At 60.7% G+C, this 56,767-nt stretch carries 53 protein-coding genes and 1 pseudogene (1 of these 54 only partly in view); 25 read left to right on the top strand and 29 right to left on the bottom strand.

Features of this window, described 5'->3' with window-relative positions; all coding sequences use genetic code 11:
* On the top strand, positions 1–1,400 hold the 3' portion of the coding sequence (locus tag BSU04_RS08145) for an MFS transporter (RefSeq protein WP_089160119.1). It extends 1 nt beyond the left edge of the window; 1,400 of the gene's 1,401 nt are visible here — the last part of the coding sequence; the start codon is cut by the window's left edge — 2 of its three bases fall inside, at positions 1–2; it ends in the stop codon at positions 1,398–1,400.
* 251 nt (positions 1,401–1,651) lie between these two features.
* On the opposite strand, the gene BSU04_RS08140 is transcribed toward BSU04_RS08145, so the two are convergent.
* Positions 1,652–2,092 carry a CBS domain-containing protein gene (locus BSU04_RS08140; protein ID WP_089160118.1) on the bottom strand — a complete coding sequence of 147 codons (441 nt, stop codon included), beginning with the start codon at positions 2,090–2,092 and terminating at the stop codon, positions 1,652–1,654.
* Positions 2,093–2,370: 278 nt separating this feature from the next.
* Between BSU04_RS08140 and BSU04_RS08135 the strand changes: the two genes are divergently transcribed.
* Positions 2,371–2,664 carry a GYD domain-containing protein gene (locus tag BSU04_RS08135; protein WP_089160117.1) on the top strand — a complete coding sequence of 98 codons (294 nt, stop codon included), beginning with the start codon at positions 2,371–2,373 and terminating at the stop codon, positions 2,662–2,664.
* A 40-nt stretch (positions 2,665–2,704) separates the two neighbouring features.
* Here the strand turns inward: BSU04_RS08135 and BSU04_RS08130 are convergent, their stop codons facing one another.
* Genes BSU04_RS08130 through BSU04_RS08115 form a run of 4 tightly spaced genes read right to left on the bottom strand, consistent with a single transcriptional unit; the run spans position 2,705 to position 6,656 of the window.
* A complete protein-coding gene (locus tag BSU04_RS08130; protein WP_256982305.1) occupies positions 2,705–4,294 on the bottom strand; it encodes a gamma-glutamyltransferase family protein in 1,590 nt (529 codons plus the stop codon).
* A 17-nt stretch (positions 4,295–4,311) separates the two neighbouring features.
* A complete protein-coding gene (locus BSU04_RS08125; RefSeq protein ID WP_089160116.1) occupies positions 4,312–4,902 on the bottom strand; it encodes a flavin reductase family protein in 591 nt (196 codons plus the stop codon).
* Positions 4,903–4,941: 39 nt separating this feature from the next.
* Positions 4,942–5,673, bottom strand: coding sequence for a GntR family transcriptional regulator (locus BSU04_RS08120; RefSeq protein WP_089160115.1), 732 nt, complete (start codon positions 5,671–5,673; stop codon positions 4,942–4,944).
* Positions 5,670–6,656, bottom strand: a complete 987-nt coding sequence (locus BSU04_RS08115; RefSeq protein ID WP_089160170.1) for a polysaccharide deacetylase family protein — start codon at positions 6,654–6,656, stop codon at positions 5,670–5,672. Before BSU04_RS08115 ends, BSU04_RS08120 begins: the two co-directional genes overlap by 4 nt.
* Positions 6,657–6,974: 318 nt before the next feature.
* On the opposite strand from BSU04_RS08115, the gene BSU04_RS08110 reads away from it, so the two are divergent.
* The 4 genes from BSU04_RS08110 to BSU04_RS08095 all read left to right on the top strand — a co-directional run bounded on the left by BSU04_RS08110 (position 6,975) and on the right by BSU04_RS08095 (position 11,330).
* Positions 6,975–8,033 carry an ABC transporter ATP-binding protein gene (locus tag BSU04_RS08110; protein ID WP_089160114.1) on the top strand — a complete coding sequence of 353 codons (1,059 nt, stop codon included), beginning with the start codon at positions 6,975–6,977 and terminating at the stop codon, positions 8,031–8,033.
* A 148-nt stretch (positions 8,034–8,181) separates the two neighbouring features.
* Complete coding sequence (locus BSU04_RS08105; protein WP_256982316.1) at positions 8,182–9,420, top strand: ABC transporter substrate-binding protein; 1,239 nt, start codon at positions 8,182–8,184, stop codon at positions 9,418–9,420.
* Positions 9,421–9,502: 82 nt separating this feature from the next.
* The gene (locus tag BSU04_RS08100) at positions 9,503–10,417 is read left to right on the top strand and encodes an ABC transporter permease (protein ID WP_089160112.1); all 915 of its coding nucleotides are present in this window, start codon (positions 9,503–9,505) and stop codon (positions 10,415–10,417) included.
* Position 10,418: 1 nt separating this feature from the next.
* Entirely contained in the window at positions 10,419–11,330 is a 912-nt protein-coding gene (locus BSU04_RS08095; protein ID WP_089160111.1) for an ABC transporter permease, read from the top strand.
* A gap of 28 nt (positions 11,331–11,358) precedes the next feature.
* Here the strand turns inward: BSU04_RS08095 and BSU04_RS08090 are convergent, their stop codons facing one another.
* Together BSU04_RS08090 and BSU04_RS08085 are read right to left on the bottom strand one after the other, a co-directional pair.
* Complete coding sequence (locus BSU04_RS08090; protein WP_089160110.1) at positions 11,359–12,597, bottom strand: pyridoxal-phosphate-dependent aminotransferase family protein; 1,239 nt, start codon at positions 12,595–12,597, stop codon at positions 11,359–11,361.
* 74 nt (positions 12,598–12,671) lie between these two features.
* Positions 12,672–12,980 (bottom strand): DUF2917 domain-containing protein, encoded by a 309-nt coding sequence (locus BSU04_RS08085; protein ID WP_089160109.1) that lies wholly within the window; start codon positions 12,978–12,980, stop codon positions 12,672–12,674.
* A gap of 145 nt (positions 12,981–13,125) precedes the next feature.
* Here BSU04_RS08085 and BSU04_RS08080 point away from each other — a divergent pair, with 145 nt between their 5' ends.
* Entirely contained in the window at positions 13,126–14,538 is a 1,413-nt protein-coding gene (locus BSU04_RS08080; protein WP_089160108.1) for an aminotransferase-like domain-containing protein, read from the top strand.
* An 83-nt stretch (positions 14,539–14,621) separates the two neighbouring features.
* On the opposite strand, the gene BSU04_RS08075 is transcribed toward BSU04_RS08080, so the two are convergent.
* The 8 genes from BSU04_RS08075 to BSU04_RS08040 form a co-directional block, all read right to left on the bottom strand.
* Positions 14,622–15,965 carry an ABC transporter ATP-binding protein gene (locus BSU04_RS08075; protein WP_089160107.1) on the bottom strand — a complete coding sequence of 448 codons (1,344 nt, stop codon included), beginning with the start codon at positions 15,963–15,965 and terminating at the stop codon, positions 14,622–14,624.
* Between the two features lie 12 nt (positions 15,966–15,977).
* Entirely contained in the window at positions 15,978–17,729 is a 1,752-nt protein-coding gene (locus BSU04_RS08070; protein WP_089160106.1) for an ABC transporter permease, read from the bottom strand.
* A 753-nt stretch (positions 17,730–18,482) separates the two neighbouring features.
* Positions 18,483–19,454 carry a ferritin-like domain-containing protein gene (locus BSU04_RS08065; RefSeq protein ID WP_089160105.1) on the bottom strand — a complete coding sequence of 324 codons (972 nt, stop codon included), beginning with the start codon at positions 19,452–19,454 and terminating at the stop codon, positions 18,483–18,485.
* Between the two features lie 402 nt (positions 19,455–19,856).
* Positions 19,857–21,107: an NRAMP family divalent metal transporter gene (locus BSU04_RS08060; RefSeq protein WP_089160104.1), complete on the bottom strand. Its 1,251-nt coding sequence runs from the start codon at positions 21,105–21,107 to the stop codon at positions 19,857–19,859.
* Between the two features lie 84 nt (positions 21,108–21,191).
* Entirely contained in the window at positions 21,192–22,055 is an 864-nt protein-coding gene (locus BSU04_RS08055; RefSeq protein ID WP_089160103.1) for an alpha/beta fold hydrolase, read from the bottom strand.
* A 30-nt stretch (positions 22,056–22,085) separates the two neighbouring features.
* Positions 22,086–23,687, bottom strand: a complete 1,602-nt coding sequence (locus BSU04_RS08050) for a benzoate-CoA ligase family protein (RefSeq protein ID WP_089160102.1) — start codon at positions 23,685–23,687, stop codon at positions 22,086–22,088.
* A 142-nt stretch (positions 23,688–23,829) separates the two neighbouring features.
* A complete protein-coding gene (locus BSU04_RS08045; protein WP_089160101.1) occupies positions 23,830–25,425 on the bottom strand; it encodes a 3,4-dehydroadipyl-CoA semialdehyde dehydrogenase in 1,596 nt (531 codons plus the stop codon).
* A 78-nt stretch (positions 25,426–25,503) separates the two neighbouring features.
* Positions 25,504–25,977 carry a DUF4863 family protein gene (locus BSU04_RS08040; RefSeq protein ID WP_089160100.1) on the bottom strand — a complete coding sequence of 158 codons (474 nt, stop codon included), beginning with the start codon at positions 25,975–25,977 and terminating at the stop codon, positions 25,504–25,506.
* Between the two features lie 168 nt (positions 25,978–26,145).
* On the opposite strand from BSU04_RS08040, the gene BSU04_RS08035 reads away from it, so the two are divergent.
* The 5 genes from BSU04_RS08035 to BSU04_RS08015 all read left to right on the top strand — a co-directional run bounded on the left by BSU04_RS08035 (position 26,146) and on the right by BSU04_RS08015 (position 33,447).
* A complete protein-coding gene (locus BSU04_RS08035) occupies positions 26,146–27,081 on the top strand; it encodes a helix-turn-helix transcriptional regulator (RefSeq protein WP_256982300.1) in 936 nt (311 codons plus the stop codon).
* Between the two features lie 109 nt (positions 27,082–27,190).
* A complete protein-coding gene (gene boxC, locus BSU04_RS08030) occupies positions 27,191–28,945 on the top strand; it encodes a 2,3-epoxybenzoyl-CoA dihydrolase (protein WP_089160098.1) in 1,755 nt (584 codons plus the stop codon).
* 78 nt (positions 28,946–29,023) lie between these two features.
* Positions 29,024–30,451: a benzoyl-CoA 2,3-epoxidase subunit BoxB gene (boxB, locus tag BSU04_RS08025; RefSeq protein WP_089160097.1), complete on the top strand. Its 1,428-nt coding sequence runs from the start codon at positions 29,024–29,026 to the stop codon at positions 30,449–30,451.
* Between the two features lie 69 nt (positions 30,452–30,520).
* The gene (gene boxA, locus BSU04_RS08020) at positions 30,521–31,783 is read left to right on the top strand and encodes a benzoyl-CoA 2,3-epoxidase subunit BoxA (protein WP_089160096.1); all 1,263 of its coding nucleotides are present in this window, start codon (positions 30,521–30,523) and stop codon (positions 31,781–31,783) included.
* A gap of 551 nt (positions 31,784–32,334) precedes the next feature.
* Positions 32,335–33,447, top strand: coding sequence for a porin (locus BSU04_RS08015; RefSeq protein WP_089160095.1), 1,113 nt, complete (start codon positions 32,335–32,337; stop codon positions 33,445–33,447).
* Positions 33,448–33,545: 98 nt separating this feature from the next.
* Here the strand turns inward: BSU04_RS08015 and BSU04_RS08010 are convergent, their stop codons facing one another.
* Both BSU04_RS08010 and BSU04_RS08000 read right to left on the bottom strand, forming a co-directional pair.
* Positions 33,546–33,911 carry a hypothetical protein gene (locus BSU04_RS08010; RefSeq protein ID WP_089160169.1) on the bottom strand — a complete coding sequence of 122 codons (366 nt, stop codon included), beginning with the start codon at positions 33,909–33,911 and terminating at the stop codon, positions 33,546–33,548.
* 356 nt (positions 33,912–34,267) lie between these two features.
* A complete protein-coding gene (locus tag BSU04_RS08000; RefSeq protein WP_179258241.1) occupies positions 34,268–34,813 on the bottom strand; it encodes a hypothetical protein in 546 nt (181 codons plus the stop codon).
* Positions 34,814–36,033: 1,220 nt separating this feature from the next.
* Here BSU04_RS08000 and BSU04_RS07995 point away from each other — a divergent pair.
* Together BSU04_RS07995 and BSU04_RS46305 are read left to right on the top strand one after the other, a co-directional pair.
* A complete protein-coding gene (locus BSU04_RS07995; protein ID WP_089160168.1) occupies positions 36,034–37,533 on the top strand; it encodes an AarF/UbiB family protein in 1,500 nt (499 codons plus the stop codon).
* Between the two features lie 113 nt (positions 37,534–37,646).
* On the top strand, positions 37,647–38,072 hold the full coding sequence (locus BSU04_RS46305) for a hypothetical protein (RefSeq protein ID WP_179258240.1): 426 nt from the start codon (positions 37,647–37,649) through the stop codon (positions 38,070–38,072).
* Between the two features lie 48 nt (positions 38,073–38,120).
* Here the strand turns inward: BSU04_RS46305 and BSU04_RS07985 are convergent, their stop codons facing one another.
* From BSU04_RS07985 to BSU04_RS07970, 4 genes are all read right to left on the bottom strand, one after another.
* Complete coding sequence (locus tag BSU04_RS07985; RefSeq protein WP_089160092.1) at positions 38,121–38,354, bottom strand: hypothetical protein; 234 nt, start codon at positions 38,352–38,354, stop codon at positions 38,121–38,123.
* Between the two features lie 152 nt (positions 38,355–38,506).
* A complete protein-coding gene (locus tag BSU04_RS07980) occupies positions 38,507–38,761 on the bottom strand; it encodes a CsbD family protein (protein WP_089160091.1) in 255 nt (84 codons plus the stop codon).
* 138 nt (positions 38,762–38,899) lie between these two features.
* Positions 38,900–39,256 carry a response regulator gene (locus BSU04_RS07975; protein WP_089160090.1) on the bottom strand — a complete coding sequence of 119 codons (357 nt, stop codon included), beginning with the start codon at positions 39,254–39,256 and terminating at the stop codon, positions 38,900–38,902.
* On the bottom strand, positions 39,253–40,752 hold the full coding sequence (locus tag BSU04_RS07970; protein ID WP_089160089.1) for an ATPase domain-containing protein: 1,500 nt from the start codon (positions 40,750–40,752) through the stop codon (positions 39,253–39,255). The genes BSU04_RS07975 and BSU04_RS07970 overlap by 4 nt, the downstream gene beginning before the upstream one ends.
* Before the next feature lie 345 nt (positions 40,753–41,097).
* On the opposite strand from BSU04_RS07970, the gene BSU04_RS07965 reads away from it, so the two are divergent.
* The 6 genes and pseudogenes from BSU04_RS07965 to BSU04_RS47420 all read left to right on the top strand — a co-directional run.
* On the top strand, positions 41,098–41,472 hold the full coding sequence (locus BSU04_RS07965; protein WP_089160167.1) for a CidA/LrgA family protein: 375 nt from the start codon (positions 41,098–41,100) through the stop codon (positions 41,470–41,472).
* Positions 41,473–41,482: 10 nt separating this feature from the next.
* Positions 41,483–42,211 carry an LrgB family protein gene (locus BSU04_RS07960; RefSeq protein WP_089160088.1) on the top strand — a complete coding sequence of 243 codons (729 nt, stop codon included), beginning with the start codon at positions 41,483–41,485 and terminating at the stop codon, positions 42,209–42,211.
* A gap of 206 nt (positions 42,212–42,417) precedes the next feature.
* Positions 42,418–42,687, top strand: coding sequence for a hypothetical protein (locus BSU04_RS07955; protein WP_144021159.1), 270 nt, complete (start codon positions 42,418–42,420; stop codon positions 42,685–42,687).
* Between the two features lie 232 nt (positions 42,688–42,919).
* The gene (locus BSU04_RS07950) at positions 42,920–43,621 is read left to right on the top strand and encodes a DUF2968 domain-containing protein (RefSeq protein ID WP_256982297.1); all 702 of its coding nucleotides are present in this window, start codon (positions 42,920–42,922) and stop codon (positions 43,619–43,621) included.
* Positions 43,622–44,023: 402 nt separating this feature from the next.
* Positions 44,024–44,527, top strand: coding sequence for an OmpA family protein (locus tag BSU04_RS07945; RefSeq protein WP_256982295.1), 504 nt, complete (start codon positions 44,024–44,026; stop codon positions 44,525–44,527).
* 15 nt (positions 44,528–44,542) lie between these two features.
* A pseudogene (locus BSU04_RS47420) lies at positions 44,543–44,728 on the top strand (OmpA family protein); the annotation flags it as partial.
* 140 nt (positions 44,729–44,868) lie between these two features.
* Here the strand turns inward: BSU04_RS47420 and BSU04_RS07940 are convergent.
* From BSU04_RS07940 to BSU04_RS07930, 3 genes are read right to left on the bottom strand one after another with little or no spacing between them, the layout of a single operon-like run.
* Entirely contained in the window at positions 44,869–45,372 is a 504-nt protein-coding gene (locus BSU04_RS07940; RefSeq protein ID WP_089160086.1) for a methylated-DNA--[protein]-cysteine S-methyltransferase, read from the bottom strand.
* Positions 45,373–45,401: 29 nt separating this feature from the next.
* Entirely contained in the window at positions 45,402–45,662 is a 261-nt protein-coding gene (locus BSU04_RS07935; protein WP_089160085.1) for a hypothetical protein, read from the bottom strand.
* A complete protein-coding gene (locus BSU04_RS07930) occupies positions 45,655–46,437 on the bottom strand; it encodes a DNA/RNA non-specific endonuclease (RefSeq protein WP_089160084.1) in 783 nt (260 codons plus the stop codon). Before BSU04_RS07930 ends, BSU04_RS07935 begins: the two co-directional genes overlap by 8 nt.
* Before the next feature lie 272 nt (positions 46,438–46,709).
* On the opposite strand from BSU04_RS07930, the gene BSU04_RS07925 reads away from it, so the two are divergent.
* Positions 46,710–47,816, top strand: a complete 1,107-nt coding sequence (locus tag BSU04_RS07925; RefSeq protein ID WP_179258239.1) for an alpha/beta fold hydrolase — start codon at positions 46,710–46,712, stop codon at positions 47,814–47,816.
* Between the two features lie 73 nt (positions 47,817–47,889).
* Positions 47,890–48,210 carry a YnfA family protein gene (locus tag BSU04_RS07920; protein ID WP_089160082.1) on the top strand — a complete coding sequence of 107 codons (321 nt, stop codon included), beginning with the start codon at positions 47,890–47,892 and terminating at the stop codon, positions 48,208–48,210.
* Between the two features lie 46 nt (positions 48,211–48,256).
* Here the strand turns inward: BSU04_RS07920 and BSU04_RS07915 are convergent, their stop codons facing one another.
* Positions 48,257–49,288, bottom strand: coding sequence for a DUF2891 domain-containing protein (locus BSU04_RS07915; protein WP_089160081.1), 1,032 nt, complete (start codon positions 49,286–49,288; stop codon positions 48,257–48,259).
* Positions 49,289–49,734: 446 nt separating this feature from the next.
* Between BSU04_RS07915 and BSU04_RS07910 the strand changes: the two genes are divergently transcribed.
* Positions 49,735–51,030: an MFS family transporter gene (locus BSU04_RS07910; RefSeq protein ID WP_089160080.1), complete on the top strand. Its 1,296-nt coding sequence runs from the start codon at positions 49,735–49,737 to the stop codon at positions 51,028–51,030.
* Positions 51,031–51,159: 129 nt separating this feature from the next.
* Here the strand turns inward: BSU04_RS07910 and BSU04_RS07905 are convergent, their stop codons facing one another.
* Together BSU04_RS07905 and BSU04_RS07900 are read right to left on the bottom strand one after the other, a co-directional pair.
* Positions 51,160–52,512: a type II toxin-antitoxin system HipA family toxin gene (locus BSU04_RS07905; RefSeq protein ID WP_089160079.1), complete on the bottom strand. Its 1,353-nt coding sequence runs from the start codon at positions 52,510–52,512 to the stop codon at positions 51,160–51,162.
* Entirely contained in the window at positions 52,512–52,769 is a 258-nt protein-coding gene (locus tag BSU04_RS07900) for a helix-turn-helix domain-containing protein (RefSeq protein WP_089160078.1), read from the bottom strand. Before BSU04_RS07900 ends, BSU04_RS07905 begins: the two co-directional genes overlap by 1 nt.
* Before the next feature lie 479 nt (positions 52,770–53,248).
* Here BSU04_RS07900 and BSU04_RS07895 point away from each other — a divergent pair, with 479 nt between their 5' ends.
* Positions 53,249–53,905, top strand: coding sequence for a hypothetical protein (locus BSU04_RS07895; RefSeq protein ID WP_089160077.1), 657 nt, complete (start codon positions 53,249–53,251; stop codon positions 53,903–53,905).
* A gap of 6 nt (positions 53,906–53,911) precedes the next feature.
* Here BSU04_RS07895 and BSU04_RS07890 read toward each other — a convergent pair whose 3' ends face one another.
* Positions 53,912–54,109, bottom strand: coding sequence for a hypothetical protein (locus BSU04_RS07890; protein WP_089160076.1), 198 nt, complete (start codon positions 54,107–54,109; stop codon positions 53,912–53,914).
* Between the two features lie 62 nt (positions 54,110–54,171).
* Positions 54,172–55,248, bottom strand: a complete 1,077-nt coding sequence (locus tag BSU04_RS07885; RefSeq protein ID WP_256982294.1) for an AraC family transcriptional regulator — start codon at positions 55,246–55,248, stop codon at positions 54,172–54,174.
* 225 nt (positions 55,249–55,473) lie between these two features.
* Between BSU04_RS07885 and BSU04_RS07880 the strand changes: the two genes are divergently transcribed.
* Positions 55,474–56,607, top strand: a complete 1,134-nt coding sequence (locus BSU04_RS07880; RefSeq protein WP_089160165.1) for an acyl-CoA dehydrogenase family protein — start codon at positions 55,474–55,476, stop codon at positions 56,605–56,607.
* Positions 56,608–56,767: the final 160 nt, after the last annotated feature.

Genomic DNA, 56,767 nt, shown 5'->3' with positions numbered 1-56,767 from the left:
TGAAAAACTTGCTGAATTCGCTATCGAGCGGTAACTGGCGCGCGTTGCTTGCGTGTTTCCTTTACTTCGATACCGGTTTCACGGTGTGGGTGATGTTCGGCCCGCTCGCGCCGTTCATCCACAAAGACATTGCGATGTCTCCCGCCGAACTGGGCTTCCTGGTTGCGGTTCCGGTGCTGGGTGCCGCCATCCTGCGCGTGACGCTCGGCAATCTGTACCAGGCACACGACGGCCGGCGCATTGCGTTGATGGGTATCGCGCTGTCGGCCTTGCCCTCAGTCATCCTGCTGCTGTTGCCGTCTGCACCGTCCTATACGTTGCTGCTCGTGCTCGGCGTGTTTCTCGGCGTCGGTGGTGCAAGCTTCGCCGTCGCGCTCCCGATGGCCGGAAGCAACTATCCGCCCAAGGTGCAGGGCCTCGTGCTCGGGCTTGCCGCCGCGGGCAACATCGGCGCGGTGCTCGACGGATTCATGTTCCCGGGCATCGCAGAGCATTTCGGCTGGGCGAAAGCGACGGGCGCTGCGTTGCCGTTGCTAGCGCTGGCAGCTACAGCGCTATTCTTTTGGGCGAAGGATCTAGGGCCCAAGTCGGGCAGTGCCCCAAAGGCTTTTCTTAGCTTCTGCATTACGCTGGCCGGACTTGTCGCGCTCGTGCTTGCAGTTCATTGGGGTATGTTCGGCGCGGGCAAAACGGGCGTGCTGCTGCTTCCGGTACTGGGTGCACTGTTGGCCATCGCGGTATTGCCGAAGCATTACCGCAGCGTGCTGGTAGAAGGGGATACGTGGGTGGTGATGCTGGTCTATAGCATCACTTTCGGCGGCTTCGTCGGCATGTCGTCCTATGTGACTACGCTGCTGATTTCGCTGTACCAACTGCCCAAACTTGAAGCGGGTCTTTTCATGTCGCTGCTCGCGTTCACTGGTGCGCTGGTGCGGCCGATCGGCGGTCTGATCGCAGACCGGATCTCCGGCGCGCGCGCGCTCGTCCTGTTGCTCGCCGGCATCTCTGCGTGCGACTTTACGTTCGCCGCGTGGATGCCGCCATTGCCGGCCGGGATTGCGCTGCTGGTAGCAACCTATCTGTGCTTCGGGCTCGGAAACGGGGCGACGTTCCAACTGGTGCCGCAACGCTGGAACGGCAAGACCGGGCTGATGTCCGGCATCATCGGCGCAGCAGGCGGAATTGGCGGATTCTATCTGCCTGTAATCATGGGTATGGCTAAGGAAAGCACCGGCAGCTATCAGATGGGCTTCGCTACTTTCGGTGGGTTGTCGGCCATCGCGTTCGCGCTGGTGGTTCTGCATCGCACGCGCTGGTTGGAATGGGCGCTGCCCAAGGAGAGTTCCATCGTTGTGGACACAATGCACGCGACAAGGGTGCGCGTAGACAGCGGCGCGTGATTCGAGCGGGAAGCTCGAGGCCCAGCGCCATGCCGCCTAGGTCGTCAGCGGGCACGTCAATCCAGGGTGCCGCAAGCTGATTGCCGAGCATCTGGACGACTGCTCATCGATTAAGTCGCGCATGATCGCTACACGCGTTTGGGCCATTGCGGGGATTCTGGCGCGCCTGGCACAGGGCCGCTACGGTTGCGGACGTCGAGCGAAGATGAAACCGAGGCGGCGCCGTTTCGGTTTCCAGCGATGCCACCGGCTCAAGCATGCTCGCCCGTAATGTAGTGTTCGAGTTGCTTGATCGTGAACTCCTGTTCCTCGATGATGTTCTTCACCAGGTCGCCGATCGAGATCATGCCGACCAGCCGCTCCTGATCGAGCACCGGCAGATGACGCATGCGGTGGGTGGTCATCAGCGCCATGCATTCTTCGCTTGACTGATCAGGCCGCACGAAACGCACCGTTTGGGTCATGATGCCGCGCACCGGCGTCGCCTTTGACGAGCGGTCCAACAGCACCACTTTTCGCGCATAGTCACGCTCCGTGATGATCCCGGCAATGCTGTCGCCGTCTGTGACGATCAGCGCTCCGATCTGCTTCTCCGCCATGAGTTTGATCGCGTCGTAGACGCTTTCCGATGCCGTGATCGTGTAGACGCTTTGGTTCGGTTTCGAATTGAGGATTTGCGCAACGCTTGTCATGGAGTGACTCCATTCTTCACTAGCAGCCCGATGACAACGCGAGACACGCTGTCGTGAAGGACTACCGGTTTCAGTATAGGCGGCGTTGTCGGCACCGAAGGACGAGAACGCGTTCTCTCGTGGCGACTCGCGACTCGCACAGCCGCGATGCCATGCAGGCAGACCCTTGGAAAGCGGCCGATCGTGCTTGATTTCATTGCCTAGAATCAAGCTACGCGCAAGTGGTTCCCGCTAGCGCGGATGTATCCCGATGCGCTTCAATCGTAGGGAGAATTGTCATGTCGACTTATGTGGTTCTTGCAAACTACACTGACCAAGGAATCCGCTCCGTCAAAAGCAGCCCGCAACGGGCGAGTCAGACGGCGGAAATGGCCAAGGGTTTTGGCTGCGAAATGAAAGAGATCTACTGGACGTTGGGTCAGTACGATATTGTCGCGATCGTCGAGGCACCGGACGATCAAAGCCTCGCTGCGTTCGGCCTCGCGCTAGGCTCAGGCGGCAATATTCGTACGCAGGCGCTGCGTGCTTTCACAAGGGATGAAGCCGGCCCGATTTTCGGCAGGTTGCCATAAGGCGGCAACCAAAGCGGCGACCGCTTCCAGGAGCTGAACCTTAAAGGCCCATGGCTTGGCCGTCGCTACGCGGATCATGAGCCCCGGACAGCGCGCCATCCAATTCAATTCGAATCACCCCGGGATGACCCGCAAGCGGACTCTGCGCTGCGATCGCGCTTACTTCATGCCCGCGCGCCGCCAGCGCGGCGAACACCTCGGCACCGGCGTCTTCCTCCAGCTTCAACGCATCGCGGCTATCCGAGAAGGTCTTGCCAAGCAGGAAACGCGGACGAGCCAGCGCGCTCAACGGGTCCATCCCGTAGTCGATCAGCCGCGTCAACACCGCCGCCAGCGTTTGCGGCTGACCGTCCGCGCCTTGCGTTCCGAACAGCAGATGCGGCCGCCCATCCTTCAGGTACATGCCGGGATTGAGCGTATGAAATGGCCGCTTGCCCGGCTGCACGGCATTGTGATTCGCCGGATCAACGCTGAAAGACGCGCCGCGGTTGTGCCAGAGAATGCCGGTGTCTCCTGCCACGACGCCGCTACCCCAATCGAAGTAGACGGTCTGCAGCAGACTGGCGCTGCGGCCTTGCCCGTCCGATGCGCCGATGAACACCGTATCGCCCGGGCGAAATTGGTGCGGCCAGGCCCGCGCTTTGTGAAGGTTGATCGAGCGCGCGTGGGCGTCGAGCGTGTCGGTCGAGAGCATGTCACCGACAGGAACGCGGTTGAACTCCGGGTCAGAGACCAGACGGTCCCGATCCACGAACGCGCATTTCACTGCCTCCACCAGCAAGTGATAGTAGTCGGCGCTGCCTTCGGCGATGGACGACAGATCGAAGCGTGCGAGCGTGCCCATGATCTGCAGCGTGGTGACGCCTTGCGTCGGCGGTTGCAGGCTCACGAGTTCTCCGCCGCGATACGCCACGCGTAGCGGTGCTTCGTCGCGTGCGCGGGTCTTCGCAAGATCGGTTTGCGTCAGCGGCGAGCCGGCCTGCTGCAGGCCGCGTGCAATGCGCTGCGCGAGTTCGCCTTCGTAGAATTCGCGCGCGCCGTAGGTGGCGATGCGTTCGAGGGTGCGCGCGAGCGCTGGTTGAACGAAGCGCTCGCCAATCGCTGGAGCGTGGCCGCCGGGTTCAAATACCGCTGAAAAGCCAGGCATTGCACGCAATTCATCGGCGCGAAACTGCTGCCAGAAGTGTTGCGACGGCGTGACCGGAAATCCCTCCGACGCATAGTCTATAGCGCGATCGAACAGAGACGACCACGAACGTTGGCCGCCCCATGACGTCTGGCTGATTGCATACGCCTGATGCCAGGTATCGACGGTTGCGGCGGTGGTCAGCGTCGAACCTGCGCCGCGCAATGGGATGGCAGCGGAGAACATGGGCAACGTCTGCGCCGCTTGCCCGATGCCCGATAACGTACGCAACATGCCCGTCTGATCACCGATGACCCAGAACGCATCGCCGCCAAGACCGGTGAAATGCGGGTAGGTCACACTCAGCGCTGCGCCGATCGCAATGGCTGCTTCAATCGCGTTGCCGCCCGCGCGCAGCACTTCGAGTCCCGCTTCACTTGCAAGTGCGTGGGGGCTGGTGACCATGCCTTCGGTGGACGTGTCGAGGGTCGTGTTGTCGTGCATGAATGCTCCGTGGTCGATCACCCGAGCGTGAAGCGCTCACGCGTGGTCACATAGTCGCTCGCGCCAAACCGTCCGACCGGGAAGTAATGCTGAAGCCGCACTCGCCAGGTTTCGGTATCGATGAGTTCGTCGCGGGCATGCAGCCTGTGAACGCATCCAATGAATATCTGCCGGCTCGTGGTTTCCAGTGTCTCCCACAAGGTGCATTCGAACGCCACCGGCGCTTGCGCGATCCGTGGCGGCGCGACCCGCGAGCTTGCAACCGGCGTCAACCCGACCTTCTCGAGCTCGCTGACGTCGGGTGCCAGACGTTCCCCGCACCGATGCATTTTTTCGGCCATCGCTTCGTCGCAGAGATGCACGACGAACTCGCGACTGCGTGCAATATTCACGGCGGTGTCCTTGAGCGAGCCATCGTCTAGACGGTTGATGCTGATCATCACAATGGGCGGTTCCTCGCCCAGCATGTTGAACATCGAGAAGGGCGCGGCGTTGATCGTGCCGCTTGCACTCAAGGTGGTGACCAGCGCGATCGGGCGCGGCACGATCAGGCTTGCCATGAGTTTGTATCGCTGATATTCGGTGATGGCTTCGAAGTCTATTTCCATGATGGCGTGGATCAGTGGGCTCAGGTTTGACGTTCGGATTCAACTCATGCCGAGCAGTTGCCCGAGGCTCTTCTCGCCCAGCATCCGCGAGGTCTCAATACGCTCTTCCAGTTCGCGGAGGTGCGCTTCCATGCGCGCAATGGCACCGGCTGCATCGCGCGCCTCGATGCAATCGACGATCGCCGCATGTTCCTCGTGCTCGCAGGGAGCGTGGCCCGGTGGCTCGTAGACGCCTACAATCAGCGAGCATCGCGACACCAGTTCCGTCAGGTAGCGTTGCAGGATCGAGTTGCCGCCAAGCGCCGCGATACGCAGGTGAAAGTCGCTTGCAAGCCGCGCCCATGAGGGCTGGTCGAAGCGATGCATGGCTTCGTGTTCATCGGCTAGCTGACGGCGCAGTTCCTTGATGTCGTGCGCGGTCGCACGTTGCACGGCGAGCTCCACCAGCACGCGCTCCATCGAACGGCGTGCTTCGAAAATCTCGCGCGTCTCCTCGGGCGTCGGCTCGGCGATCACCGCGCCCTTGTTCGGCCGCAACGCAACGATGCCGTCGTAGGCGAGCCGCTCCAGCACGCGTCGCACGACCGCGCGGCCGACGCCGAACAACTGGCACAACTCTGGCTCTGGGAGTTTGGTGCCGGGCGTCAGGCGATGGTTGAGCACACCGTCGAAGATGGCCTGGTAGAGGCGGGCGTCGGCATCCTGCACTGGTTCGCTGACGGCTTCTTTTTGGGACTTTGCAGCCACCTTCAATGCGGGTTTCGGAGTCATTTTTCTGCTGGAAGGTGGGCCGGATGTGGAGCGCTGACGAGGCCTGCGCTCTCCATCTCGTCCATATGGCGTGCGATTGCGCCGGGTGTTGTCATCCACACGTCGCCGTTCGAGCGGGCGGCGGCAATGTGCTGCAGTGCACGACGCAAATGGCGCAGCCGGTAGGGCTGGCCGACGAGGTAGGGATGCAGCGCGATGCCCATTACGAGCGCCTGCGGACGGCGGCTGCGGTTCGCCTGTTCGAGCATTTCGTCGAACTGGTCGATGATCATGTCGGCGAAGTCGCGTGCGTCGAGATGACGGCCGACCATCATCGGCAAGTCGTTGAGTTCTTGCGGGTAGGGGATGGACCACAATGAACCGGCGCGTGTTGCCATGCGCACCGGGCGATCGTCGTGGCACCAGTTGAGCGTGTAGCGGTAGCCGGTTTCCGCGAGCAGGTCGGGCGTGACGCGCGACTCGGAGATCCATGGCGAAAGCCAGCCCGAAGGCGGCGTGCCGGCATGCGCCGTGATGCGCTCGCGGCAGTGCAGCAACAAGGCGCGTTCGCTGTTTTCGTCCAGGTCGCTCTGGCGGTGCGCGTTCGTATGGCCGTGTGCGATCAGTTCGTCGCCGCGCGCGAGACAGGCGTCGATGACCTCCGGGCAGTGGTCATACAGCGATGTATTGATCAGCGTGCCCGACGGCAGCTCAAGCTGATCGAAGAGGTCGATACAGCGCCATACGCCCACGCGGTTGCCGTATTCACGCCAGCTGTAATTGAGCACGTCGGGCTGCGGCGAGACCGGGCCGAGGGCAGCACCCAGTCCCTCGCCGAACGCAAAGTGTTCGATGTTCAAGCCGAGATAGACGGCGAGGCCGGTGTCGCCCGGCCATCGAAACGCGTCCGTGTCGGTGATTGGCCGGTACGGAAAACGGCCATGCGTGGTGAGCGGACCGAACGCAGGATCGTGCGACGCGCAAGCGTTGCGGATGGTGTCCATATGCAAAAAGCCCTGAGTGACAAGCATGCCGCGCGTGAACCTTTTTGGGGGATCGCGCCCCGTGGCGGACCCGCGGCGCACCGCGACTGTGCGGATTAGCGGGTTTGATTGCCGACAGTTGGATTTCGGATTGTGTGCAATTTACACGCCATATCGTCTACGTTCAATAGATTCGATAGTTCGCAATAAAGTGACTGATATGCGAACAAAGTGGCATATGTCTTGCATGCGGGGTCTCAAAGACACCTTGCGCCCGCTGCCGTTGGTTGCCGCTCACCGCGCTTTTATCGAGGAAACGCCCTGCATGAGTTCGTACCCATGAGTCCGTCCACTTCAGCCGTGCTTAAAACCGAGCCCGCCGAAATCGAACTGGTGCATGTATCGAAGCAATATGGCGATTCGCTCGCCGTGGATTCGATCGACCTCCGGATTCCCGGCGGCCAGTATTGCTGCCTGTTGGGGCCGTCGGGTTGCGGCAAGACATCGACGTTGCGAATGATCGCCGGCCATGAGTCGATCAGCGACGGCGACATCCTCATCGGCCAGCGCAACGTCACGCGCGCGCAACCCGCCACGCGCGGCACCGCGATGGTCTTCCAGAGTTATGCGTTGTTCCCGCATCTGTCCGCGCTCGACAACGTCGCATTCAGCCTGAAGATGCGCGGCGTCGCGAAGGACGCACGCCGCCAGCGGGCGGGCGAACTGCTGGAACTTGTCGCGATGAGCGCCTATGCCGAACGCAAGCCGTCACAACTGTCGGGCGGTCAGCAGCAGCGTGTCGCGCTCGCCCGCGCGCTGCTCAATGAGCCGCGCTGCCTGCTGCTCGACGAACCCTTGTCGGCACTCGACCCGTTCCTGCGCGTGCAGATGCGAGCCGAACTCAAGCGCTGGCAGAAGGAACTGGGCATCACGTTCGTCCATGTAACACACTCGCAGGAAGAGGCGCTGGCGCTTGCGGATATGGTCGTTGTCATGAGCCACGGGCGCATTGAGCAAAGCGGCTCGCCGCACGAAGTATTCAATCGGCCGCGCACGGAATTCGTCGCGCGTTTCCTCGGTGGACATAACGTGCTTGGCGCCAACGGCCGCGCGTTTACCGTACGCGCCGATCATCTGCGGATTGCGCTGCATGGGTTCACGCCGGTCCAGTCACCCACGAGCGAAAGCGGCTTTAGCCGGATCGGCGGCATCCCTTGCACGGTCCGCGAAACTGAATATCAAGGCACTCATTTGCGCATGACGCTCGCCCCGCTCGACGGTTCGCCCGAGCTTGTTTCACTGCTCCCCGATAACGAATACGACCCGCAGCGCCTGGGACCCGATGCACGTGTCGTGGTCTGGTGGAACGAGCAGGACGCCCATGCATTGGCGGCATAAGAGACCGCTTCTCCGTTGCACCGAACGACAATTTCAACCGAGGGAGATTGCAATGACCGAGCGTTACGAACACCCGTCCGATCCCAGCACGAGCGAGACGCCGGCAAGCGCCGCTACGACCGAATCCAGCCTGGGTGCAAGCAAGGGCATGTCACGCCGCACCCTGCTCAAGGGCGCGGTCGCCGCGGCGGGTATTGCCGGGTTTCCGTACGTGCACGCGCAGGAAAAGATCACGCTACGCTACCTCGGCACGGCAGTGAACCAGAGTTCGGATATCGCCAAGAAATTCCAGGAAGATACCGGCATCCAGATCCAGTACATTCCGGTGACCACCGACGACGTCGCCAAGCGCATCATCACGCAGCCGAATTCATTCGATATTGTCGACACCGAGTACTTCTCGCTGAAGAAGCTGATTCCCGCCGGCACGCTGGCCGGCATGGATGCAAGGAAGATCAAGCTCGCCGACAAGATCACGCCGGTGCTCACGCGAGGCGAGGTCGACGGCAAGAAGATCGGCGACCAGGGCACGGCTCCGAAGAAAGTGATGTTCCTGACGGGCGCGCACTCGACCGAGTTCTCCGCGACGCCCACCGAATGGATGACACTGATCCCCACTACTTACAACGCCGATACGCTCGGCATCCGTCCTGACCTGATCAAGCGCCCGATCACGAGCTGGGCCGAGTTGCTTAACCCTGAATTCAAGGGACGTGCCGCACTCCTGAACATTCCCGCGATCGGCATCATGGATTCGGCCATGGCGATCGAGGCAATGGGCCATGTCAAGTACGGCGACAAGGGCAACATGACCAAGGCCGAGATCGACCAGACCATCAAGATCCTGATCGAGGCAAAGCGCGCGGGCCAGTTTCGCGCATTCTGGAAGGACTTCAACGAGAGCGTCAACCTGATGGCGTCCGGCGAGGTCGTGATCCAGTCGATGTGGTCGCCCGCCGTCACGAAGGTCCGCACGATGGGCATTGCGTGCAAGTTCCAGCCGCTGAAGGAGGGGTATCGCTCGTGGGCGTCGGGCTTCGGGCTGCCGCGTTCGTTACAGGGCCGAAAGCTCGACGCAGCCTATGAGTTCATCAACTGGTTCCAGGACGGCTGGGCCGGTGCTTACCTCATGCGCCAAGGCTATTACGCGGGTGTGCTCGAGACCGCCAAGACCCATATGCAGCCGTATGAATGGGACTACTGGATCGAAGGCAAGCCGGCCGCGCAGGACATCAAGGCGCCCGACGGCCAGTTGCTCGAAAAAGTCGGCACGGTGCGCGACGGCGGTTCGTACAACCAGCGCATGGGGGCGATCGCGTGCTGGAACGCGGTGATGGATGAGAACATCTACATGGTCCAGAAGTGGAACGAGTTCATCGCGGCTTAATGTGATTTGGCGCAAGGCCGGCGAGCATGTCGTGTATTTCATGCACGCCGGCCGCCTCTGTTTATCCAATAGGTAATTCGCGATGGCATCGATCGAGCTTCCCATCCAACCGCTGGAGGCGACCGTCAAGCACCGGCGTGCCCCCGCCTGGCTGCAGGCGACGCCGCTTGCGTTGACCTTCGTCCTGTTCTTTCTCGTGCCGCTGGTTATCACGCTGATCGTGAGTTTCTGGGACTTCAACGAATACCAGATCATCCCCGCGTTCACGTTCAAGAACTATGCGGCGATCTTCGATGGCTGTTCGTCGATGACCGATGTTTGCGTGACCTTCAAGACCTACTGGTCGACGATCAAGTTCTGCGCAATTGTCTGGGCGGTGACGCTGTTGACCGGTTTTACGATCGCCTACTTCCTGTCGTTTCACGTCCGTTCATCGGGTATGCAGACGGTGTTGTTCCTCGTTTGTACCATTCCATTCTGGACTTCGAATGTGATCCGGATGATCTCTTGGATACCTCTGCTCGGCCGCAACGGGCTTGTGAATCAGGCGCTCCTGTCATCGCACATGATCGACAAGCCGCTTGACTGGCTGCTCTATTCGAACTTCTCGGTCGTGCTTGCCTTCGTGCATCTCTATACGTTCTTCATGATCGTGCCGATCTTCAACGCGATGATGCGCATCGACCGGTCGTTGCTCGAAGCCGCGCGCGACGCGGGCGCGAGCGGCTGGCAAGTTATCCGCGAAGTGGTGTTGCCGTTGTCGAAGACGGGGATTGTGATTGGCTCGATATTCGTGATCACCATCGTCATGGGCGATTTCCTGACGGTGGGCGTGATGGGTGGCCAACAGATTGCGTCGGTCGGCAAGATCATCCAGGTGCAGACCGGCTATCTTCAGTTCCCCGCCGCCGCGGCCAACGCGATCATCCTGCTGGCTGTCGTGTTGATGATCGTCTGGGCGTTGACGCGCATAGTCGATATCCGCAAGGAGCTTTGACATGGCAGCGACTCGTCTGAACCTGAAGCACCGCGAGCGGCGTCCCGCCAGTTTCTACTGGCTCGCGTTGATGTTCGGGCTGTTCGTGCTGTTCCTCTACGGACCGGTCATCACAATTTTCATCCTGTCGTTCCAGGGACCGGAAGGCGGTCTCACGTTCCCCATGCGCGGGGTTTCGCTGCACTGGTTCGCAGTGTTGCGCCAAGGCGTGGGCGACATCGACATCTGGGCCGCGTTCGGACGCTCGGTGCGTCTTGCCGCCGTCGTCACGGTGTTGACCGTGCTGTTCTCGGTCGCGGCAGGGCTCGCGTTTCGTAAGCGCTTTCGCGGCGACACAGCCGTGTTCTACGTGTCCGTCGCGAGCCTGATCATGCCGTCGATCATCGTGTCGCTGGGAATCGGGCTGACCTTCCGGCTGCTCGATAACTGCGTGAAGTATCTTGCCGGTGCGTGGGGCCATCAATCATTCGTCGACAACTACACCACGTCGATGGGACTCTATACCTCCGCGCTCGGCGCGCATCTGACGTGGACGCTGCCCTTCGGATTGCTCGTGATGTTCGCTGTCTTCAACCGCTTCAACCCAGCGTACGAAGAGGCGGCTCGCGACCTTGGCGCATCGCCCTGGCAGAGCTTTCGCCACGTGGTGTTGCCGATCATCGGGCCGTCGGTGATTGGGGTGGGGATGTTCGGTTTCACGTTGTCGTGGGATGAGATCGCGCGCACGTCGCAGGCGATCGGCGACCAGAACACGCTGCCGCTGGAACTTCAAGGGCTCACGACTTCGGTCACCACACCCGTGATCTACGCGCTCGGCACGATGACCACGATGCTGTCGCTGACGGTGATGGTGGTGGGGCTTCTGACGGTTCAGTGGTTGAGCCGCCGACGTTCGAGGGCACTCGCGGGCTGACTGTCAAAAGCCCGCGCGCCCTTGGTTTTCACGCCGCCGACAACGAGCGCTCCAGCGCGGCCACGCCGGCGGGCAGATCCACCGGCACGCCGAGGTCGATCATGGTCCGGCCAAGCGCATGGATGGTCCTGAAGAGATGATGCTCGCGGCATTGCTCGCCCATCTGGCCGATACGTACGATCGGCGCGCCGAACGAGCCGGCAATCTCGACATGATGATGGCGCGAGATGTGGGCACATACGTCGGAACCACTGACGCCCTGTGGCAACGCGATACCCACGACCGAATTCAGCCGGCTCGGCTTCGGAACATAGAGCTTCAGCGCCAACGCTTCAACGCCCGCTTGCAGCGCGTTCGAACAGCGCCGGTGACGCGCGAACCGACGCTCGAGCGTCTCCGCGCACACCAGTCGCAGCGCTTCGTGGAGCGCGAGCACGCCCGACACCGGCGCCGTGTAATGGTAGGACGCGTTGTGCCAGAAGTTCGTGGCCAGCGCCGCGTCGAGGCACCAGTGCGTGGGTGGGACCGGACGCGACAGGATGCGTTGCCAAGCCTTTTCCGAGAACGCGAGTAGCGAAACGCCGGGAATCGATGACAGCCCTTTCTGGCCTCCGGTGATCACGGCGTCGATACCCCATGCGTCCATCGGCAGCGGCATGGTGCTCAGCGTGCAGACCGCGTCGACAATCACCAGTGCGCCGGCGGCGCGGGCGACGGAGGCAATCGATTCGAGGCTTCGATTCCAGACGGTGTTCGATGTCTCGCCATGCACGATGGTCACTATCTCCGGACGAAACCGGTCAATAGCGTGCGCCGCTTGCTGCGTGTGCGCGGCCGTACCGTCGACCACGTTCAGCGTTTCCACCTGAGCGCCGGTTCGCCTCGCCATCTCCGCCATGCGCTCGCTGAAGAAGCCGTTGCAAATGCAGAGTACGCGCGAGCCTTTCCACGCAAGATTCGTGATGGCCATTTCCATGGCCGCCGACCCCGGTCCCGCCACGCCCATCACCCATTTCGATTCGGTCTGGAACACATACCGGGCCATGGTCTTGACCTGGCCGATGACCGCCGCCATGGTCGAGCCAAGATGATTGATCACGACGCCGTTGGCTCGGGCCACGGCGTCGGGAATCGGTACGGGGCCGGCGCCCATCATCAGCAGAGGCTCTTCGGGAAGTATTGAAGAGAGCGGCAGGACCGTCGGACACGCGATGCTGAACGTGTCCGGCGCGCCGGAATCTGCGGAGAAGGAATGTCGGTCGTTCATCGAGGCTCGTTCAAAAAAGGCGTTGCTGGGTGGCTAAGCGGCCGGCCGTCCGGCCGAACACGGCTGCGACCCGCTCACATTGCCCGCGTCCTGCGCTGGCCGAAACGGATCAGCAACCAATAGAAAGCGAATCGCCGAGTGGGTGAGAATACCGGTGCCGAGGCTAAAACGAAACGGCTATTCGGCTCGGACGTGCTGATCCAGACCTTCGAGCGCGGTGCAAGCTCAAGCGTTTCGCCCGCCCGTAGCCACCAGTCTTCGGACTCGCCTTCAATGGTCAGCCACACCGTACCCCGGCAAACCGTCAGGGTATGAGGCTGATCGATGAGCCAGCACGCTGGCGCATCATGGGGTTCCTGCTCCAAGGTCCGGATTTCACGCATGTCCCTCTCCCATCACGGCCGCTCACAGAGAGACGGCCTCTTGACTGCATTATTTATTTAAACTCCAATCTTAGGAATGTACAGTCGCGAACAGTTGTGCCGCACTGTTCAGTGATTTTCCCTGCACACTTGAAGAGATTGCGCAATGAACCTGGTCATCGATCCGCGAAATGGCGTTCCCATGACCGATCAGCTCGTGACCGGCATTTCGGGTCTGATCCGCTCGCGGCAGCTATTGGCCGGCGTGAAGCTACCGTCAATCCGGGCGCTCGCGGCCAGCCAGCAGATCAGCCGCTTTCCGGTCATTGAGGCGTATGACCGGCTTTCGTCGCTGGGTTTTATCGTGCCAAAGCATGGCTCGGGCTTCTACGTGGCGAATCATATGGGAGGCGAGAGCGGTGCGTCGGGCGGCTCGGATCCTCGTCTTGCCGAGGAAGAGTCGCATCAGATCCTCCAGCAGTTCAACTATCCCGGCGAGTCCCTGAAGCTGAGCAGTGGCTTCGTGCCCGAAGCGTGGCGAGACATCGAGGGCATTGCTCAGACCGTGCGTCAGGTCATGCGGATGGACCCGAGTTGCGTGATCGACTACGCCATGCCGCACGGCGACGCAAATCTGAGGCACCAGATCCAGATGCGCCTCGCGATAGTCGGCATTGAGGCGGACATCTCGAACGTCATTGTCACGAGCGGGGCGAGCCAGGCGCTCGATCTGGTCGTCCGGTTCATGCTGAAGCCGGGGGACACCGTATTTGTGGAAGATCCCGGCTACTACAACCTGTTCGGATTACTCAAGCTTCAGGGCGTTCGGATCGTGGGCGTTCCGCGGCTGGCAAACGGGCCGGATGTGGAAGTTGCCGAGCATTTGCTCAAGACCATCAAGCCGAAACTGTTCTTCATCAATACCGTGTTTCATAACCCGACCGCGACAAACGTCGCACCGCAAGTCGCGTTCAAGTTGCTGCAACTCGCGCAGCAGCACGACTTCATGATCGTGGAAGACGACATCTATGCAGACTTCCAGACAACGCCGACTCAACGGCTCGCGTCTCTGGATCAGCTCGATCATGTGATCTACGTGGGCGGGTTGTCGAAGACGTTGTCGTCGTCGTTGCGGATTGGTTATCTGGCGGCCAAGCGCGACCTGATCAAGGATCTGGTCGATGTGAAGGTGCTCACGAGCCTGGGCGGTTCGCGCTTTAGCGAATGCGTGGTGGCGGCCTTGCTTGAGCGCGGCACATACCGCAAGTATCTCGAGCGCTTGCGGCGTCGCATTCACGACACGCTGTCAACCGCAGTTCAGCGTCTTGAGGAAAACGGCTGGGAAGTTTTCGATGAACCCAGCGGTGGTAATTTCATTTGGACGCGCGTGCCCGGCATAGACGACTCGATGCTCCTGGTGGAGCACGCGCTGAAATTTGGCATCACGCTTGCGCCGGGGAGCTATTACCGCCCTAACGGCGAGGCGTCGCCGTGGGTGCGGATCAACACGGCCCATACCGACGACCCGCGCGCTATCCGGTTCCTCGAACATATGGGAAAGGGCGCGGGCAAACCATAGCCTCGCGCCCTTGAGCACTTCACCAAGAGCTGGGCCTTCTATCTACCAGGAAGGCCTCCGGCTCCGCTAATCACATGATTTAATCAGGACTCCACGTCTTCCAGGCTGAACAGCTCGGTCTGGTCGTTGTACGAAAAAACCTCCCCGTAGCGTCCCCAGTTGATCACCGAGTCCAGCGTGTCTTCCGCGGCGCCGTCGGTGAGAAAATCCTCCAGTTCCTGTTCAAAGCGTACCCGCGGCGCCCGGTGTCCCGGGCGCTCATTGAGCACCTTCTTGATGCGCGCGGCCAACGGCACGTGCTTCAACAGATGCTCGGCGAACATCATCTTGCGTTCATGCGTACCCAGGTCGGCGAACACATGGGCCGACGGCGTCAGGTAGATATCCCCTTCGCGCAGTTCGGCGAACCCCAGGTGCTGCAACATTTCCGCGATCGGGAACAGGTCATCGACTTCAAGATGCAGCGACCGCGCGATCACCGGCATGTCCGCACGCCCGTTGTACGGGGCTGCCGCGAGTGTTTCGATCAGGCCGGCCAGCAAGTTGGTCGACACATGCGGCAAGCGGCTGCCGAACTCGAGCGTCTGCTTGGTCGCCTCGCCGGATTGCCGCGCGGTCATCTTGGCGTAGATTTCATCGACGAGGGACCTGAACGCCGTATCGAGGCGATTGCGAGGATGCTTGAACGGCACCTGGATCTCGGCGATCACCCGGCCCGGATTCGACGACAACACCATGATCCGGTCACACATGAACACTGCTTCTTCAATGTTATGCGTCACGATCAGCACCGACTTGATCGGCATCTTGCCCTGCGTCCACAGGTCGAGCAGATCGGTACGCAGGTTCTCGGCCGTCAGCACGTCGAGCGCGGAGAAGGGCTCGTCCATCAGCAGCAACGTGGGATCGACCACTAGTGCACGGGCGAAGCCAACCCGCTGGCGCATCCCGCCCGACAATTCACGCGGATAAGCATTCTCGAAACCGTCCAGGCCAATCAGGTCGATTGCTGCAAGCGCCCGCGCGCGTCGGGGCGCAGCACTGACTCCCTGCGCCTCCAGCCCCGCTTCCACGTTCTGAAGGACCGTCAGCCACGGGAACAGCGCGAAGGTCTGGAACACCATCGCCACGCCATCGGCGGGACCTTCGAGCGGCTTGCCTTTATAGGTGACGTCACCGGTGGTCGGCTCGATCAAGCCCGCGATGATACGCAGCAGCGTCGACTTGCCCGAGCCTGAGCGTCCGAGCAAGCCGACGATCTCACCCTCGCGCAGGGAGAGGTTGACGTCGTCGAGCACGAGCAGGTCACCCTGGCTTTTCTTGAAGCCCCGGGACACGCCCTTGACGTTCAGGATCTCTTGGTCAGCACGGGGAGCAATGCTCGTCGGCGCCACGGGGGACACGACGTTGAAGTCTGAGTTTGGCATGGAGAGGGATCCTCAATCGACTCGAAGCCTGGCTTCGGCAAAGGTGAACATGGGGCGCCACAGCAGGCGGTTGAAAAGCGTGACGAACAACGACATGACAGCGATGCCCAGGATGATCTTCGGATAGTCGCCCGCAGCGGTGGTTTGCGCGATGTAAGCGCCGAGCCCGTGCGCGGCCACCTTGGTGTCGCCCCACTGCACGAACTCGGCGACGATACTGGCATTCCACGCGCCGCCCGACGCGGTAATCGCACCCGTCACGTAGTAGGGGAAGATGCCCGGCAACATGGCCTGGCGCCACCACTGCCAGCCGCGAATCCGGAAGTTGGTCGCAACCTCGCGGTAGTCATTCGGGTAAGCCGTCGCGCCCGCGATCACGTTGAACAGGATGTACCACTGCGTGCCGAGCACGATGAGCGGCGACAACCAGATGTCCGGGTTCAGGTGAAAGCGGACGATCACGATCACGAAGATGGGAAACAACAGGTTCGCCGGAAACGCCGCCAGGAATTGTGCGAGCGGCTGCACTTTCTCGGCGAGCGCGGGACGTAATCCGATGATCACGCCGAGCGGGACCCAGATCACCGACGAGATCGCGATCAGGATCGCCACGCGCAGCAACGTGATCAGGCCCAGGACCAACACGTGCCCTACTTCGTGGAGATCCACGCCGGTGCGCACATAGCTGACCACGCGCCAGACCACGTAAAGCGTGACCGCGATGACCACGATGCTCCAGATGATGTCGCCGAAGCGCGACGGCGTCTTGCGCTTCGTCACACGCAAATTCGCGCTATCGAACGAGGGCAGGCGCAGCGGGATGCGAGCAGCGGTGGCGAAGACCCAGCCGGCCGGCACGAGCAAGCGGTGAATCAGATGCGTGCGCCGAACCAGACCGAGCACCCACGACTCTGGAGCCACACCGGAGCTGGTTGTTTCCATGCGGAACTTGTCGGCCCAGGCAACCAGCGGACGAAACAGCAGTTGGTCGTAGCCAAGGATCACGATGGTCATCGTCAGGATGACCCAGCCCACCGCGCCCATGTTCTTTTCGGTGATCGCCTGCGCGAGGTATGCGCCTATGCCCGGCAACGTGATCGTATTGTTGCCGACCGTGATTGCCTCAGAGGCAACCACGAAGAACCAGCCGCCCGACATCGACATCATCATGTTCCAGATGAGGCCCGGCATCGAGAAGGGGACTTCCAGCTTCCAGAATCGTTGCCATGCGGTCAGGTGGAAGCTGCGAGCGACTTCCTCCAGGTCTCGCGGCGTCGTGCGCAACGACTGGTAGAAACTGAAGGTCATGTTCCATGCCTGGCTCGTGAAGATCGCGAAGATCGCCGCGCATTCGGCACCCGCCACGCGCGTCGGAAACAGCGCGATGAAGAACGTGACCGTGAACGAGATATAGCCCAGGACCGGAACCGACTGGAGGATGTCCAGGATCGGTACGAGCACTTTTTCCGCACGACGGCTCTTGGCCGCGAGGGTGCCGTAGATGAGCGTGAAGACCAGCGAGGCGATCATGGCAGCGAGCATCCGCAATGTGGTGCGCAGCGCGTATTCAGGCAGGTTCGACGGCGCGAGCGAGATCGCTTGCGTCTTGAGCGTCGCGATCGGCGCCATGGTCTGGTGGAAGCCGATGGCCGCCATCGCAATCAGGCAGATGATCAGGGGGAACGCGACGAAGTCCCATCGATTAGGCAAGAGCCGCCAGGCAGACGCGTTAGCCGTGCGGTTCAGGTTGAATCCGAAGTCCATATATTCTCCGAACAGCTATGCTTGAAAACATGACGGCGTGCCCTTCGAGCTTCGAGCTTCGAGCATTGACTGCCGCCATGCATTGATTCACCGATGCAGGTTGACGAATGCATCGGCACGCGACCAAGCCGTGCTAAAAACGTGAACTGTAAGCTTTGATCGTCTTTGACTGCTAGGGCATCCGGCAAAGCGACAGCGTGCGCGCGACTAGTCCGGACGCGATTTGTCCGGGTAATTTCGACCGTTCTTTCTGGACGGCCCGACACTACTACAAACCGTGTTTGAGGCACAACCGCGCAGGCGTAACTTGTCCGTTTTTTCTGGGCGGCCTGGGGTTATAACGGTCCTATGTCGAAGATCCCGTGCGTGTGAGCGCCACAGCGGAGTGCCTGGGTTCAGGTCAGCGTCTGCTTAATGCTTGTGTGTATGAAGGTGCTTGTCGGCTGTTTGAAGGCTGAAGCGCAATAGGAATATTTCGTTTCCCTTACGGACGCCCGGGGGATGGCTGAACGCGGTTTCGCCGGCATAGCTCTGGTGGGCAGCGCGCGCGTTGCCATAGCGCCATGGCGAGGGTCGCCTGGGCTTCACTCATGGCATGGTTTGATTCCGTGCCATGTCGAGCAAAAAAACTTAGTTATGCTGTATTTTTCGGAGTCTTCATTTTAATCATCGAGGCACATTAAAAAGCCGCGCTGGTTTCCACCACAAGCGGTAGAAACCAGCGCGGCGAAGACAGGAGGTCGCCCCTTGCGATCAGGCGCTCATGTGCAGATCGCCGTTGACCCCTGCCGGGAAGAAGCCGCCCTGCGTGACTGCCGCACTGTTCAGGTAGACGATGTTCAGGACATTCGGGTAATTGCGGCTGAACGCGAGGCCGTTCGAATCGAGCGGCACGATGTTCGAGCTGCCCGCCGTTGCTCCGGAAATGCCCTGGTCATCGTTACCCACGTTGTCGAGCGCATTGCGTGCAGCAGAGATTGCGTTGGCTGATGCAATGAGGCCGAGCGACGGGGTGGCAATGCCTTTTGCATACAGCACCGTGCGTACAAGACCGGCGTGATATGCCTCGGCGGCGAGAATGCCCGCGGCAGCTGACAAATAGGTCTTGTTCGTGATCAGCGGGGCTGCGCCCTTATAGGCCGTCACACCGACGTCTTCAAAAATGAAGGCAGCAAGCAGGAAGGTTTCGTCGTTCAGATACGGGTCGAAGGCCGTGCCCGCAGGAACGAGTCCGGCTGCCTGCGCCGCCTTGGAGAACGCGCCGGTCGGGCTCTGGTACCCCACGTCGAGGGCCGGCATGGCTACGGCCGATGCACCCAGCGCCGTGCGCAGGAACGTAACATGTTCGAGCTCGTCTTTGGCGATCTCGTTTGCATATGCCTGGACCACGGGGTCGGAGAAGGTCACCGCATGGCCCGGAATGACGGTCCCCGGGGTACCCGCACCGCTCATCAGGCTGGCTGGAAGGCCCGCGCCGGTAGTCGCATACGCATAGAAGGTTGCTTCGAGATACTCGAGGTTGAGTGCGAAGTTGAGTATTTCCGGATCGGTCGGGCCACTGCTTTGCGCCGATGCACCCGAGGAGCCGCCGCCGCATGCGCCAAGGATCGTGCCGCCGATAAGTCCAAGACCGACACCGCCTGCGCTTCTGAAAAACTGTCTGCGTTTCGCCAGCTTGTCGGCGCGCTGCACGAGTACATCCATGACCTTTGAATCTTCTGACATGATATCTCCTTGAACCGTTCTGTGAACTAACCGATACGGCGACTGCGCCCGATGAAAGCCAGAGACGGAAAAGCAGCGGACAACAGACGACGAGGCGCCAGGCGAGCTGCCTGTGTCAAACGTGAATCACGAACTCGTGACGAAGCATGACGCGGAGCAGCAGGGCTGATCCGGCGCCTCTCATGTCACGTACGGTTGGATACGCATGCTGACCGCGAGACGGATGCGCACGCGATCAAATATATTTCGAGTGATTACCCGATGGAAGACGGTGAAACTTTTCAAATGGTCGTTTTGACGGACTGCAAGGACATGGACCGGCATTCAATACCGACGCCCGCGCCACCTAAGGCACGTGGCGCTGCAAGCGGAAGCGGGATCAATGCGGGGTAGCGGAGGCGCTTATCGGGAGAAAAAGCTTAGGCCCGCACCCAGGACACCGGCCGCGGAGACTGCCGCGGCAATGCTGCACACAAGCCATAGGTAGGCGCCGCGGGGCCGGTGCTGAGGCGGCAGCGCGGTCACGCTGAGCGCGATCAGCAAACCCACCACCAGCGGCAGCATCAGCGCGTTGACGACCTGCTCGGCGACGTTCAGCGAAATGAGGTTGGGCGCCAGCCACACGATGGTCGCGCTGCCAACGACCGAAGCCACATACACCCCATAGAACCATGGCGCACTCCCGGGCCGGTCTTCAAGTGAGCGCTTGTATCCCGCCACTTCACCCAGCCCCCACGCCAGCGACAGCGAGCAGACAATGGCCGCGACCATCGATGCCCCGAGCACACCCGCGCTGAACAGCAAACGTCCGGCGCGCGGTCCTACGGCCATGGTGAGGACATCGCTGATTTCACCTACGCTTTGAAAAGAGTGTTGCTGACCGTCTCTCGACAGCGTTGCCGCAACCGCGACAAGCACCGCTGCCGTGAGCAACTGGGTGAGAAGCGCACCGGCCGCGGTTTCGATCCGGGCTGCGCAATAGTCTTGGGGGCCCAGCTTTTTATCGGCGACCGCGGCCTGCTGGTAGAAGATCATCCAGGGATTGAAGGTCGCACCAATCAATGCAGCCGCGAGATAACCGTAATGATGGTCGGAGAGCGGAAGCGGAGTCATCTGGCGGAACATGCCGGGAATGTCCGGGTGGGCATGCCAGGCGAGCGCGAAGAAGGACAGTTCGAAAGCGCCAATGACGATGGCGAACTTGTCCACGCGTTTATGCGAGCCGGTGAACACAATGCCCACCAGGAACGCGGCGGCGAGCGGCAACGTGACGGACCGCGAGACGCCGAACATTTCTCCTATGCCGGCCACTCCAGTGAACTCGGTCACCAGCGAGCCGAGCACGGCGACGCCTAACCCGACTGCCGAGACCCACGCCCATGCGGGACCGAAGTTCGAGCGAACGAGCTCGCCATGACCTTGCCCGGTGAAAATACCCAGGCGCACGGTGAGTTCCTGAACCATATACAGCAGGGGGATGAGCGCAAGCAGAACCAGCAGTAGTTGCGCTCCCCATTGCGCGCCGCTCTGAGCCGCTGTCACCACGTTACCGGCGTCGCAGTCGGCGAGCATGACGAGCAGGCCCGGTCCCCACAGGGTGAGCCAACGCAGACTGGGTGAAACCTTTGGTTTGAGCAGCGAGGAACCAGTCATGCAATTTGAAAGGAAGCGAAGGGTGGTTGGGGGTGACCGATTGTATCGATATTTTGGTCTTCCCAAGTCGGCGCGTCGCGTCCTTCAGCGCTCCTGGTTCGTGCCCGAGCTTCGGGTACTCCTGACGCGCCAGACGAATGCCCCGATGGCGGCATCGAGCACGGCGGGGCACTGGCGGGGTGGAGAATGTCCGCATGCTGGCAGCTTGGCGAGCTGTGCGTGCGGCAGGTGCGACGCAATGGCGTCGATCTGCGCCATCGTTCCGTACTCGTCGTCATGGCCTTGCACGGCGAGCAGAGGGCAGCGGATGGAAGACAACAGGTCCGTGATGTTCCAGTGCCTGAATTCCGAACTCAACCAGATATCGTTCCACCCGTAGAAAGCTGAATCGACATCGGCGTGATAACGCGACAGCCTGGCCCGCAAATCGCCTTGCTCGTATAAAGCGGTTGCCGCCGAGATCGCCTTGACGGACACATCTTCAACGAATACATGCGGCGCAATCGTAATCACACCACCCAGCGCATCCGGGAAAGCCGCCGCATAAAGCAACGCGATAGAACCGCCGTCGCTATGGCCGATGACCCACATCCGCGCTCGTTCTGCGCTGTCGATGCCAAGGACGTCGAGCAATGCCGGCAGAACGTCGTGAGCCTGCCGTTGCATGAAATCGACCGGCCATTTCACGTCAGCTGCACGCGGGGTCGAGCCGCCATAACCCGGTCGAGAAAAGACGAGGCCACGGAACCCCAGTTGTTCGCAGAGCTTATGCGGCCAATCCTTCCACATGGCAATGGAGCCGAGCCCTTCGTGCAAGAACACGGCGACCGGCGCATCGGGCTGGTCGGCATTCAACCATTGATACTCGAGACGAAGCGATTCCCGGTCGCGCGTTGCGGGCAGATGAGCCAGGCGGATTGCAGGGGTGTGCTGGTCTAATCGGTCCATGACTCGCAGCCAGGCAATGGAGGGGAACGTTCAGGCATCGAGAGCTGGTTCGCGTAATTTAAACCTTTGGATTTTACCAGTCGCGGTTTTCGGCAGGTCGTCAGCGAACAGGATCTCGCGCGGGTATTTGTGAGGCGCCATCCTGGCCTTGACGAACGCCTTGAGTTCCGCGGCGAGTTCGTCCGTTGCCGCTACACCTGGTTTGACCACCACGAACGCACGCGTTTTGACGAGGCCGTCGCGGGTAATACCGACAACTGCAGCTTCGAGAACGTCGTGGTGCTGCAGCAGGACCATCTCGACTTCGACAGGCGACACAAACTGGCCGCTTACCTTCAGCATGTCGTCGCCGCGGCCCTCGTAGACGTAGTTCCCATCGGTTAATCGACGATATTTGTCGCCGCTCCTGAGCCAGTCGCCAAGAAACGTTGCCCGGGATTTCTCGCGGTTGCACCAGTACATGAGGGCGGCGCTTGGGCCCCTGATGTACAGGTCGCCGATCTCGCCGTCTGGCACCGGATGGCCGTTCTCGTCGCGCAGTTCGACTTCATACCCGGGCACGGCCGTGCCGGTCGTCCCATACGCGACATGACCCGCCCGATTCGACAAGAAGATGTGCAGCATTTCTGTAGAGCCGATACCGTCGAGAATCTCGCAGCCCGCATGGGCCGCAAAATGCTCGCCGATCTCGCGCGGCAGCGCTTCTCCCGCTGACGTGCACATCCGCAAGCGGAGATCGGCGCGTGCCGGCATGGCGGGCGAAGCAAGCATGTTCGCGTAGAGCGTAGGCACGCCGCAGAAAATGGTCGGCTTGTATTGCGTGAGGCGTGCGAAGACGGCAGCTGGCGTGGGCCGCTCTGCCATGAGCACCGTTGTCGCGCCGACCGAAAGCGGGAAGGTCAGTGCATTGCCCAATCCATATGCGAAGAACAGCTTGGCCGCTGAAAAGACGATATCGTCTTCGCGGATCCCCAGCACTTGCTTCGCATAGAGTTCCGCGGTCCAGTACAAGTTCGCGTGCGTATGGACGGCACCTTTAGGCTTGCCCGTCGAGCCCGATGAATACAACCAGAACGCGATTCCATCTGCATTGCTTACGAAGGGCATGCGCTGTGGTTCTGCATCGGCCAACAGACGCCTGAAGACGCGTTCGCCCGGGAGATTGTCGTCTTGCGCGTGAGAAACAATCAACGCGCAACCTTCATTGGACGTATCGGCGAGTGCTTGCGCGATAGTTGGCAGTAGCGGCCCCGACGCAATGACCGCGCGGGCCCGGCTGTGATCGAGCATGTACGCGTAGTCCGCCGGCGTCAGCAAGGTGTTCGCGGCAACGGGCACGACGCCCGCATATAACGCACCGAGGAACGCGGCAGGCAGGTCCACGCTATCCAGCATGACCAGCAGGATGCGCTCCTCGGGATGAACGCCCAGCGCGTTCAGCACCGCAGCAAACCGGCGCGCCCGATCCGCTAATTCGCCATACGTGGTGGGTCCGTCATCGTCTATGTACGCAACTTTTTGCGCCCGCACTTCGTTCAATGCGAACAGATGCGCTGCGAAGTTGAGTTTGACCGGCGGCGCGTCTGCGGCCGGTTGTCCGGCGGTCGCGGGCGGCGCAATGATGGCGTCCATGGTGTCTCCTTCCTGATAATGGGGCGACGCCTATGCGCCGGCCGGGTGCCGTGCGCCATGCGTTCGGTTTTGTTCGATGCACAGATCATCTCGAGCCGGTGAAGCGGTGAACGCCGGCCACTGTATGTATCGGCGCGTTGCTTCAAATTTCGACCTTGCCAGTCGATTCCGTAAGCGCTTCGATAGAAGCGGCGGGTCCCTGGATTGCCGCGCGTCGATGATAAAAATTCAGGGCGCGAACTCCGCCGAGTTCCTCACCCCCTCCGGCGCGTCCGGGACCGCCGTGCAGTGACATCGGCATGACGTTGCCGTGACCCGTCTGACTCTGCGCGACCGAGGGCGAGATGGCATGGACGCGACCGTGCGTATCGGCGAGTTCCAGCGCAATGCGAGCAAGGCGCGCGTCGTCGTTCGAATACACCGAAGCGACCAGCGAGCCCTGGCCGCGCCGCGCGAGTTCAACTGCCTGAGATTCTTCGAGCAGCGCGTCACCTGCCGTGACTTCATAACCACATAGTGTTGCCACGGGACCGAACACTTCGACATCGTGGACACGTACCGCGCCGCTTGCGTCGTCGATCACGAAAAGATGCGGCGCGATACAGGCCGCAATAGCCGGATCGGCATCGACTAGCTGAACCTGCGAACCGTCGAACGCGAGGCGCGCTTCTTCGCGCAAAGATGCGATGCCGGCACGAACCGCATCGTATTGTTCGCGGCTGACAAGCGAACCCATGCGCACGGACTCGTTGCGCGGGTTGCCCACGCTCACGCCTGAGAGCTTCGCGCTCAGCGCGTCGGCCGCCGCGCCCAGATGCTGTTTCGGCACGAACGCGCGCCGGATGGCCGTGCATTTCTGGCCTGACTTGACGGTCATCTCGCGCACGACTTCCTTGATGAACAAGTCGAACGCGGCGGTGCCGGGAGCCGCATCGGCTGCGAGGATGGCGCTGTTGAGGCTGTCAGCTTCCACGTTGAGCCGGGCGCCGCGCGCGACGAACGCGGGGTGGGCGCGCAGCATCGCGGCGGTCGCGGCGGAGCCGGTGAACGACACGACATCGAACGTTTCGATCTGGTCGAGCAGGCCCGCCGAACTGCCGCAGATCACGGATAACGCGCCGGCGGGCAAGATGCCCGCATCGACGACATCGGCCACCATGCGTTGCGTCAGCCACGCTGTCGCGGTAGCGGGCTTGACGATGACCGGCACCCCCGAGAGCAGCGCGGGCGCAGCTTTCTCCCACAGACCCCAGGACGGAAAGTTGAACGCGTTGATAAAGAGCGCGACGCCTCGCGTGGGCGTGAGCACATGTTGCGACTGGAAACTCCGGTCTTTGCCAAGACTCGCGGGTGTGCCGTCGCGTAACGCGTGCACGTCGCCCAGCGTGGCGCCCAGTTTCGCGTAATAAGAAAGCGTGAAAATGCCGCCGTCGATGTCGACTGCCGAATCGTTCTTCGTTGTTCCCGAATTCGCAAGCGAAATGGCGTAGTAGTCATCGCGTCGTGCTTGCAGCAGCTTCGCGACTTCCGAAAGCAGCGCGGAACGAGCGGCGTAGGTCAAGCCGCGCAATGCCGCGCCGCCGGTGGTGCGCGCGTAGTCAAAGGCCGCGCGCAGATTGAGGCCATCGCTGCAAACGCGGACCAGCGCTTCTCCCGTGACCGGGTCGGTGAGCGTCGTTGCGCCGCCGTTGCCCGCGACCCATTCGCCCGCGACGTAGTTTCTTAATAGTTCGGCCATTCAAAAGCCCTTCGTGGTCGTTGCTTGATTTGATCTGATGAGTCGATGGGATGATCCAATGTGAATCGACGCATCCGCTCAACCCGCGTGCTTCGTGAATTCGATCGCCCCCTCGGGCAACAGATAAAGCACGAGCGCGTCACCTCCAGCGACTGTCGGCCGATGCGCGCTGCCGGGACCGTACACGCACCAGCCGGCGGCATGGCCGTCGAACGTCGCGCCTTCAGTCAGCGGCACGATCAGGTCGATCTCGCCGTTCGGATGCACATGGTGGGGCCCGGCGATATTGTTCATCTGCACGACATCGACGGAGAAACCGTGGGTGTCGGGCAAAGCCTTGAAGATGCGCCCATAACGGATCCCTGCCGCTTCGCGCTCGGCAAGCCAGCCCTCCTGGGCGCCCGTGCGGCACGCGCTCGCGAGTTCGGTATATCCCGTACTGCCTGCCGCATACTCGGCGTTCAGCCAAGATTCAAGCTCTGCATCGAGTGGCCGGGACGCAATCCTTGCCGTCACGCGCGCAATCAGGCCTTGGAACTCGTTGGGGGACATGCGTATCTCCGTCGCGCTAAAGCGCTGTTCGCCGTTGGCCGCGCCGATCTCCGAGATATTCGCGGCGACGGGTCAGCTTCTTCGTACTGGGTGCATTAAACTTAGCTTGCAACACGTTGCATGTCAAGCACTATAGTACATTTATGTACCTTACTGAGAGTTATGGATATGAAGCAAACCGCCGTTTTGCAGCCAATTGAGGGCGGAAATAGTAGTGCGGACGTCGAAAAAGGGCGCGAGACCCGCGATCCTTTCCTGGTCGGAATGGGGGAGCGCGTTCGTTTGATGCGTGCGCGTCGCGGACTGACGAGAAAAGCGTTGGCGAAAGAGGCTGACGTCTCCGAGCGATATCTGGCGAATCTGGAATCGGGCGTCGGCAATGCTTCCGTGCTGTTCCTGCGGCAGTTGATGAAAGCATTAAACTGCACCTTGGCGGAAATCGTGGGGGACGAAACCACGTTGACGCCCGACTGGCTTCGCATCCGGGAGTTGCTGAGCGGCCGCGATCACGACACCCTCAAGCGCGCGCGGATAGCGCTGGAAGAGATGCTCGCCACCGCTCCGCAGGACCCTCACCGGCTGGAAAGAATTGCGTTGATCGGCTTGCGCGGCGCGGGTAAATCGACGCTCGGCCGCATGCTTGCCGACGAATTGAAAGTGCCGTTTGTCGAGATCAACCGCGTGATCGCGCAACTGGCCGGCTGCCCGCCGTCGGAGATTCATGCGCTATATGGAGCAACGGCTTACCGTCGATATGAGCATCGCGCTCTGGAGGCGGTGATCCAGGAGCATCCGCGCGCGGTGATTGCATCGCCGGGTGGCCTGGTGTCCGAGCCGGCTACCTTGAACGCGTTGCTCACGCACTGTTTTACTGTATGGCTCCAGGCCACGCCCGAGGATCACATGCGTCGTGTGGTAGCCCAGGGGGATCTGCGGCCGATGTCGGGTAACAAGGAGTCCATGGATGACCTGAAACGCATCCTGGCCGGGCGCAGCGAGCTGTACGGCCGCGCGGACATGACCTTCGATACCAGCGGAAAGTCGCTGGCTGAATGTTATTTATCGCTGCGAGACCGGTTGGCGGCACGACTCGCGTCGGAATAGCAAGCATCTGGCCTCCGCATTAACCCGATAAGAGCATTAAAATGCTTGCCGTGACCCGTTAGATGCACTATGGTACACAAATCATATTCAGTGTACGAAGGAGACATCCATGGCAGTCGCGCAATCAGCGGAGCAGGCAGGCATCAATGGCACGCCCCCCGCAGGCCCACCGGCCGTAACCGCAGTACAGGCAGAAACCGTCGCAGCGCCGGCCGGCAAGCGCGTCGATTACCGCACGGAGCCCGCCCGTTACAAACACTGGTCGCTGATGTTCGACGGCGCAGTGGCGACGCTCGGCATCAATATTGCCGAAGACGGCGGTATTCGTGATGGTTATAAGCTGAAACTCAACTCGTACGATCTGGGTGTCGATATCGAATTGCACGACGCTTTGCAGCGCGTGCGCTTCGAGCACCCGGAAGTGCGCACGGTCGTGGTGACGAGTCTCAAGGATCGTGTGTTCTGCTCGGGCGCCAATATTTTCATGCTCGGCCTTTCATCGCATGCGTGGAAAGTCAACTTCTGCAAGTTCACCAACGAGACGCGCAACGGCATAGAAGATACGTCGCGCCACTCGGGTATCAAATTCCTCGCAGCCGTCAACGGCGCTTGCGCTGGCGGTGGATATGAAATGGCGCTCGCGTGCGACGAAATCTATCTGGTCGACGACCGTTCTTCGTCTGTCGCGTTGCCTGAAGTACCGCTGCTCGGCGTGCTGCCCGGCACCGGCGGCCTCACCCGCGTGACCGACAAACGCAAGGTTCGCCACGACCGCGCCGATATCTTCTGCACCATTGTTGAAGGGGTGCGTGGCGAGCGCGCGAAGCAGTGGCGTCTGGTCGATGAAGTCGTGAAGCCGAACGTATTCAAGGAAACGATTCAGGCGCGTGCGCTGGAACTGGCCGCGCAAAGCGACCGGCCGGCCACAGCGCAAGGCATTGCCTTGACGCGTATAGAACGCACGGACCGCGCCGATGGCCTGAGCTATGCGACCGTCGATATCAGCATCGACCGTGCTCGCCGTACCGCAACCTTCACCGCGAAAGCGCCGTCGACGAACCCGCAGTCGGACTTAAGCGAAATCGTCGCGGCCGGCGCTAACTGGTGGCCCCTGCAGTTCGCCCGCGAACTCGACGACGCCATCCTGTGCATGCGCACGAATGAACTCGACATTGGCACCTGGATCTTCAAGACCGAAGGCGACGCACGCACGCTGCTCGCCGCGGACGCTACGCTTCTCGAGCATCGCGACCACTGGTTCGTTCGCGAAACCATCGGCATGTTGCGCCGTACGCTGGCACGTATCGACGTCTCGTCGCGCACGCTGTTCGCGCTGATCGAGCCGGGTTCATGTTTCGCCGGCACCTTCGCCGAACTCGCGTTTGCCTGCGACCGCAGCTACATGGCCGCATTGCCGAGCAATGAGGAAGAGGAACCAGTGCTGACGCTCTCGGAAGCGAACTTTGGCCTCTATCCGATGATCACGGGCCAGTCGCGCCTTGGCCGCCGTTTCTACGACGAAACGGAGCCAATGAACGCGGTACGCGAGCAGATCGGACAGCCGGTTAAGCCAGTCGAAGCGGAGCGTCTCGGACTGGTTACCGCGTCGCCGGACGATATCGATTGGGCCGACGAGATCCGGATTGCTATTGAAGAACGTGCAGCCATGTCGCCGGATGCGCTCACGGGCCTTGAGGCCAACCTGCGCTTCAACGGCGTCGAGACGATGGAGACGCGCATCTTCGGGCGTTTGTCGGCCTGGCAGAACTGGATCTTCAACCGGCCGAACGCGGTGGGGGAGAAGGGTGCCCTCAAGGTGTACGGCAAAGGCAGCAAGGCGCAATTCGACCTCAATCGCGTCTGACGCTTATGACCGCCCGGTCTCGCTCATTCAGCGATCAAATCAAGCGCTCGTCAACGTCACGGCTATAAGGAAATAACCATGTCTACGATCAACTACAGCGAAAAGATCCCGAACAACGTCAATCTCGCCGACGACCGCACGCTGCAGCGCGCGCTCGAACAATGGCAGCCCAACTTCCTGTCATGGTGGGGCGACATGGGGCCGGAAGGCTCGCCGAACTACGATGTGTATCTGCGCACGGCCGTGAGCGTGGACGCCGGCGGCTGGGCTCATTTCGATCACGTGAAGATGCCGGACTACAGGTGGGGCATTTTCCTCACGCCCGGCGTCGCGGACCGGCAAATCAGCTTTGGCGAGCATAAGGGCGAAGCGGCGTGGCAGGAGGTGCCGGGCGAACATCGCGCGAACCTGCGGCGAATCATTGTGACGCAGGGAGATACCGAGCCTGCATCGGTCGAACAGCAACGGCACCTGGGACTCACGGCGCCGTCCATGTATGACTTGCGCAACCTGTTCCAGGTCAACGTGGAGGAAGGGCGTCATTTGTGGGCGATGGTATACCTGCTGCATCGTTACTTCGGCCGTGACGGTCGTGAGGAAGCCGAAGCATTGCTGGACCGTCGTTCCGGCGACGAAAACAATCCGCGCATTCTCGGTGCGTTTAACGAACGCACGCCGGACTGGCTGGCGTTTTTCATGTTCACCTACTTCACGGATCGCGACGGCAAGTTCCAGTTGTCCGCACTCGCCGAGTCCGGCTTCGACCCGCTCGCGCGCACGACGAAGTTCATGCTGACGGAAGAAGCGCATCACATGTTCGTGGGCGAATCGGGCGTCTCGCGGGTGATCCAGCGGACCTCCCAGGTCATGAACGAACTGAAGACCGACGATGTCAACAAGATCCGCGCGGCCGGCGTGATCGACCTTGAAACGATCCAGCGCTATCTGAATTTCCACTACTCGGTGACCATCGATCTGTTCGGTGCGGATCATTCGTCGAACGCGGCGACCTTCTATAGCTCGGGCCTCAAGGGCCGTTACGAAGAAAGCAAGCGAGACGACGATCATCAGTTGAACGGCCAGAGCTACAAGCTGCTCGACGTTCAGGACGGCAAGCTGGTCGAGCGCGAGGTGCCCATGCTCAACGCCATGAACGAGGTGCTGCGTGATGACTACATCAGGGATTCCGTGGCAGGTGTCGGGCGCTGGAACAAGGTGCTGGAAAAGGCGGGTATCGACGTTCGCCTGAGCGTGCCGCACAAGGCGTTCAACCGTCAGATCGGCACCTTTGCCGGCGTGCGCGTGGCACCCGACGGGCGCTTGGTCAATGAAAACGAATGGAAAGCGAACGAGGCGAAATGGCTGCCGACGCCGGAGGATCGTGCGTATGTCGCCTCGCTGATGGGCCGCGTCGTCGAGCCGGGCAAGTTCGCCAACTGGATCGCACCGCCGGCGATGGGCATCAATCGCCAGCCCGTCGATTTCGACTACGTGCGCTTCAACTAAGCAATTCAGCAGGCGCGTCGGGACCGCTAGCGCAATGTCGTTGCGGTCCCGGTGCAGATGGAGACAACAATGAACGGTCCAGCCCCCATGGAAGTCCTCAAGCAGCATCTGATCGACCCGGAGATCTGCATTCGCTGCAACACATGCGAAGAGACCTGTCCTGTCGACGCCATTACACACGACGCCAACAACTACGTCGTCAAGGCTGAGGTCTGCAACGGCTGCATGGCGTGCATCTCACCGTGCCCTACCGGCTCTATCGACAACTGGCGCACGGTGCTGAAATCGCAGGCCTACAGCATTGAAGAGCAGTTCACCTGGGACGAACTGCCGGCGCAGAACACCACGGCAAGCGCGGCGCTGGATAACCATGCTCCAGCCAGCGCCGATGCCGGCGCCAGCGCAGCGGATAACCTCGACGAAAGCCCGGCAGGCATCGACGTGGATACGGCGCGCGGCTCGACTTTGCCGCCTTGGTCGGCGGCCAAGCCGTACGTGAACTTGTACACGCACAAGCTGCCGATCGTGGCGACGGTGGTGGGCAACTACCGGCTTACCGGCGAGTCCACCGCAAGCGATATTCATCACATCATGCTGGATTTCGGCACCACGCCATTTCCGGTGGTCGAGGGTCAGTCGATCGGCATCTTGCCGCCGGGCGCAACGCAAGACGGCAAGACGCACCACGCTCGCCAGTACTCCATCGCGAGCCCGCGCGACGGCGAACGCGAGGGGTATAACAACCTGTCGCTGACGGTCAAACGCGTCACGCAGGATCATCGCGGTAAGGAAGCGGACGGCGTCTGCTCGAACTATCTGTGTGACTTGAAGAAGGGCGACAAGGTCAATGTGATCGGTCCGTTCGGCAGCACGTTCCTGATGCCGAACCATCCCAACTCGCATTTGCTCATGATCTGCACGGGCACGGGGTCGGCCCCGATGCGCGCGATGACGGAATACCGGCGACGCAGGCGGTTGAAGGGCGCGACCGGCAAACTGATGCTGTTTTTCGGCGCGCGGACCAAGGAGGAGTTGCCTTACTTCGGACCGCTCGTGAATCTGCCGAAGGATTTCATCGATACAACCCTGGCGTTTTCACGCACTGCAGGGCAGCCGAAGCGCTACGTCCAGGACGCGATGCGCGAACGTGCGGCAGATGTCGGGCAGATGCTGCGCGATGACAACACATTCATCTATGTGTGCGGGCTCAAGGGGATGGAGGACGGCGTGCTGCAAGCGCTGCGGGATATTGCCGTGCAGAACGGCATTGAATGGGACCCGTTATGGCGGGCGCTCAAACGGGAAGGTCGGTTGCATCTCGAGACCTATTAACCGCTTTCCAGAACACTTTGATTTGCCGAACATTCGACGCCCGCTCACGCGGGCGTTTTGCATCGGGTCTCTCGTTTCCCGTTACCAAAGTCGTCAAGATCACTTATTGATTCGGTTCGCAAATCAATAACGTTAATTGAAAGAATAAATCAAAACTGTTTGCCGGGCGATACTGTCTCAACCCAAAAACAAGAGACGGAGACAAGATGAACGGACGCTCCTTGGCCGGCAGTATTAGCGCAGCAAGCCGGTCGCCCAAGCAGGGCTCGCTACGCATCGGCGCCACGCGATCTGCCCGACGAACGTTTGCCCGCGTTTGGCGCTCGGCTTGACCCGCGGCGAGCCGCACGCGGTACCTGAAAAACCCGGCATTCGCTGCCACGCGACTACGGGCTTCGCCTGTTCAACACTCCTCGGCTGATTCACACGTTCGAGTCATACCGTTTGAGTCGTACCGAGATCCTTTAGCCGTCGTCATTGCACGCCCGACATCCCCTCGACGAAGGGGCGGGGAACCGCTTTGCATAAAAAAACCTGATGGAGACAACGCGATGAAGAAGAGATGGATTTGCAGCGCCGCAGCATTGGCAATATCGGCGATGGCCACCCCTTGCGCTTACGCGCAAAGCAGCGTCACGCTGTACGGCATTATCGACGCCGGCATCACGTACTTCAGCAATCTGAACGGGCACGGAACCTTTGTGGCGAACGACGGCTCGATCCAGTCGAATCGCTGGGGGTTGCTAGGCAGCGAAGATCTTGGCGGCGGTGCCAAGGCTATTTTCCAGTTGGAGAATGGCTTTAATCTATATAACGGCACCATGGTCCAGTCCGGCGTGTTGTTCAGCCGCCAGGCATGGGTGGGCCTCACCGACACCAGTCATGGCACGCTCACGCTCGGCAAGCAATACGACTTCTTCTGGGACAATCTCACGCAGTTCGCGATGGGGCAGTACGCCGGGCAATACTCCTGGCATCCGGGCGACTTCGACCATCTGGCCGGCACCTTGCACATCAACAACGCGCTCAAGTACAAGTCGCCAACCTATTATGGTTTTTCATTCGGCGCCCTCTATGCGTTCCCTTCGCAATCCGTCTCGGCCGGGACCGGACGCGTGATCGCGTTCGGCGCTCGATACGACGGCGGCCCGTTCCAGGCTGGCGTCGCCTACACCGATACCCATGATCTCGGTCTCAACGCGCCGACCCAGGCGGGTACCACGCTGTTTCCGAACTTGTCGGGGGCGCCGGTCCTGGCCACGAGCGTCAGCACGATCGGCGCAGGTGCGAGCTACCGGTACGGACGCAGCCTCACGCGGCTGCTTTTCACCGATACCCACTTTCGCGTCGCCAACGACAGCGGTTCGATGCCGACCTACGAGATCAACGAGGTGTTTCAGTTGACCCCGGCGACGACCTTGATGGGCGGCTATTGGTGCAGCAAACTTGGCGAGCAGAAGTTTCAGAACGGGACGGTGCTGCTTGACTATGCGCTGTCCAAGCGCACGGACGTCTACACCAGCGCCACCTACTTGCGGGTATCGGGCGGCGCTGCGCCGGTGTTTCTCGGCGGTGGCTCGGCACCCGTGTTTTCCAATGGCGTGTATGTCGGCTCGGGGGATTCGTCAACGGCAATCCGGATCGGGATGCGCACGAGATTCTGAAGCCGGCGCAGTAAAGCCGACGCAGCAAAGCGCTTCAAGGCAGGGGGCTTTCGTCGAATCGATGACTCTCATCAAGGAAGGCCCCTGATTTTGCCGGGTCAGTCGGCCGGCCGTTTATCGGCGAGCGCGCGCTTGCATTCATCGAGCACGCGCAACACCAGCTCCGATTGATAGTTGAGGTCGTCGCTGTCCAGGATCTCTTCCACGGCATCGCGGGCCCAATCGGCATCCACGAGTTCCGAATGGCGTTGGGCGAGGTCGGCTGCAATCGCTGCGAGCTTTGCGATGGCGAGCCATTCAGCTTGGCGCTTATGCCTGTCCAGCCACTTGTGAGCCGCTTGTACGTGAAAAGCCGCAGTGGGCCAGGAGCCGTTCAGATAGTAGGCGCCGAGGCTTCCGCACGTAAGCCAGCAGAGCAATTCCACGCGGTCGGTCGGGGTGAGATTGTGGCGTACATCGTTCATGGCGGAGCTCACGAAGATGATTGACGTGTGCCGGACGTTCTGATTCCGGCATGAAAACGATAGCACGCTACGGTGCAATGCGGAATCATCCAATTTCCGCCGCGTGTTCGCGGACGAACAGGCGCTGCTGCAAGCTCGGCGGCCGCTGGTGAAAAACGCCGGGCCGCGTTTCCCTGCGCCGGCTTTTGCGCTGCGGTGCCGGACGGGGCGCTTGAACGGTCCGTCTTCGTCGACGCAGAAAGGGGGCCGCCTTCATTCACCGGTACTCACCGGTCACATGCCTGTTCCTGCCGATGTAACGCCCGCAACGTAACGCAGCGCAACACGCGCGTCCACCGGCGTCGCGCCGCGACGCGTCACGATGCCATCGCCGCAGTGATTTCTCCATAAGACGACTGCAGCCGGTCGATCTTTTCCCGCAGATCATCGAGCCGGTTCGTGGCTTTATTGGCCAGTTCCCGCACGCTTTCCAGTAAATGCTCGCATAACGCAGAGTGTTGAGCGACCAATGAATCGAACATCAAGGCTTCCGGATCTCCTGATTGACTCGCTGCCGCCTCGACGTGAACCGGAAGCGCTCCTTTCTGAGCCGTCCTCAACCGTTCCGTTACTGCGGCGAATTTCTCGACAGGGCCAATGGCCGTGCGAATGGAGGCATCGACTTCATCAAGCGCCGCTTTAAGGTCGAGCGCGTTCTCTTCGATCGACAGGGTTAGTACTTCCACCTTTTGCGGTGTCATGTAACCTCGCCTGGCGAGCGTTACACCTGCATTGACAATCGCTGCCGTAATCGCCGATACCGCCATGCGCTCCGTCTCAACACGGCTTTTGAGGTCAGTGCATTCTGCAATTACCTCATGAAAGGCATTCAGGTGGGTTTCGATCACTGGAGTTGTTAGCATAGTGATAATCTAAGGTGGACAAAAAGACGACGAATTAATTTTTAATTGAACAAATAAGCGTCAGCAAACAAGCATTAAACGTGCCAATTCTGAAAGCAAAATTTCTGGACATACCTTTGCGAGGCCCGGCGCGATCGCGCACAGGCAGACAGAAGTGGGACACGGTGTGTCTGGATGGATCCCCTTCCGGACGTATCGATAATTTAGGTCAATTCTGCTCATTCAAACAAATAGTTTATTTCTAAGCGAAAAAATTGCCGATCCGACTGGCCGTCATGTTTACCGCGTAGCAATAGACTTTTGATACGTTGCAGCTTATAAAGCGCGTTTGCTCAGAGCCCGGAAACGCAGTTTTAGTAGTTGTGATGTCGGGTTTGAGGAGAACGCTGATTTTTACATTCTAAAGCTGGGAAAATAATTCACAGACGCCATGGAAATTCTGCAAAGTGAACAGTTAAATCGTTGCATGTTTATCTTGCTGGTTCAACAGGCGTTGTGGTTAGACCAAGACAACAAAATCTGCAGGTCGTTGCAGATATCGACGCATCCTGAAAAACAGTGCGGACATCGCTGCTGGGGCTGGCGGCTTTTGCGCAGTAGGGGCGCGGGTTTCTCCCGTTGAAAAAGGAATACGAGGCAGCTTTTTATGCATTGCAACGTTTGCTTATGTACATCGTGATTTCAAGATGTAGCGCACATTGCTGGATGTCAATATTGGGAAACGCAGTGCAATGAATTGTGAGATGTCCCCCGATGCGACGAGACTCGTGTGACAAATAGAGATTGAAGAAGGAAATTTGAAAAATGCCGTGAGTCAATAGTTTGCCAACAAACCTGGATTTATACATCAGACAATTAATATGCTTCGTTCAGATTCTTAATTGCGCCATCAGTGACTAAAAATTGCTTGAGCGCCATGCGGGAGGATTAGCGTTCGGACCGTGCCGGCGTGCGCGCAGTTCGTCGATGAATGCCTCAGATCGCCCAGCCTGGGTTCGACGCGCCGGTCCGTTCTGATCTATCTTCTTCAACTCCGTTGCAGCTACCGGCGGCCCGAGTGTTATCCATGAGAACGCTCCGAACGCTTGCGTGACCAACATGAATTGCGCAAGGATTGCTCTTTTGAGGTTTGACTCGCGTGGGGCTTCCGTGTTTCTTTACCCTGTCCACCTCACCAAGGAGCGGAAAATCAGTTATTCGAGCCTGTGCCGGGTGAACCGATGATGCAACGCGTGAGTGCAATCTGGCGCCTCGCGACGCTGTTTGCGCGGGAAAGCCGCGCAAAGTCCGCCGCCGACGCCCCCATCCATCGCGTCTTGCGTTCGTTCGCTGCCGGCGCGCGTAGCCGCGGCGCTACCAGTCTTACCCAGCGAGTGCCGGTGTTGCAGAACCTGTCCGGTATGCTGACCATGGCGTCGGGCCTGCTGGCGCAACATCCGGGGTTGGCCGAGACGGCGGTGCGCGTCGCGCTCGCCGAATTGGACACCCTCAAGGCGCCGCTGAAAGATGCGCCGCTGCGCCGGGCGCTCGAAACTGCGCTGCCGCCGGGACGGGCTGCCGCGTTGATCGATGTGGATGCCGAGCCTGAACGCTGCGCAATAGCGCAGCAGACGCACCGTGCGCTGATTACGCTGGACATGACCCCCGGCATCGGTGGGAGCGCACCGCCTGTCGCCGTCCGCGTCACGTTGATCCGTACCGATGCACGCACCGAACTGGTGCAAGATTTGGATGTGGCGAACTCGGCGGCGCGTTTGGCCGGTCGTTTTTCGCGCGAGGTTCGGGAGCAGAATATCGTCGCGCTGATCGCACGCTTGACGGAGTCGGTTATCGGGATGCTTGATTTGCGCCAGCGCGCTGCTGATCAAAGTTTTCTCCGCTACCGGTTGCGCGAGGTGAACAAAGACGCGCGGGTCGTCGTGCCCGAAGTACTGTGGGATTTTTGCAGCGACACGGTGCTCGTCACGCGCGCCGTGCGCAGCGTGCCGCTCTCGGACGCCAGAGCGCTGCGCGTCCACGGTCTGGACCCCGCCCAATTGATTGCTACGTGGATCGAGGTTTTTTTCGAGACGGCGCTCGGCGAGGGTGTGTTCCACGCCGGTCTGGAAGCGGCGGGTGCGGCGGTCAGCATCGAGCCGGACACCTTCGGGGCGCTCGTGCTCGACGGAGACTCGCCGCTCACGTTTTTCGCCGCGCACGAACGCAGTTTCCTCGTTGCCGGGTCGAACGCGTTGTTGCACGGCGATCACAAGGCGGCTGCGCGTGAACACATGCGGCATGGGCGGCCCGACGAACACGAGACGCAGCATGCGGTGCGTGTGGAAGCGACGTACCGGCGGGAGGCGGAGCGTTTTGCCGGCGACGCGCATCGACATCGGACGGCCGCCGATCTTTTCACGGCATTGGGCAAAGGACCGCTCGAGCACGCATTCGGCGACGCCCATACGGGCATTGCGTCCCGCGCGGCGTTGCTTGCGCGCTCGGCGCAGAGCATCGAGGAAATGGCACATCGGATTGCTCCGGATATCGACGTGTGGCCCATCGCGCGCCGGGTGATCATGCGTCTGGCGCTGGATCAGTTCAGCTCGCATGGCCTCGTCGCACAGTTGGCGAAGGAAGCCGTGCACTGGCCGCACGCGTTGCCGCGCGTGCCGAATCTGCTCGCGGATTGGGTGACGCGACAAAACCGCCGGAATGCGGATTCCCGCTCCGCGCGGTAGCTGCGCTTTGCTACCCCGCTCGCTCGGAGCGGGAAAAAAGCCAGGGAAAGCGCGACAAGGAACGTCGGTTGCTCGACTGATGGGACGTCAAACCATCACGACAGGAGCACCTAATGACCACGACGCCATCGACCACGACGCCATCGACCACATCACAACCGACCACAACGCAACGCGACCTAGACAACAGCAAACCGCTTGGGGATTCCGGCAGTGGCGCGAGCGGCGGTGGCTCCGGCGGCAATCTGCCGGGCGGGGCGGCAACCGGCGGTGACGCGAGCCAAGGAGTAAGACCGGCCGACGCGCCTCGGCCATCGAGCGCGAAAGCTGAACCCGGTGAGCCTGACGGCCGCAATCTCACGCAGCATCCAAAGCAGACTGCCGAGGTCCCCCTGGGCAGCGGCAACACGCCCGAAGCGAGCGGTCGCGGCGGGTTCGGATCGCATAGTTCGGAGCCGGAAGGGGTATCGGAGCCAAGGCCGGTGGATCCGATGCCTGCGACTAACGACAAGGACAAGGAAGACAAGCCGTCGAAATAAATGAACTACGGACGCGGCGGGAGCAGCGCCCGTTTTATGCGAAGCCCGTCAGGGCATACCGCCAAGCGATGGTGAAATGATGCTGCCGGGCGCAAGGTCGTCCAGAGCAGCATCGTTCGTTGTGCGCGAAGACAGCGGCGCGTGGCTCGAGCTGCACGAATTAACTGAATCCTGCCCGATGCAACGCTGAAAGGCGTCGGCCACGACGCTGTCCGAAAATGTATAAACGGTATGGTCGACCAGCACTTCTGTGTCTGAGAGACGGCTTGCGGTGATTGTCATGGGGTTCCCCTTTAAGGTTGCATCATGAAAATCAGCATCTAGCGCGCCCGATACACGGAGATCGCGTGGAAGCGAGCCGTTTAGGACACAAAAAAACTGGCCCCGCTTTTCAGCACGGCCAGCCGTTTTTCACACAACCCGTGGCGCCCAACTTACCGTTGCCGCGCCCAGATCGCGCCGAGCACGAACCCGATTGCACCTGCTACGAGCACGCCATTGATCGGCTTCGCAATCACCGCCTCACGAACGTTGTCGATGGTCTCGCCGTAGTTGAGCTGAATCTTGCCGAGCACCTGGCGCGCCTTGCCTTCAGCCTGCGTCGCCGCGTCGCCGGTCAAACCGCCGACCGCATCCTGCACCTTGCCCACGACGGTTTGCGCCGCGCCTTCTACCTGATCTTGCACCATGGTGCCTCCCGTTCTAGTTGAAGCGGTTTATCGAAGAAATCCGGCTAACCGGAGCGTTCATTTCAGCAGGGATCGTGCCCAGGTGGCGCGCCGCCCCAAGTGGGTCGCCTTAAATGGATAGCCCTGGGTGGTTTGCCCTCAAGCCGTGCCGATCAGGCGGGCAACGATTCCAATGAGCTCATCGATAGAAAGCGGCTTCCGATGAAATTCGAGGTGCGGGTGCGTGACCGTCGGCGTGCGCGCGGCGGCGCTGGAAAGCACGACGGGAATCCGCACGAGGGTGTCGTCGGCGGCGAGTGCGTGGCATAACGCGACGCCGTCCATGGCGGGCATCATCCAGTCCGTAATGATCAGGTCGGGAGGATTCGCACGCGCTGACTCGAGCGCCAACAACCCGTTTGACGCCGTACTGACCTCGTATCCTTCCATCTGGAGCACAAGCCGCCAGGTGGTCAGGAGGTCAAATTCATCGTCCACGACGAGGATCTTTTTCATTTCCGCGTGCCGGTGTCCGGGTCGGAAAGCGTCAGCGGGATCGTGCCGCGCGCCGATAACAATGTGGTCGTGCCGATGAAACCGTCCGTGAGATGCAAGCCATTTTCATCGATGATGAAGCGGCGGATGGACGGATCGTGGGCGCTTTCGCGCTGCTTGATAATAGAGACGATCCGATACAGCGACGTGGATGTCTCCACGTATCGCATCAACACGATGTTCTCCGTCATGGCCGATGCGCGGATCGAGCAGCCGTGCGCCATGTCCGCATAAAGCGGCAGCTCCTCGGTGAGCATCGTCGTGACGCTTTCCTGGCGCAGCCGGTGCGTCAATGCGTTCAGGAACAGCCCGAAACGCTCCATGCGGTTCGCCGAATCGTGGAATCCTTCAATCCCGTCCACCACGAGCCGCGACGCGCCCGCGCGCTTCACCACCGAAATCAGCTCGGCCGCGAGTTCATCGATGGCAAGTTCCACCGCTGGCCGCCACTCGACGATCAGGCGAGCGTCGGCAACTGCATCGGCAAGATGAATGGATACGGATTCTGCCTTGGCGATCAGCCGCTCCGGTGATTCGTAAAAGCCGAAATACACGCAGCGCTCGCCGTTAGCTACGCCGGCCTCGAGGAATTTCAGTGACAGCAGCGTCTTGCCGATTCCCGACGGCCCGATCAGCGTCGTGGTCGAGCCTTTCACCACGCCGCCGCCGAGCATGATGTCGAAGTCGGGGAGGCCGAACGCGAGCTTCGACTTCAGGTCCGGTGCGCCCTCAAGCAGCATCGAGCGCGCTTCCAGGCGAGGGAAAGTGACGAGGCCGTCGGCGGTGATCTTGAAGGAATGGCGTCCCAGCAAATGATCGCGGCCGCGCAATTTATGCACTTCGATTTCCCGCGCGCGCCGCATGCCGGTGGCGAAACGGTTGAGCTCGACCAGGCCGTCCACGAGCGTGTGTTCCGGATGTGGCTCGTTGCCCGAGAGCGGCGCGAGGATCAGCGTCGTGCAGCCCGCGGCCGTCACGAACGCGCTCAATTCGTGGATGAACTGCGACAACTCCAGCTCGGTGGAACTGAATTCGCGGGCGCTGCGAAATCCGTCGATCACCATGAAACGGGGGCGGCTTGTCTTGATGGTCGACGCGATCAAGGCGAGGAAACCGTTCAGGCCGTCGCGCATCAACTCGTGGTAGCCGGAGACGAACAGCATTTTGTCCGAGATAGCATCGGCGTTGTAGAACGACAGCCTTTTCAGATGCGAGAGCAGCTTCGAATGCGACTCTGCGATCAGTGTGATGTACAGCACCGAGTCACCCTCGGCCACGCGATGAAAACCGATCTGCGTGGACAGGATGGTCTTGCCCGCTCCCGCCATGCCTTCAATCAGATACAAGCCGCCCTTGATCAGGCCGCCGCCGAGTATGTCGTCGAGGCCGGGCACGCCCGTTGTCACGGTGTTCGGGTCGTAATCGGTCTGGCTGGATGAAGTGGCTTGGTCGGTCATGGATATCTCGAGTGTCGTCGCCTGGCTCGTTCGTGTGTCGCGTAGAAACGGATTATCGCCGAGATGACTCGCGATGTCGGCATTTGTAAATTTTTATGGTGGCGTCGATTGGATCGACCGGGAACGGGAGATGAGGGCTTGGTCCAATCCGCGCCGCATCGATCCTGCCGCATCAGCCCGATTGCTCGCACTTTTCGCGCCCGGTCGCGCTTGGTCGCGCTTGGTCTCACTTCTCGGGCGCGCCAGGCGCTTGGCACTACGCTTGGCACTACGCGTGGCATCATCGAGGACACACCGCTTTCACTCGCGCTTTCACCCGTCAAACATCACTCAATCAACCACGCCATGCTGCGCGCTCTTGCCACCTTGCTCTTGTTCCAGTGTTTGGGAGAAGGCCTTTCGATGGGCTTGCATCTGCCCGTTCCGGGACCGGTGATCGGCTTGTTGCTGCTGTTCGGCTTCCTGCTGATGAGGCCGTCCGCCGTCGATTCGATCGAGCCTACCGCGCTCGAACTGCTCCGGCATTTGTCCTTGCTGTTCGTGCCCGCTGGGGTTGGCATCATGGCGGCCGCCGGCAAGGTGCGCGGTGAAGGGTTCGCGATCGCCGTTGCGCTGGTGGTGAGCACGACACTTGCGATTGCCGTCACCGCGCTTGTCACGCGGGCGCTGATGCGCCGTCAGATGCGCCGGTCGCGTGTGAATACGCCTTCCGGGCTTTGAGGGCGACGCCATGACACAACTCGGCGCCCTTTGGGTCTACCTCGCCGCTACACCGCTGCTCGGTCTGACCATGACCTTGTTCGCGTACCTCATCGCACAAGGCATCTACGCCCGTGCCAGGTTCAATCCGCTCGCGAACCCCGTTTTGATTGCGGTGGCGCTGGTTGTCGCCGTGCTGAGCATGACGCACACGCCGTATCAAACCTATTTCCAGGGTGCCCAGTTCGTGCACTTCCTGCTCGGCCCGGCGACAGTCGCGCTCGCGCTGCCGCTCTACCGGCAACTGCCGAAGCTGCGTCGCGCCGCCGTGCCGCTGGCCGGCGGCCTGATCGCTGGGTCGTTGACGGCGATTGTGTCCGCGACCGCCGTTGCAATGTTATTCGGCGTGTCGCGCGTGACGGTGATATCGCTTGCGCCCAAGTCCGCGACCACGCCGATCGCCATGGCTATTGCAGAGCGGCTGGGTGGACTGTCGTCGCTGACTGCCGTGCTGGTGATTTGCACCGGCGTGTTCGGCGCGGTATCGGCGCGCACGATCCTCAATGTTTTACGTATCGAAGAACCCGATGTGCGAGGCTTCGCGCTAGGCGTGGCGTCGCATGGCATAGGGACGGCGCGCGCTTTCCAGGTCAGTGATGAAATGGGCGCATTCGCTGGCCTCGGCATGGGCTTGAACGGATTGTTCACGGCATTCGTGGTGCCGGTCTTGTTGCCGATGGTTTTGCGCTGGATCAACTGACCCGCAAAGGATTGAAACAATAGGCGCAATCCAGGAGAAATTCGGAACTCGCTCATGGCCCGGGCGGCACGATGATGGTCTCATGCTGGTTGGTTGCGGGCGCTGCTATTTGGCGCGCGCGAGTTCCACATCTGGTTCACGCCTGTCACGAGTACGCGGTTCAATGGTTGTTCGCGCGCAGGCATTTTTTGCGGCGAATCCTTCTCATGTCTTTGCACCTCCGTTCAGTTTTCTTCGCCGCCGGCCTGATTGTGTTTGGCAGTTTGTCGCAGGTCTCGCCGAGCAGCGCGGCAACGTCCGTCGATCCCCGCATTTACTCCAACGCGCCGCTCACTTTCAAGGCGGATCGCCGTATCTTTTCCGCAGTGCCGGCACAAGCCGTCGATAGGCGGATCTTCTCGCCCGTCGACATGCCAGGCGACACGAGTGCCGCCAAGCGCGTTCAGGATTACGCGCGCTTGCGCCACGATCTATGAAAACGGCGGGAATTCCGCAATGAATTCCGCAATGAATTCCGCAATGAAGTACGCAATGCTTATGCAATGAGCCGCTACATGAATCGCTTCAAAAATCGTTTCGAATCGTGGAGTGTTTTCACGCGATGGTGAGACAATAAAAAGCCGCTTCACGCATTTTCCGCTTTAGCTTTTCTATCTGCCATAATTCTGGTGCTTTCGCATTCTTAATTGCGTTCAACCCGGAAATTCCATGAACTCCAACTACACAACGAGAGGCGGGGCACTGGTCTTGGCATGGTTCGTCCTGTGCGGCGCAGCGTGTGCCGCCGGGCCCACAGCGCCCATGCAAGGCAGTGCCCCGGCAGCCGATGCACTCGGGGACTCAAGCGCGCGCCGCAGTCTCCTGACCAACGGCGCAGCCGACGAACCGCAAGCCACGGTGAATGGCAACATCGCGGAACTGCAGCAAATGATTCGCGACGCAAAGGTAAAGGAATTGCGTACCACGTATAACGGCAGTTATGGCGCCAGCATGCTGTTTTACCCCGATGAAATGACGTTTTATATTGCATTGTTTCAGCAAAAGAAATTCTGGCGCGTGGTCAAGACTCAAGTGGACTCGCGTGCGGAAACGATATACGCGGACTTTGCCAAGAACAGCGCGGCGCTCGCCGATACCGAGATCCGCCGGACCAAGCTCGAAGCTGAGAAAAACTTTGCTGACCGGCTGATCGCGGTCCAGCAAGGGCGCGCGAATCGTCTGCAGGCGGACCTCGATGTCGCGCGTGCGCAGCAGAGCCAGGTTGCCGACCGGCAGGCGGAGCAACAGGAAGCGATCCGTTCGCTGCGCGCGCAACAGGATGCCGCACAAGCGCAATTGCGTGCATTGCAAACCAAGGTGCAGGATCTTCAACGCCAGTCGGATGTCGACCTGATGCCATTGCCAAAATGAAGCGCGCCTGACGGATCAGGCTTCCCGATCTTGCCTTTGCCGACTGCGCTTCGCTCGCTTGCAGCGCATTTCAAAGTGTGAAAAAGCGGCCGCATTCGCGGCCGCTTTTCATTTCCCGCGCAGTAATGATGCGTCAAAAGTTTTCTGATTGTTCACGTTTATCGGTTGTTTCATAGATTGTCTGAAAGTGTTTCGAAAATTAGGAATTATCCAGTTAGGAATGCTAGTTTTTGCGTGCTAACATGCCGCGCGATTTCGGATTCCAGATCATTTTCGAGATCCGGATCGAAGGCTTGAGGCGAATAAGGTGGCTGTGAAAATCGGGTAACTGTCTGATGACCCATCCAGTGCGCATTTGTCTCGATATCTCAGTCACACGTCAATTTAAGAATGGTAAACAAGATGTCCAATAAACTAATCGCTGCAGGTCTGTTGTCAATCGGTGCGCTTGCTGGCTGCTCTACCGCTTCGGGCCCGACTTTCAACGCAAACGAGATCAAGACAGCCAATGGCGCGCAGGTTTATCGCGTCGAATGTCATGGTTTGTTCGAAGGTGTGGCGGCATGCGTGAAGCAAGCCCAGAAAATTTGCGGCGACAAGCCCGCGTACAAGCTAGAAACCATGGAACGCCTGCGCGCCCCGTCTGAAGACGCGGCCGATCCGCGTATCCTGACGTTCAAGTGCGGCGCGCCCGCTCAGCCGGAAGTCGCACCGCCGCCGGTACCGGCACCCGTGCCGCAAGCCGCTGCGGAAATGCCCCGCCAGATCGATTTGAGCGGCGACGCTAACTTCGCGACCGACAGCGCCTCGCTGACGGCGAAAGCGACCGACACGCTCGACGAGTTCGTGTCTGCTGCCCAGGGCGTGACGTTGCGCCAGGTTGCAGTTGCGGGCTACACGGATTAGACGGGTTCGGCGTCGCACAACCGTCAGTTGTCGCAACGCCGTGCGGAATCGGTGATGCAGTATTTGAAGAGCCACGGCCTGCGTTCGCAAAACTACACGGCGCAAGGGTTTGGCGCGTCGAATCCGGTTGCATCGAACTCGACCGTTGCTGGCCGCGCCAAGAATCGCCGAGTGGAAGTTCGCGTCAGCACGCAGCCATAATCGATGTAGCAGGCTCAACGCCCCGGATGCTGTTGTCAGGCGTCCAGAAGCGTAAAACCCCCGCAGACGCGTCGCGCCTGCGGGGGTTTTTTGATGCCTGTACCCGATCTATCGGTTGCTGTTCTGGACGTTGAGGACATTCAGAACAGCGTGAGTTGCGCGCGTCCTGGCCCACCTTCAAGCGTCAACAGGTGTTGCTTGCGCTCTACGCCACCCGCATAGCCGGTCAGCTCGCCATCGGCGCCTATTACGCGATGGCACGGCACGATGATCCCCACGGGATTGCGCCCGTTCGCTCCACCCACTGCTCGCGACGCCCCTGCGGCCACACCCATCCGGCGCGCAAGATCGCCGTAGGTCCAGGAGGTGCCGAACGGGATCTCTTGCAACGCCGCCCACACACGTTGCTGGAACGCGGTGCCGTTGAGCCGCAGCGGTACGGAAAATACCGTGCGCTCACCGGCGAAGTACTCGGCGACCTGTTCCTTCGCCGCCATGATCGCACGTGACTTTGGCGCCCCCGTATCGATGAGACCGGCGGGAAAATGCTTCTGGCCGACGAAGAACAATCCCGTCAGGCAGTCGTCCTCCGCGCGATACGCGAGGTGGCCCAGCGGACTCGGTGCAATGTGGCATTCGATCAAGATACGTCTCCGGCCAATTTTTCTATCGCTCAGATGAACGGATTATCCGTCTTGTCCGCTGGCTTCGGCGGTTCATCGGCGAGTTTCTCGGGCAAGCCTGCGTCATTCTGCAAGGCATCGACGATGGCGTTTACCGCCTTTTGCAGCACAAGTGCCGTGGTCAAGCCAGTCTTGTCGCGTACGATTTCCAGGTCACCGGAAATGGAGAGGCGCGCGGTGTCGTTGGCGATCACGAGCGCGTCGCCGTTGATGTTGAGGGTATCTGTATCGTTGGCAAATGGCTTAAACACCTTTTAGTCCTCCAATGCGTTGGTCTTTCAGTGTGTCCGGAATGCCTGGAAATTGCAGCCCGCTCATGGCTTCAAGCTCGCGGACCGTCTTGACCGTGTATTCGTTCGTCGGCGTGTTGTCGACCACCACGGCGAACGCCAGGTCTCGTCCCGGCAAATACACTACCTTATACAACTGCGTGGGCACGAGCACACGCGACTCACCAATCGTCTGCAACTGCCGTCCGGAAAACAGGGGCCCCGTGACCACGTAGGCATCGCCGGATTGCTCCACCAGGCGCCGCACGGACTGTTCTATACGCGACCAGATGCGCCGGTTGTTCGACGGATTTTGCGGAACGACGTTCGCGAGCGAAAACGATTCCGCCATGCCCTTCTTGTCCCAGCGATCGCCCGCCGGGCTCATATGGCCGCGATCGTAGCCGCTCTTCTTGTAGTCCGAGAGCGTGGCGCTGTCGCCGGGCGCCAGTTTTTTATCGACGAAAAAACGGTTGGTGCGGGTGTTGTCGCGGGCATCGTCCATGTGCTCCGCCGTCAAGTGTTCCGCCGACCACAACGGCCCGTGTGTCACGCCGGAATGCAGGACAGTGAAGTCGGAATAACAGAGTTGCTGCGTCGAGACGCGCATCTTCGCATTGGCGACAATGGGCGCGCGGCCACCAGGGCTGAACTGGGGACAGTCGCTGGCCGCAAGGGCATTGAGGGACACGGTAGCGCCGAGCGCGGCCAGTAGCGGTGCAAGATACGATGCAAAAAACGTGAAGCGGATTTTCATGCGGCGTGCGAGGTCGGGTTTCGTCGAGGCGGGAGTATAAGGCGCTGAGGTACATCACGTGGCGATGAGATCAATGAGATCGACGGTATTCATGTTGTCGGCGGCCAAGACGCGCAAAACGCACACGCGATAAAATTCTCCCGCCGTCGCATGGCGCATGCATCGTGGGGCCCCGACCGACCGACCGACCGACCGACCGACCGACCGACCGACCGACTTTGCTTTGACTTTGCTAGTTTCTCCCTTGTTTCCATTTGCGAGCTTCCGCGCCCATGACTTCGATTAGCCGCATGCTTTGCGCTGTTTTAGCTTTAGCCGTATCGATTGCATCGCCTGCTTTCGCGGATTCCACTGGTCCCGCCACTTCCAACGATGAGGCTGCGTCCTCGCCACCGGTCGCTTCGTCTCCGGCACCGTCCGACAACGACGGTCCTGCGTACGGCCCCGAACTCGAGGGCTTCGACTATCCGTATCCGGTCGGCCGGTTCGCGATTTCATCGCAGCGGCAAATCGTGCGCATGGCGTATATGGACGTTGCATCCAAGCGTCCTAACGGACGGACCGTGGTTCTCCTGCACGGCAAGAACTTTTGCGCGGCGACATGGAAGCAGAGCATCGACGTGCTCACCGAAGCGGGGTATCGCGTGATTGCGCCGGACCAGATCGGTTTTTGCAAATCGACCAAGCCGGTGCGTTATCAGTACACGTTCCAGCAACTGGCGCGCAATACGCACGCGTTGCTTGCGGCGCTTGGCGTGAAAAAAGCGACGCTTGTAGCGCATTCCACGGGCGGCATGATTGCGGTGCGATATGCGCTGATGTATCCGCAAGAGACCGAGCAGCTTGTGCTGGTGAATCCAATCGGGCTGGAGGACTGGAAGGCGAAGGGCGTGCCGTCCATCCCGATCGATGACTGGTACGCGCGCGAGCTCAAGACCAGCGCCGACGGCATTCGCAAATATGAGCAAGCCACGTATTACGCGGGTCACTGGGACGCACGTTATGAGCCGTGGGTACAGATGCTGGCAGGGATGTATCGCGGGGCGGGCAAGGACGTTGTTGCCTGGAATTCGGCCTTGCTCTACGACATGATTTATACCCAGCCCGTCGTGTATGAGTTCGGGCAGATCAGGACACCCACTTTGTTGCTGATCGGCGATAAGGACACAACCGCGATTGGCAAGGATCTCGCACCGCCGGAGATCCGGCCGACGCTCGGGCGCTATCCAGAGCTGGCTAAACGTGCGGCGGAGGCGATCCCCGGCGCGAAACTGGTCGAGTTTGCGGAGCTTGGGCATGCGCCACAGATGCAGGACCCGCGCGCGTTTCATCAGGCATTGCTCGCAGGACTGGCAGCGCTTGGTGGGAATGGCAAGTGAGAGGGCGCTTGTAGAAAATGCTTGTAGAAGTCACCTCTCAATCCCTCGTGCGCCCGAAGCTCCGCCTCCCTATATGAAGACATTCCTGCTGTATGTGGTGACCGCCATTGCCGAGATAGTGGGCTGCTATTTACCCTACCGATGGTTGAAGGAGGACGGTTCGCCCTGGCTTCTCATCCCCGGTGCGCTGGCGCTCGCACTCTTCGCATGGCTGCTCACCCTGCATGCCAGCGCCGCCGGTCGCGTATATGCCGCGTACGGCGGCGTGTATATCGCCGTGGCGATCATGTGGCTATGGATCGTCGAACGGATTCGCCCGACAAGCTGGGATCTTGCCGGCGTCGCGATCGCGCTTGCCGGCATGAGCGTGATCGCGTTTCAGCCGCGCGGGTGAGATCGAGGCTGAGCGTTGGTCCGGAGCGGCGTAGGCGTCGAACCAGTCAGGCCTCCAGCGCCAGCAACGCAAAGGTCGCAAGCCAGTGTTCGCCCATGTAGTCACCCGCCACATGCGCCAGGCCCGCCGTCAGATGAGCGTTCGCCGTGGCATCAAGCAAGCCGATACGCACGTCGCCCGCCGGCAGCGCACGCGCGAGCGAACGCTGGCACCACGCGCGGCTGAGGTTCAGGCCGTCGAGGTGCGCAAGCTTGCCGTCGCTGCGATCTGACACGGTGGCCGGCACAAACAACGTGACGGGTTCGCTCGCGTCCAACCGGGGCAGGAAGCGATCGAACCAGCCGGCGAATTCGGCTGGGGGCAACACCCGCCGCATCAACTCGGCTTCCATCAGCGATGACGATAAAAACTCGTCGCCGCCCGGTTCCCACGCCTGACAACCCGCATCGTTCAGATACCACCGGCGAGCGGTATCGACGATCAGCGTTTCGAACGCCGTGTCACCCACCTGGCGTGCATAACCGATAGCCAGCGTCAGCGCGAATGCCGTATTGAAATGCGTGCCCACGCGCAGCGGATACGTCAACTTCGGCAGGTACTCCGTAAAGCGCTCGACAAATGCGTGCGCAAGCGGCGCCAATGCCACGGACCAGCGTCGGCCTTCTGCTGACTGCATTGAGTGAAGCTGGCCGGCAAGCGAGAGCAGCCACGCCCAGCCGTAGGGCCGCTCGAAACCGCGTGCCTCCGGACGCTGCAAGTACGCGACTTCGGCGGCGACATGGGTATCGGTGAAATGCGAGTCGATCAACGCACGAATGTCTGGCGCTTCCGGCAACGTGGGGAAGCGCTCGACAAGCCGCGCGATCAACCAGTACCCGTGAACGCACGAGTGCCAGTCGAAGCTGCCGTAAAAGATCGGATGGAGGGCGCGCGGGCCTTGTGCATCGGCGGCGCTGCCCATCACGTGGTCGAGCTTGTTCGGGTACTCGCGCGTCAGATGGCCAAGTGCGAGCCGGGCAAATTTTGATGCCAGGGCGGCGTCGAGCGTGTGATGCGTTTGATGGGACTGCGGGTTCATGCTGTTCTCCAGAAAATCCGAGCGTCCGCAATTATGGCAAGACTTCGGCTCAGGGAACCCGTGAATAGAGAGAGCCACCCCACGGGCAGGGGACCTTTTTCATGACTTAGGGTAATTACCATGTGCTTTCAATTTTAATATTCGTAATGTCTTATCCCGACCGTTCCATGTTTCACTCAGTTGGCCGCGAACCGTTGATCCAGCGGGAATGCAAAGCCAAAAAGGGCTTTGTGAAATCTCTCTCAATTCATGTACTGACAAAAAACTTTCGATGAAAGTGAATATGTAAGCTGAAATTTGGCTGGCTGTCATATTGCATCAACCTGCATCTCGTCGTATAAACTTGCGCGCCAACGCCGCTCAAGGCGGACCGTTGCCGGTATCAGACCGGCGCAAGAGCGGCCACAAGCCGCCGTTTTCAACACGCGACAGGAGCTTCACGCAGCATGGCCGACACCGTCCTCTCAACTTCAGCCGACACCCGGCGACGCGTCCTCGCGATCGTCGGCGCCTCATCGGGAAATCTAGTCGAGTGGTTCGACTTTTATATCTACTCGTTCCTCGCGCTGTACTTCGCGCCGGCGTTCTTTCCAAGCGGGAACCCAACCACGCAGTTGCTCAACACCGCGGGCGTGTTCGCAGCGGGCTTCCTGATGCGGCCGATTGGCGGCTGGATGTTCGGCCGTATCGCCGACAAACACGGCCGCCGCACCTCGATGATGATTTCCGTGCTGATGATGTGCGCCGGCTCGCTCGTGATCTGCTTCCTGCCGACCTACGCGAGCATTGGTGCGTGGGCGCCTTTCTTCCTGCTGATCGCCCGGTTGTTTCAGGGCTTGTCGGTGGGCGGAGAATATGGCACCAGCGCGACCTACATGAGCGAGGTGGCGCTGCAGGGGCGGCGCGGTTTCTTCGCGTCGTTCCAGTACGTGACGCTGATCGGCGGACAGCTTGCCGCGTTGCTCGTGCTGGTCGTGCTGCAGCAGTTATTGTCCACGGAAGAATTGAGGGCGTGGGGTTGGCGTATCCCGTTCGGGATCGGCGCGCTTGCGGCGGTCGTGTCGCTGTATTTGCGGAAATCGCTCGATGAAACCACCACGGCCGAAACCCGCAAGCTGAAGGAAGCCGGCACGCTTCGCGGTCTCATGCAACATAAAGGCGCATTCCTTACCGTGATTGGTTTCACGGCGGGCGGATCGCTGATCTTCTATACGTTCACCACGTACATGCAAAAGTATCTGGTGAACACCGCCGGCATGCATGCGAAGACGGCGAGCAACGTGATGACCGCGGCGTTGTTCATCTACATGATCATGCAGCCCGCATTCGGCGCATTGTCGGACCGGATTGGCCGGCGCAAGTCGATGCTCTGGTTCGGCGGCCTCGCCACTTTCTGCACGGTGCCGCTTCTGTATGCGTTGAAGGACGTCACGAGCCCGTTCATGGCGTTCGTGCTGGTGGTGATTGCGCTGGCCATCGTGAGTCTCTACACGTCGATCAGCGGACTGATCAAGGCCGAAATGTTCCCCGCCGAAGTGCGCGCGCTGGGTGTGGGTTTGTCGTATGCGGTCGCGAACGCGGTGTTCGGCGGTTCGGCTGAATACGTCGCGCTGTTCCTGAAATCGATCGGCAGCGAGTCGACCTTCTACTGGTACGTGACGGCACTGTGCGCGATTTCCTGGATCGTCTCGTTGCGGATGCGCGATTCGTCGAAGGAAGGGTACTTGCGCGACGTGCCGTGATGGCGTGCGGCAAACCAGGCGTGAGCCGGGTTTGCTGCTAAATCGCACACGTTGCACGTTGGAATGGATTGCACTGCATTGATGGTCCGATGGATTGATTGCGACGCTCGGGCAACCATCATGCAACTGTCATGCAACTAACCTGGCGGGCATCGCGTCGAGTGCGGCTACGGTCCTGCGTAGTCCCTCGAAGATGCGGTCAGCGACCTTGGCCGGAAAACCTTCCGGCAACTCAGCCGACACACGTTCGATAACACCGGGCGTGCGCGCAATCAGCCGCTGGATGATCGGCTCCGCATCCTGTCCATATGAGCATCGCGGCGCCATTGCGTTGAAGTGGCGGCGCTGGATATCGCGGAAAGCGTAGTGACGGTTCTTGCCGGACACAGCCATCGCAAGCCTGGCCCTGAACCACGACCACTGGTTCGCTCCCTTCCCCTCGACCGGCCAGATGGACATGACGTCATAAAGCGGAGTCAGGCGATACTGTCCGCCCGCCAGAAGCCGGATGCTGAAGTTCTTCGCGTGCCCGTCCGGGGCTGCCAGCAACCAGAAGAGGATCTGCGTGCTCAGCAGCGTTTCGATGTCCTCCTTCGCTGTCTCGGATTGCTGGAGCACTTGCGCCAGGTCGATCACGCCCGGGCCGCCTTCGCTCTCATACTTTTTATGCGAGGGCAACCCCATCACCTGGCAAAAGTCCTCTTGCGGCAGCCGCAAGATCCACTTGCCGCTTGAGTGCATCTGACGGTCAAAGCGTTTGACGCTTAGCGCACGTTGCTTGCCGAAGGTCTTGATCTCCGTTTCAGCGACCGGTACGCCGTAGGCCTGCAGGAGATGCATGCACAGCCATTCGTTTTCGACCGACGTGGTGAGGTCCGCGCGCCGGTTACCCACCAGGCCGAGCGGAAGCTTCAGGATATGCGTCGTGGGCGTGGCGCCTTGAGGTTTCATCCACTGGCCTTCGTGCCAGAGGAGCGCCGTCTTTTCCTGGGCGCCAGCCAGGGAAATCCGGAAGTCGTCTTCGTCATCCTGGGGGCCAAAGGTGCCGCTGCCGGCAGTCTGGTTCAGGAGCGTTTCGATTTCCCCGTCACTGAGCGGGGTACCATCGACCTGTTCGACACCCGTGGGCTCCTCATCAACGCCCAGGAGTTGGACTGCGCCAACGCAGTCCCGGCCAATGGCCTGTAAAAGATCAAATGCATCCAGCGTGTCGGTGCGGAATCTCCGGCCGATTCTCTTTCGAATGGCCTCGCTGTCCGGCAAGAGGTTGTCGAAATAGTTAAGTACCCGGTCGCCTTTGAGCGGGGCGTTGTCGAGCGGGATGGGCAGCGATAGCGAAAGGGGCCGGCTGAGGTCGGAGGCGGCCCACTCGGGGTCGTAGGCGAGTTCCATCGGGCCGCGAGTGGGGATGCGCCAGACGCCCATTCGTACGCCGTTGACCCATACTGACAGCGCGCGGGAATGTGGCTTGCGTCCTGCCATTACCATTCCAGCGCCGACGCGGGGGAGGTTGGAGCGGACGAACCCTTGTCCAGAACCTGGAGTTGCAGCTCGTATGCACCCAAAAGCGTCAGCAACTGACTAAGTGTCAACGTGCCGGAATCGGCCTCAAGCGTGGATATGCGACTTTGGCTGACGCCAAGCCTGGAGGCCGCTTCGGCTTGGGTGAGGCCTGCGCGCCTACGGCCGGCCGCGAGAATCTGACCCATCTGGTAGGGGGTTGCGATGGTCTGCTGCATGATAATTATCTCTCACACGAATAAATGCAGTTTATGTCTGTGACAGATATCTGTCAAATATTCGTTTGGCAGATATCTGTAGGTTATCTGTTATATGAATAAATGACTTTTATTCGTGTGGCAGATCTTCCTGAGGAAGGCGCCCTGGCATCATCCGACCGACACCGGAGTTGAACGAATTGATCAAGCGGGATTGAGCGGATCGACCTCCACCGTGTACCCTTACCCCGTGTCCTTGTGGTACGGGACGCGCTTAAACAACGCAATATCTAACGATTTTGCGGGTTTTTACCGCCTGGTCAGACAAAACGCGCATTATTGATATAACGGTAAGATTGCGGTCAGATGCCCACTTAGGCGACGCCCCCGATCACGATCCGGCTCGTCGCCGTGATGACGGGCTCGCCAGGACCTAAGCGTGAAGCGCATGTGAACCAGCTGCGCGGCGCTTGCGAGTCCGTCTGCTTGGAGACTAGCCCATGGAAGATTTCGATGAAACGCTGTACCTCGTGTGGCAAGCCAACCTGAATGTGCTCGCAGGATCGCCAGCTGGCGGCGCGAGGATTGCCCGCATGATGAGTTTTTCCCCGTCGTACATGAAACTGATCCTGGCCGGAAGGCGTGATTTCAGTGAGGAGTTCGTGCGCGGGGTGGAAACCGTCACCGGCTTGCCGCCGCGCTGGCTTGACGAGCGCCGCGACCGGCGCGACATTCCGCCTGAGACCCAGCGCGCCATGGATGAGGAAACGCCCGCTGCCGTGTTCCGCGGCAATGCACACCCGGCGCCCAAGCGTCCCGTCCTGCGTGGGCCGGAACCGCTGCTCTCTCAGACGGAAGCAACCCGGCGCGTGGCCGACCAGGCGCTCCAGCAAGTGGAGACGCATCGGCGCGATCAGATGTTCCGGCGCAACCGCGACCTGTTATTGACCGACCTGCGCCGCGTAGAGCGGCAGCTTTCGATGGTCCAGCTCGATGGCATTAATGCGAAGGCGGAGGATTTGCGTGTGTCGGGAAAACTGGACGATCCTGTGAAGGCCGATCTCACCGGGCGGATCGAGCAGATCGACAAACACCGGGCGATGCTGATGCAGCATGTCGAGAAGCTGGCCCTGCTGCTGACCGGTCTCGACGACTAGAGCGGGCTAATGCGTCCGTTTGCCGTGGCTGCCGTGGCTGCCGTGACGCTTCGGTTCTGCGCAAGGTTCGTGATCGAATGAGATTGCGACCGGGTCGCTTGCGGGAAAACTCTCGTCCAGCGCTTCGTCCAGGGCGGCTTCGCGATGATTCGCGTCTACGGGCGCTTCACGCTTGCTGCGTGGTGGTGTTTTCGGTTGCGGCATGGCAACGCTCCTTCAATGGACCAGCAGATTTTCACTATAGCAGCGCGACCGGGTGCGTGTTGTCATGCTTCGGCATCTACGACGGCACCTATGCCGCGATACGCCGCCGGCCGCACCCCTGTCCACTTTTTGAATGCGCGATGAAATGCGCTGGGTTCTGCGAACCCGAGCGCATGCGCGATCTCCGCGATGGTCTGCGTGGTATCGGCAAGCCGCGCGATGGCGAGATCGCGCCGCAGCGCATCGCGGATCGACTGATAGGTCGCGCCCTCCTGTTTCAGGCGGCGTCTTAGCGTGGCTTCGGCCATGTTCAGCGCCGCCGCAATGTCTTCGCTATCAGGCCAGTCGACGGGCGGTGCCTGCCGCAATTTGCGGCGGATCCGCGCGGCGAGCGAATCGGGATTGCGATATTTAACGATGAAATTAGCCGGCGCCTCGCGCAGGAAAACCTTCAGCGTCGCCGCCGTCTGAACGACCGGCAACGTGACGCAGTCCGGCGCGAGATCGACGTGCGATGCCGGTTGGTCGAAGAACAGTGCGTCGCAGAACATCAGCCGGTATTCGGCGGCCGCTGCCGGTTCCGGGCAGCGCAGATGCGCGGCCAGCACCGGGATTCGGCGGCCGACCAGCCAGCACAACAAACCATAGATCATGATGAACGCGGTTGCGTAAGCGAGCATCGGGCGCGGTGAGTGGGTGGAGGGCTGCGCGGTGTCGACAAGGCGAATTCTTACGCGTGTTGCGTCGGTGTCGATTTCGCATCGCAGGTCGTCCAGCACGAGCCGCAGGAAACCCGCGATGCGGGTCAGCGCCTGAGCTCCGTCGCGCGAACCCAGCGCTGCATGACAAAGCAGCGCGAAGCTGCCACGGCGCATCGGATGGCTGTCCTGGCCGAAGAATTCATCGTCGAGCACGTCTGCGACGGCGCTCCATAAGCGCCCGTATTGCGCAGCCGATACACGGGCGAGCGGCGCCGCGAGCGTGGCGGGGGTGATGCCCGCTTGCTCCAGCAACGCCACGCGTGCCACGCCGCGACGCTCGGCGCACCGCAGCGCTTCTTCGACGAAATCCCCAGCTATGGTCCCGCGTTCGTTGCCTTGGCCGCGTGGCGTCCTGGGAGCGGGCGGAGCCTCAGTCACGGCCGGCCTGGGCCGCTGATCGCGCGGACTTTGCGGTGTTGGGGTAGTCACTAGGTGGCGCATTCGCTCAGGAAGCTTGATCGTTTCAGGCATCGGCAGACGGATGAGTCACGCCTAGAATCTGGCGTGAGGCTATTTGCCATCCACTTCACCGTTCCACCGCTTAAGCGCAGCAGTGTAAGCCCAGTGCGTTTTCCCGTATTTCACACGAGCCAGACCATCATGATCGACAGCTTCCTGACCGATGACCAACGCATGATCCGTGACGCCGCGCGCGATTTCGCCACCGAAGTGCTGGCGCCGCACGCGGGCCAATGGGACCGCGATGCCGCCTTGCCCGACGAAGTCGTGCGGCAACTCGGCGAACTCGGCTTGCTTGGCATGATCGTGCCGGCCGAATGGGGCGGTACGTTCAGCGACTATGTGGCGTATGCATTGGCTATCGAAGAAATCGCCGCGGGTTGCGCCTCGTGTTCCACGCTGATGGCCGTGCACAATTCTGTCGGCTGCGGACCGATTCTCGCGTTCGGCACAGAAGCGCAAAAGGCTGAATATCTGCCGAAACTGGCAACGGGCGAGATGATCGGCGCGTTTGCCCTGACCGAGCCGCAAGCCGGATCGGAGGCCAATAATTTGAAGACGCGTGCCATTGAACGCGACGGCCAGTGGGTGCTTTCCGGCGCGAAGCAGTTCACGACGAACGGCGCGCGCGCGGGCATGGCGATCGTGTTCGCCGTCACCGATCCGGAGCTTGGAAAGAAGGGCTTGTCGGCGTTCATCGTACCGACGAATACACCGGGCTTCAACGTCGGGCGGCCCGAGCACAAGATGGGCATTCGCGCCTCCGATACCTGCCCGATTTCGCTTGAGGACTGTACGATTCCCGCGGCCAACCTGCTGGGCGCGCGCGGCGAAGGCTTGAAGATCGCATTGGCTAATCTGGAGGGTGGGCGCATTGGCATTGCGGCGCAGGCGGTGGGGATTGCGCGCGCCGCATTCGACGCCGCGTGTGCTTATTCGCATGAGCGCGTGCAGTTCGGCAAGCCGATCAAGGAGCATCAGTCGGTAGCCAACCTTCTCGCCGATATGCAGACCAGCCTGAGCGCTGCGCGTCTGCTGGTGTTGCACGCCGCGCGCATGCGCACCGAAGGATTGCCTTGCCTGAGTGAAGCGTCACAGGCGAAGCTGTTTGCGTCGGAGATGGCGGAGCGGGTTTGCTCGCAGGCGATCCAGATTCACGGTGGGTATGGTTATCTGGAAGACTATCCGGTCGAGCGTCATTATCGCGATGCTCGCATCACGCAGATCTACGAAGGCACGAGCGAAGTGCAGCGCATGGTGATCGCGCGGCAGCTTTAGGGCGCACGGGATCCCGGGTGATGTCATGTTGAGACAACACTGATTAACACCTTCGACTCAGGCGGTTTAGAAGCGGCGAAGCCTCTCGCGAAGGCTTCGCCGCTTTTTTCTGGCTCCCGGATACACTCACTTTCGGCTCCCGCGAAGACTCACCCTGATC

The organism is Caballeronia sordidicola (genome assembly GCF_002220365.1).
Classification (GTDB): domain Bacteria; phylum Pseudomonadota; class Gammaproteobacteria; order Burkholderiales; family Burkholderiaceae; genus Caballeronia; species Caballeronia sordidicola_C.
The sequence above is the reverse complement of the archived record's forward strand: the minus strand, read 5'-3'. Positions and strand labels throughout refer to the sequence as shown.

Coding starts and splice junctions, on each gene's coding strand:
- BSU04_RS08140 (WP_089160118.1), bottom strand. CDS start 2,092: ATGACAAGCGTTGCGCAAATCCTCAATTCGAAACCGAACCAAAGCGTC.
- BSU04_RS08135 (WP_089160117.1), top strand. CDS start 2,371: ATGTCGACTTATGTGGTTCTTGCAAACTACACTGACCAAGGAATCCGC.
- BSU04_RS08130 (WP_256982305.1), bottom strand. CDS start 4,294: ATGCACGACAACACGACCCTCGACACGTCCACCGAAGGCATGGTCACC.
- BSU04_RS08125 (WP_089160116.1), bottom strand. CDS start 4,902: ATGGAAATAGACTTCGAAGCCATCACCGAATATCAGCGATACAAACTC.
- BSU04_RS08120 (WP_089160115.1), bottom strand. CDS start 5,673: ATGACTCCGAAACCCGCATTGAAGGTGGCTGCAAAGTCCCAAAAAGAA.
- BSU04_RS08115 (WP_089160170.1), bottom strand. CDS start 6,656: ATGGACACCATCCGCAACGCTTGCGCGTCGCACGATCCTGCGTTCGGT.
- BSU04_RS08110 (WP_089160114.1), top strand. CDS start 6,975: ATGAGTCCGTCCACTTCAGCCGTGCTTAAAACCGAGCCCGCCGAAATC.
- BSU04_RS08105 (WP_256982316.1), top strand. CDS start 8,182: ATGTCACGCCGCACCCTGCTCAAGGGCGCGGTCGCCGCGGCGGGTATT.
- BSU04_RS08100 (WP_089160112.1), top strand. CDS start 9,503: ATGGCATCGATCGAGCTTCCCATCCAACCGCTGGAGGCGACCGTCAAG.
- BSU04_RS08095 (WP_089160111.1), top strand. CDS start 10,419: ATGGCAGCGACTCGTCTGAACCTGAAGCACCGCGAGCGGCGTCCCGCC.
- BSU04_RS08090 (WP_089160110.1), bottom strand. CDS start 12,597: ATGAACGACCGACATTCCTTCTCCGCAGATTCCGGCGCGCCGGACACG.
- BSU04_RS08085 (WP_089160109.1), bottom strand. CDS start 12,980: ATGCGTGAAATCCGGACCTTGGAGCAGGAACCCCATGATGCGCCAGCG.
- BSU04_RS08080 (WP_089160108.1), top strand. CDS start 13,126: ATGAACCTGGTCATCGATCCGCGAAATGGCGTTCCCATGACCGATCAG.
- BSU04_RS08075 (WP_089160107.1), bottom strand. CDS start 15,965: ATGCCAAACTCAGACTTCAACGTCGTGTCCCCCGTGGCGCCGACGAGC.
- BSU04_RS08070 (WP_089160106.1), bottom strand. CDS start 17,729: ATGGACTTCGGATTCAACCTGAACCGCACGGCTAACGCGTCTGCCTGG.
- BSU04_RS08065 (WP_089160105.1), bottom strand. CDS start 19,454: ATGTCAGAAGATTCAAAGGTCATGGATGTACTCGTGCAGCGCGCCGAC.
- BSU04_RS08060 (WP_089160104.1), bottom strand. CDS start 21,107: ATGACTGGTTCCTCGCTGCTCAAACCAAAGGTTTCACCCAGTCTGCGT.
- BSU04_RS08055 (WP_089160103.1), bottom strand. CDS start 22,055: ATGGACCGATTAGACCAGCACACCCCTGCAATCCGCCTGGCTCATCTG.
- BSU04_RS08050 (WP_089160102.1), bottom strand. CDS start 23,687: ATGGACGCCATCATTGCGCCGCCCGCGACCGCCGGACAACCGGCCGCA.
- BSU04_RS08045 (WP_089160101.1), bottom strand. CDS start 25,425: ATGGCCGAACTATTAAGAAACTACGTCGCGGGCGAATGGGTCGCGGGC.
- BSU04_RS08040 (WP_089160100.1), bottom strand. CDS start 25,977: ATGTCCCCCAACGAGTTCCAAGGCCTGATTGCGCGCGTGACGGCAAGG.
- BSU04_RS08035 (WP_256982300.1), top strand. CDS start 26,146: ATGAAGCAAACCGCCGTTTTGCAGCCAATTGAGGGCGGAAATAGTAGT.
- boxC (WP_089160098.1), top strand. CDS start 27,191: ATGGCAGTCGCGCAATCAGCGGAGCAGGCAGGCATCAATGGCACGCCC.
- boxB (WP_089160097.1), top strand. CDS start 29,024: ATGTCTACGATCAACTACAGCGAAAAGATCCCGAACAACGTCAATCTC.
- boxA (WP_089160096.1), top strand. CDS start 30,521: ATGAACGGTCCAGCCCCCATGGAAGTCCTCAAGCAGCATCTGATCGAC.
- BSU04_RS08015 (WP_089160095.1), top strand. CDS start 32,335: ATGAAGAAGAGATGGATTTGCAGCGCCGCAGCATTGGCAATATCGGCG.
- BSU04_RS08010 (WP_089160169.1), bottom strand. CDS start 33,911: ATGAACGATGTACGCCACAATCTCACCCCGACCGACCGCGTGGAATTG.
- BSU04_RS08000 (WP_179258241.1), bottom strand. CDS start 34,813: ATGCTAACAACTCCAGTGATCGAAACCCACCTGAATGCCTTTCATGAG.
- BSU04_RS07995 (WP_089160168.1), top strand. CDS start 36,034: ATGATGCAACGCGTGAGTGCAATCTGGCGCCTCGCGACGCTGTTTGCG.
- BSU04_RS46305 (WP_179258240.1), top strand. CDS start 37,647: ATGACCACGACGCCATCGACCACGACGCCATCGACCACATCACAACCG.
- BSU04_RS07985 (WP_089160092.1), bottom strand. CDS start 38,354: ATGACAATCACCGCAAGCCGTCTCTCAGACACAGAAGTGCTGGTCGAC.
- BSU04_RS07980 (WP_089160091.1), bottom strand. CDS start 38,761: ATGGTGCAAGATCAGGTAGAAGGCGCGGCGCAAACCGTCGTGGGCAAG.
- BSU04_RS07975 (WP_089160090.1), bottom strand. CDS start 39,256: ATGAAAAAGATCCTCGTCGTGGACGATGAATTTGACCTCCTGACCACC.
- BSU04_RS07970 (WP_089160089.1), bottom strand. CDS start 40,752: ATGACCGACCAAGCCACTTCATCCAGCCAGACCGATTACGACCCGAAC.
- BSU04_RS07965 (WP_089160167.1), top strand. CDS start 41,098: ATGCTGCGCGCTCTTGCCACCTTGCTCTTGTTCCAGTGTTTGGGAGAA.
- BSU04_RS07960 (WP_089160088.1), top strand. CDS start 41,483: ATGACACAACTCGGCGCCCTTTGGGTCTACCTCGCCGCTACACCGCTG.
- BSU04_RS07955 (WP_144021159.1), top strand. CDS start 42,418: ATGTCTTTGCACCTCCGTTCAGTTTTCTTCGCCGCCGGCCTGATTGTG.
- BSU04_RS07950 (WP_256982297.1), top strand. CDS start 42,920: ATGAACTCCAACTACACAACGAGAGGCGGGGCACTGGTCTTGGCATGG.
- BSU04_RS07945 (WP_256982295.1), top strand. CDS start 44,024: ATGTCCAATAAACTAATCGCTGCAGGTCTGTTGTCAATCGGTGCGCTT.
- BSU04_RS07930 (WP_089160084.1), bottom strand. CDS start 46,437: ATGAAAATCCGCTTCACGTTTTTTGCATCGTATCTTGCACCGCTACTG.
- BSU04_RS07925 (WP_179258239.1), top strand. CDS start 46,710: ATGACTTCGATTAGCCGCATGCTTTGCGCTGTTTTAGCTTTAGCCGTA.
- BSU04_RS07920 (WP_089160082.1), top strand. CDS start 47,890: ATGAAGACATTCCTGCTGTATGTGGTGACCGCCATTGCCGAGATAGTG.
- BSU04_RS07915 (WP_089160081.1), bottom strand. CDS start 49,288: ATGAACCCGCAGTCCCATCAAACGCATCACACGCTCGACGCCGCCCTG.
- BSU04_RS07910 (WP_089160080.1), top strand. CDS start 49,735: ATGGCCGACACCGTCCTCTCAACTTCAGCCGACACCCGGCGACGCGTC.
- BSU04_RS07905 (WP_089160079.1), bottom strand. CDS start 52,512: ATGGCAGGACGCAAGCCACATTCCCGCGCGCTGTCAGTATGGGTCAAC.
- BSU04_RS07900 (WP_089160078.1), bottom strand. CDS start 52,769: ATGCAGCAGACCATCGCAACCCCCTACCAGATGGGTCAGATTCTCGCG.
- BSU04_RS07895 (WP_089160077.1), top strand. CDS start 53,249: ATGGAAGATTTCGATGAAACGCTGTACCTCGTGTGGCAAGCCAACCTG.
- BSU04_RS07890 (WP_089160076.1), bottom strand. CDS start 54,109: ATGCCGCAACCGAAAACACCACCACGCAGCAAGCGTGAAGCGCCCGTA.